General features: G+C 65.9%; 57 protein-coding genes, 2 tRNA genes, 1 rRNA gene and 2 pseudogenes. 14 read left to right on the plus strand and 48 right to left on the minus strand.

What is annotated here, in order from left to right:
• From IU452_RS37520 to argS, 27 genes and pseudogenes are all read right to left on the minus strand, one after another.
• Nucleotides 1-117 (minus strand): 16S ribosomal RNA (locus IU452_RS37520); the annotation flags it as partial.
• Between the two features lie 429 nt (nucleotides 118-546).
• Complete coding sequence (gene murA / locus IU452_RS37525) at nucleotides 547-1800, minus strand: UDP-N-acetylglucosamine 1-carboxyvinyltransferase (RefSeq protein WP_195114035.1); 1254 nt, start codon at nucleotides 1798-1800, stop codon at nucleotides 547-549.
• Nucleotides 1801-1810: 10 nt separating this feature from the next.
• Entirely contained in the window at nucleotides 1811-2404 is a 594-nt protein-coding gene (locus tag IU452_RS37530; RefSeq protein WP_195114036.1) for a cob(I)yrinic acid a,c-diamide adenosyltransferase, read from the minus strand.
• Nucleotides 2405-2426: 22 nt separating this feature from the next.
• Nucleotides 2427-2849 carry a DUF2550 domain-containing protein gene (locus tag IU452_RS37535; RefSeq protein WP_195114037.1) on the minus strand — a complete coding sequence of 141 codons (423 nt, stop codon included), beginning with the start codon at nucleotides 2847-2849 and terminating at the stop codon, nucleotides 2427-2429.
• A gap of 215 nt (nucleotides 2850-3064) precedes the next feature.
• A pseudogene (locus IU452_RS37540) lies at nucleotides 3065-3217 on the minus strand (MspA family porin); the annotation flags it as partial.
• A 182-nt stretch (nucleotides 3218-3399) separates the two neighbouring features.
• Nucleotides 3400-3774 carry a F0F1 ATP synthase subunit epsilon gene (locus tag IU452_RS37545; protein ID WP_195114039.1) on the minus strand — a complete coding sequence of 125 codons (375 nt, stop codon included), beginning with the start codon at nucleotides 3772-3774 and terminating at the stop codon, nucleotides 3400-3402.
• Nucleotides 3775-3780: 6 nt separating this feature from the next.
• On the minus strand, nucleotides 3781-5229 hold the full coding sequence (atpD, locus tag IU452_RS37550) for a F0F1 ATP synthase subunit beta (protein ID WP_195114040.1): 1449 nt from the start codon (nucleotides 5227-5229) through the stop codon (nucleotides 3781-3783).
• A 21-nt stretch (nucleotides 5230-5250) separates the two neighbouring features.
• Nucleotides 5251-6219 carry a F0F1 ATP synthase subunit gamma gene (locus IU452_RS37555; RefSeq protein ID WP_195114041.1) on the minus strand — a complete coding sequence of 323 codons (969 nt, stop codon included), beginning with the start codon at nucleotides 6217-6219 and terminating at the stop codon, nucleotides 5251-5253.
• A 55-nt stretch (nucleotides 6220-6274) separates the two neighbouring features.
• Nucleotides 6275-7912, minus strand: a complete 1638-nt coding sequence (atpA, locus tag IU452_RS37560; protein WP_195114042.1) for a F0F1 ATP synthase subunit alpha — start codon at nucleotides 7910-7912, stop codon at nucleotides 6275-6277.
• 48 nt (nucleotides 7913-7960) lie between these two features.
• Complete coding sequence (locus IU452_RS37565) at nucleotides 7961-8770, minus strand: F0F1 ATP synthase subunit delta (protein ID WP_195114043.1); 810 nt, start codon at nucleotides 8768-8770, stop codon at nucleotides 7961-7963.
• Nucleotides 8771-8789: 19 nt separating this feature from the next.
• The gene (locus IU452_RS37570) at nucleotides 8790-9344 is read right to left on the minus strand and encodes a F0F1 ATP synthase subunit B (RefSeq protein ID WP_195114044.1); all 555 of its coding nucleotides are present in this window, start codon (nucleotides 9342-9344) and stop codon (nucleotides 8790-8792) included.
• Nucleotides 9345-9349: 5 nt separating this feature from the next.
• Nucleotides 9350-9598, minus strand: coding sequence for an ATP synthase F0 subunit C (locus tag IU452_RS37575; protein ID WP_195114045.1), 249 nt, complete (start codon nucleotides 9596-9598; stop codon nucleotides 9350-9352).
• A gap of 71 nt (nucleotides 9599-9669) precedes the next feature.
• Nucleotides 9670-10395: a F0F1 ATP synthase subunit A gene (gene atpB / locus IU452_RS37580; protein WP_324193041.1), complete on the minus strand. Its 726-nt coding sequence runs from the start codon at nucleotides 10393-10395 to the stop codon at nucleotides 9670-9672.
• A 362-nt stretch (nucleotides 10396-10757) separates the two neighbouring features.
• Nucleotides 10758-11210 (minus strand): hypothetical protein, encoded by a 453-nt coding sequence (locus tag IU452_RS37585; protein WP_195114047.1) that lies wholly within the window; start codon nucleotides 11208-11210, stop codon nucleotides 10758-10760.
• Between the two features lie 11 nt (nucleotides 11211-11221).
• Complete coding sequence (locus tag IU452_RS37590) at nucleotides 11222-12415, minus strand: glycosyltransferase family 4 protein (RefSeq protein WP_195114048.1); 1194 nt, start codon at nucleotides 12413-12415, stop codon at nucleotides 11222-11224.
• Between the two features lie 11 nt (nucleotides 12416-12426).
• Nucleotides 12427-13092 carry an L-threonylcarbamoyladenylate synthase gene (locus tag IU452_RS37595; protein ID WP_195114049.1) on the minus strand — a complete coding sequence of 222 codons (666 nt, stop codon included), beginning with the start codon at nucleotides 13090-13092 and terminating at the stop codon, nucleotides 12427-12429.
• A gap of 60 nt (nucleotides 13093-13152) precedes the next feature.
• On the minus strand, nucleotides 13153-13944 hold the full coding sequence (locus IU452_RS37600; protein WP_228819435.1) for an ABC transporter permease: 792 nt from the start codon (nucleotides 13942-13944) through the stop codon (nucleotides 13153-13155).
• 10 nt (nucleotides 13945-13954) lie between these two features.
• Complete coding sequence (locus tag IU452_RS37605) at nucleotides 13955-14776, minus strand: ATP-binding cassette domain-containing protein (RefSeq protein WP_195114051.1); 822 nt, start codon at nucleotides 14774-14776, stop codon at nucleotides 13955-13957.
• 79 nt (nucleotides 14777-14855) lie between these two features.
• The gene (prmC, locus tag IU452_RS37610; RefSeq protein ID WP_195114052.1) at nucleotides 14856-15728 is read right to left on the minus strand and encodes a peptide chain release factor N(5)-glutamine methyltransferase; all 873 of its coding nucleotides are present in this window, start codon (nucleotides 15726-15728) and stop codon (nucleotides 14856-14858) included.
• A gap of 3 nt (nucleotides 15729-15731) precedes the next feature.
• Complete coding sequence (prfA, locus tag IU452_RS37615; protein WP_195114053.1) at nucleotides 15732-16811, minus strand: peptide chain release factor 1; 1080 nt, start codon at nucleotides 16809-16811, stop codon at nucleotides 15732-15734.
• A 228-nt stretch (nucleotides 16812-17039) separates the two neighbouring features.
• A complete protein-coding gene (gene rpmE / locus IU452_RS37620; protein WP_195114054.1) occupies nucleotides 17040-17267 on the minus strand; it encodes a 50S ribosomal protein L31 in 228 nt (75 codons plus the stop codon).
• Between the two features lie 878 nt (nucleotides 17268-18145).
• Nucleotides 18146-20056: a transcription termination factor Rho gene (gene rho / locus IU452_RS37625; RefSeq protein WP_228819428.1), complete on the minus strand. Its 1911-nt coding sequence runs from the start codon at nucleotides 20054-20056 to the stop codon at nucleotides 18146-18148.
• A gap of 415 nt (nucleotides 20057-20471) precedes the next feature.
• On the minus strand, nucleotides 20472-21431 hold the full coding sequence (gene thrB / locus IU452_RS37630) for a homoserine kinase (RefSeq protein WP_195114056.1): 960 nt from the start codon (nucleotides 21429-21431) through the stop codon (nucleotides 20472-20474).
• Nucleotides 21432-21474: 43 nt separating this feature from the next.
• On the minus strand, nucleotides 21475-22557 hold the full coding sequence (gene thrC / locus IU452_RS37635) for a threonine synthase (protein ID WP_195114057.1): 1083 nt from the start codon (nucleotides 22555-22557) through the stop codon (nucleotides 21475-21477).
• Nucleotides 22554-23909, minus strand: a complete 1356-nt coding sequence (locus IU452_RS37640) for a homoserine dehydrogenase (protein WP_195114058.1) — start codon at nucleotides 23907-23909, stop codon at nucleotides 22554-22556. The genes thrC and IU452_RS37640 overlap by 4 nt, the downstream gene beginning before the upstream one ends.
• A complete protein-coding gene (lysA, locus tag IU452_RS37645; RefSeq protein WP_195114059.1) occupies nucleotides 23906-25327 on the minus strand; it encodes a diaminopimelate decarboxylase in 1422 nt (473 codons plus the stop codon). Before lysA ends, IU452_RS37640 begins: the two co-directional genes overlap by 4 nt.
• Before the next feature lie 62 nt (nucleotides 25328-25389).
• Entirely contained in the window at nucleotides 25390-27048 is a 1659-nt protein-coding gene (gene argS, locus IU452_RS37650; RefSeq protein WP_195114060.1) for an arginine--tRNA ligase, read from the minus strand.
• 136 nt (nucleotides 27049-27184) lie between these two features.
• Here argS and IU452_RS37655 point away from each other — a divergent pair, with 136 nt between their 5' ends.
• From IU452_RS37655 to IU452_RS37665, 3 genes are all read left to right on the plus strand, one after another.
• Nucleotides 27185-28078 carry a DUF3105 domain-containing protein gene (locus tag IU452_RS37655; RefSeq protein WP_195114061.1) on the plus strand — a complete coding sequence of 298 codons (894 nt, stop codon included), beginning with the start codon at nucleotides 27185-27187 and terminating at the stop codon, nucleotides 28076-28078.
• 11 nt (nucleotides 28079-28089) lie between these two features.
• Nucleotides 28090-28755 carry a DUF305 domain-containing protein gene (locus IU452_RS37660; RefSeq protein ID WP_195114062.1) on the plus strand — a complete coding sequence of 222 codons (666 nt, stop codon included), beginning with the start codon at nucleotides 28090-28092 and terminating at the stop codon, nucleotides 28753-28755.
• Between the two features lie 101 nt (nucleotides 28756-28856).
• Nucleotides 28857-28929: transfer RNA gene (locus tag IU452_RS37665), tRNA-Arg, on the plus strand.
• A gap of 58 nt (nucleotides 28930-28987) precedes the next feature.
• On the opposite strand, the gene IU452_RS37670 is transcribed toward IU452_RS37665, so the two are convergent.
• Genes IU452_RS37670 through IU452_RS37720 form a run of 11 tightly spaced genes read right to left on the minus strand, consistent with a single transcriptional unit; the run spans nucleotide 28988 to nucleotide 36336 of the window.
• Complete coding sequence (locus IU452_RS37670; RefSeq protein ID WP_195114063.1) at nucleotides 28988-30187, minus strand: tyrosine-type recombinase/integrase; 1200 nt, start codon at nucleotides 30185-30187, stop codon at nucleotides 28988-28990.
• Nucleotides 30184-30360, minus strand: a complete 177-nt coding sequence (locus IU452_RS37675; protein WP_195114064.1) for a helix-turn-helix transcriptional regulator — start codon at nucleotides 30358-30360, stop codon at nucleotides 30184-30186. Before IU452_RS37675 ends, IU452_RS37670 begins: the two co-directional genes overlap by 4 nt.
• Nucleotides 30361-30374: 14 nt before the next feature.
• Nucleotides 30375-32063 (minus strand): helitron helicase-like domain-containing protein, encoded by a 1689-nt coding sequence (locus IU452_RS37680; protein ID WP_228819429.1) that lies wholly within the window; start codon nucleotides 32061-32063, stop codon nucleotides 30375-30377.
• Nucleotides 32063-32692 carry a hypothetical protein gene (locus tag IU452_RS37685; protein ID WP_195114065.1) on the minus strand — a complete coding sequence of 210 codons (630 nt, stop codon included), beginning with the start codon at nucleotides 32690-32692 and terminating at the stop codon, nucleotides 32063-32065. Before IU452_RS37685 ends, IU452_RS37680 begins: the two co-directional genes overlap by 1 nt.
• A gap of 16 nt (nucleotides 32693-32708) precedes the next feature.
• Nucleotides 32709-33149: a hypothetical protein gene (locus tag IU452_RS37690; protein WP_195114066.1), complete on the minus strand. Its 441-nt coding sequence runs from the start codon at nucleotides 33147-33149 to the stop codon at nucleotides 32709-32711.
• Nucleotides 33139-33396: a hypothetical protein gene (locus IU452_RS37695; RefSeq protein WP_195114067.1), complete on the minus strand. Its 258-nt coding sequence runs from the start codon at nucleotides 33394-33396 to the stop codon at nucleotides 33139-33141. The genes IU452_RS37690 and IU452_RS37695 overlap by 11 nt, the downstream gene beginning before the upstream one ends.
• Nucleotides 33393-33608, minus strand: coding sequence for a hypothetical protein (locus IU452_RS37700; RefSeq protein ID WP_195114068.1), 216 nt, complete (start codon nucleotides 33606-33608; stop codon nucleotides 33393-33395). Before IU452_RS37700 ends, IU452_RS37695 begins: the two co-directional genes overlap by 4 nt.
• Nucleotides 33605-33931, minus strand: coding sequence for a hypothetical protein (locus tag IU452_RS37705; protein WP_195114069.1), 327 nt, complete (start codon nucleotides 33929-33931; stop codon nucleotides 33605-33607). Before IU452_RS37705 ends, IU452_RS37700 begins: the two co-directional genes overlap by 4 nt.
• Nucleotides 33928-35241: an FtsK/SpoIIIE domain-containing protein gene (locus tag IU452_RS37710; RefSeq protein WP_195114070.1), complete on the minus strand. Its 1314-nt coding sequence runs from the start codon at nucleotides 35239-35241 to the stop codon at nucleotides 33928-33930. Before IU452_RS37710 ends, IU452_RS37705 begins: the two co-directional genes overlap by 4 nt.
• Nucleotides 35242-35257: 16 nt before the next feature.
• Nucleotides 35258-35824: a DUF2637 domain-containing protein gene (locus tag IU452_RS37715; RefSeq protein WP_324193042.1), complete on the minus strand. Its 567-nt coding sequence runs from the start codon at nucleotides 35822-35824 to the stop codon at nucleotides 35258-35260.
• 56 nt (nucleotides 35825-35880) lie between these two features.
• Nucleotides 35881-36336 carry a hypothetical protein gene (locus IU452_RS37720; RefSeq protein ID WP_195114071.1) on the minus strand — a complete coding sequence of 152 codons (456 nt, stop codon included), beginning with the start codon at nucleotides 36334-36336 and terminating at the stop codon, nucleotides 35881-35883.
• A gap of 227 nt (nucleotides 36337-36563) precedes the next feature.
• Between IU452_RS37720 and IU452_RS37725 the strand changes: the two genes are divergently transcribed.
• On the plus strand, nucleotides 36564-37259 hold the full coding sequence (locus IU452_RS37725) for a GntR family transcriptional regulator (RefSeq protein ID WP_195114072.1): 696 nt from the start codon (nucleotides 36564-36566) through the stop codon (nucleotides 37257-37259).
• Nucleotides 37260-37331: 72 nt separating this feature from the next.
• Here the strand turns inward: IU452_RS37725 and IU452_RS37730 are convergent, their stop codons facing one another.
• Nucleotides 37332-38162, minus strand: a complete 831-nt coding sequence (locus tag IU452_RS37730) for a hypothetical protein (RefSeq protein WP_195114073.1) — start codon at nucleotides 38160-38162, stop codon at nucleotides 37332-37334.
• Between the two features lie 309 nt (nucleotides 38163-38471).
• On the minus strand, nucleotides 38472-39026 hold the full coding sequence (locus IU452_RS37735; protein ID WP_195114074.1) for a hypothetical protein: 555 nt from the start codon (nucleotides 39024-39026) through the stop codon (nucleotides 38472-38474).
• Between the two features lie 367 nt (nucleotides 39027-39393).
• Between IU452_RS37735 and IU452_RS37740 the strand changes: the two genes are divergently transcribed.
• The 4 genes from IU452_RS37740 to IU452_RS37755 all read left to right on the plus strand — a co-directional run bounded on the left by IU452_RS37740 (nucleotide 39394) and on the right by IU452_RS37755 (nucleotide 44158).
• Nucleotides 39394-39454: transfer RNA gene (locus IU452_RS37740), tRNA-OTHER, on the plus strand.
• A 354-nt stretch (nucleotides 39455-39808) separates the two neighbouring features.
• The gene (locus IU452_RS37745; protein WP_195114075.1) at nucleotides 39809-40459 is read left to right on the plus strand and encodes a hypothetical protein; all 651 of its coding nucleotides are present in this window, start codon (nucleotides 39809-39811) and stop codon (nucleotides 40457-40459) included.
• Entirely contained in the window at nucleotides 40456-40926 is a 471-nt protein-coding gene (locus tag IU452_RS37750; protein WP_195114076.1) for a hypothetical protein, read from the plus strand. Before IU452_RS37745 ends, IU452_RS37750 begins: the two co-directional genes overlap by 4 nt.
• Nucleotides 40927-41281: 355 nt before the next feature.
• Nucleotides 41282-44158, plus strand: a complete 2877-nt coding sequence (locus tag IU452_RS37755; RefSeq protein WP_195114077.1) for a tetratricopeptide repeat protein — start codon at nucleotides 41282-41284, stop codon at nucleotides 44156-44158.
• Nucleotides 44159-44318: 160 nt separating this feature from the next.
• On the opposite strand, the pseudogene IU452_RS37760 reads toward IU452_RS37755, so the two are convergent.
• Nucleotides 44319-44603, minus strand: a pseudogene (locus IU452_RS37760) (ATP-binding protein); the annotation flags it as partial.
• A gap of 328 nt (nucleotides 44604-44931) precedes the next feature.
• Between IU452_RS37760 and IU452_RS37765 the strand changes: the two are divergent.
• The gene (locus IU452_RS37765; protein ID WP_195114078.1) at nucleotides 44932-45585 is read left to right on the plus strand and encodes an AAA family ATPase; all 654 of its coding nucleotides are present in this window, start codon (nucleotides 44932-44934) and stop codon (nucleotides 45583-45585) included.
• 178 nt (nucleotides 45586-45763) lie between these two features.
• Nucleotides 45764-46072 carry a DMT family transporter gene (locus IU452_RS37770; protein WP_195114079.1) on the plus strand — a complete coding sequence of 103 codons (309 nt, stop codon included), beginning with the start codon at nucleotides 45764-45766 and terminating at the stop codon, nucleotides 46070-46072.
• 10 nt (nucleotides 46073-46082) lie between these two features.
• Here IU452_RS37770 and IU452_RS37775 read toward each other — a convergent pair whose 3' ends face one another.
• Entirely contained in the window at nucleotides 46083-46214 is a 132-nt protein-coding gene (locus tag IU452_RS37775; RefSeq protein ID WP_195114080.1) for a DMT family transporter, read from the minus strand.
• Nucleotides 46211-47116, minus strand: coding sequence for an oxygenase MpaB family protein (locus IU452_RS37780; protein WP_195114081.1), 906 nt, complete (start codon nucleotides 47114-47116; stop codon nucleotides 46211-46213). The genes IU452_RS37775 and IU452_RS37780 overlap by 4 nt, the downstream gene beginning before the upstream one ends.
• Nucleotides 47117-47209: 93 nt before the next feature.
• On the opposite strand from IU452_RS37780, the gene IU452_RS37785 reads away from it, so the two are divergent.
• Together IU452_RS37785 and IU452_RS37790 are read left to right on the plus strand one after the other, a co-directional pair.
• Entirely contained in the window at nucleotides 47210-47845 is a 636-nt protein-coding gene (locus tag IU452_RS37785) for a TetR/AcrR family transcriptional regulator (protein ID WP_195114082.1), read from the plus strand.
• A 299-nt stretch (nucleotides 47846-48144) separates the two neighbouring features.
• Nucleotides 48145-48828: a GAP family protein gene (locus IU452_RS37790; protein ID WP_195114083.1), complete on the plus strand. Its 684-nt coding sequence runs from the start codon at nucleotides 48145-48147 to the stop codon at nucleotides 48826-48828.
• A 374-nt stretch (nucleotides 48829-49202) separates the two neighbouring features.
• Here IU452_RS37790 and IU452_RS37795 read toward each other — a convergent pair whose 3' ends face one another.
• From IU452_RS37795 to IU452_RS37810, 4 genes are all read right to left on the minus strand, one after another.
• Nucleotides 49203-49574, minus strand: coding sequence for a hypothetical protein (locus tag IU452_RS37795; protein ID WP_195114084.1), 372 nt, complete (start codon nucleotides 49572-49574; stop codon nucleotides 49203-49205).
• Nucleotides 49575-49973: 399 nt separating this feature from the next.
• Complete coding sequence (locus tag IU452_RS37800; protein ID WP_195114085.1) at nucleotides 49974-50582, minus strand: VOC family protein; 609 nt, start codon at nucleotides 50580-50582, stop codon at nucleotides 49974-49976.
• A gap of 430 nt (nucleotides 50583-51012) precedes the next feature.
• Nucleotides 51013-51627 (minus strand): hypothetical protein, encoded by a 615-nt coding sequence (locus IU452_RS37805; RefSeq protein ID WP_195114086.1) that lies wholly within the window; start codon nucleotides 51625-51627, stop codon nucleotides 51013-51015.
• 453 nt (nucleotides 51628-52080) lie between these two features.
• Nucleotides 52081-52821, minus strand: coding sequence for a hypothetical protein (locus tag IU452_RS37810; RefSeq protein ID WP_195114087.1), 741 nt, complete (start codon nucleotides 52819-52821; stop codon nucleotides 52081-52083).
• A gap of 480 nt (nucleotides 52822-53301) precedes the next feature.
• On the opposite strand from IU452_RS37810, the gene IU452_RS39725 reads away from it, so the two are divergent.
• Both IU452_RS39725 and IU452_RS37815 read left to right on the plus strand, forming a co-directional pair.
• On the plus strand, nucleotides 53302-53583 hold the full coding sequence (locus IU452_RS39725) for a DUF6461 domain-containing protein (RefSeq protein WP_416382412.1): 282 nt from the start codon (nucleotides 53302-53304) through the stop codon (nucleotides 53581-53583).
• Nucleotides 53511-54365, plus strand: coding sequence for a DUF6461 domain-containing protein (locus IU452_RS37815; RefSeq protein WP_195114088.1), 855 nt, complete (start codon nucleotides 53511-53513; stop codon nucleotides 54363-54365). The genes IU452_RS39725 and IU452_RS37815 overlap by 73 nt, the downstream gene beginning before the upstream one ends.
• A 378-nt stretch (nucleotides 54366-54743) precedes the next feature.
• On the opposite strand, the gene IU452_RS37820 is transcribed toward IU452_RS37815, so the two are convergent.
• Nucleotides 54744-55502, minus strand: coding sequence for a MerR family transcriptional regulator (locus IU452_RS37820; RefSeq protein WP_195114089.1), 759 nt, complete (start codon nucleotides 55500-55502; stop codon nucleotides 54744-54746).
• Between the last annotated feature and the right edge of the window lie 520 nt (nucleotides 55503-56022).

Here is a 56022-nt window from a genome sequence, read left to right on the forward strand (position 1 = left end):
CCACGTGTTACTCACCCGTTCGCCGCTCGTGTACCCCGAAGGGCCTTACCGCTCGACTTGCATGTGTTAAGCACGCCGCCAGCGTTCGTCCTGAGCCAGGATCAAACTCTCCGTTGAAGACTCTAGAAAGCGAATCACTCGTGACTCGCAATCAAAAGTATCTCGAACCAGAGTCCGAAAACCTAACTAAAACGCCAGCCGGAAATTAGCTGACAAAAAATGTCCATCCCTCACACGGGGGTATGAGAGACAGAAACCAAAAACATTTGGCACTGACATTCATCGACACACTATTGAGTTCTCAAAGAACACACGCACAAACCGTCTACCGGGCGGTGAGCCCGCTATATCGGAGAGGCAACTTTTTACCAGCTTAGCTCAACCGCGAGCGCGGATCCAAATCCGCGATCTTGGTGGAGCCAGTGTGATCGTCAGGCGCTCCTCGTCCAACCTCGTGTCCCGGCCCTTTCGGCTCCGGGTCGGTGTCCGTGTCGCTCTGACCTGGAATAAGTTACGTGGCGGTGGATTCCATGTCAAATCCCCTGGTCAGACCACCCGTTCGATCTCCGCGCCCAGCGATCGCAGGTTCTCCACGAAATGCGGGTAGCCCCGGTCGATGTGGAACACGTCGTGCACCTCGGTCACGCCGTCGGCGACCAGACCCGCCAGCACCAGACCCGCGCCCGCCCGGATATCCGAGGACCAGACCGGCGCACTCGACAGCCGCGGGATTCCCCGCACCACCGCATGATGACCGTCGGTCCGCGCATCGGCGCCGAGCCGGATCATCTCTTCCACGAACCGGAAGCGCGCCTCGAAGATGTTCTCGGTGATCATCGAGGTGCCATCGGCGATGGCGGCCAGCCCGATCGCCATCGGCTGCAGGTCGGTGGGAAATCCGGGGAACGGCAGCGTGGAGAAGTTCACCGCGCGCGGCCGCTCGGCCTGCACGACCCGAAAACCGTCCGGTTCGAAGGAAATTCGCGCGCCCGCGGAGCGGAGCTTGTCCAGCACCAGGGATAGATGCTTGGGATTGACGCCGGTCACCCGCACGTCGCCCTGCGTCATGGCCGCGGCGATTCCCCAGGTGGCGGCCACGATCCGGTCGCCGATCACGCGGTGGGTGGTCGGCGAGAGCTTCTGCACGCCCTCGATGGTGAGCACCGAGGTCCCGGCGCCGCTGATGTGCGCGCCCATCCGGGTCAGCATCGTGCACAGGTCGACGATCTCCGGTTCCCGCGCGGCATTGTCGATGACCGTCTCCCCCTCGGCCAGTACCGCCGCCATCAGGATGTTCTCGGTGGCGCCCACCGACGGGAAGTCCAGCCGGATCCGGGCCCCCTGCAGCTCGTCGGCCCTCGCGACCAGGCAGCCGTGCTCGATCTCGCTGGTCGCGCCGAGCAACCGCAGACCCGCCTGGTGCATATCGAGCGGACGGGAGCCGATCGCGTCACCACCCGGCAGCGCCACGACGGCCCGCTTGCACCGGGCCATGAGCGGTCCGAGCACACACACCGAGGCCCGGAACTGGGTGACCGCCGGAAAGTCCGCGTGATATTTCGGTTCGGCTGGGGTGGTGATGGCCACCACCGAGCCGTCGACGGTGACATCGCAGCCGAGGCCGCGCAGCACCTCGGCCATGAGCGGCACGTCGAGGATGTCGGGGCAGTTCGTGATCGTCGTCGTGCCCTCCGCCAGTAAGGCGGCGGCCATCAGCTTGAGGACGCTGTTCTTGGCGCCACCCACCGCGACCTCGCCGGCAAGCCGACTGCCACCGGTCACCAGAAACCGTTCACTCACGGGGCTCAGCCTAATGGTCGGTGCCGGTGATCGCGCCGTCTCCACCGGGTCGCCACAGCACATCGCCGTCCGGGTTCGCCACCCGCCCGAGGATGAACAGCAGGTCCGACAGCCGATTCAGATACTTTGCCGGAAGCACGCTGGTGTCGTCCGGGTGGGCCGCGACGGCCGCCCACGCCGAGCGTTCGGCGCGGCGCGCCACGGTGCGGGCGGTGTGCAGCAGGGCAGCCAGCGGGGTGCCGCCGGGCAGAATGAACGAATTCAGCGGGGCCAGTTCGGCATTGAACTCGTCGCACCACTTCTCCAGCCGATCGATATAGGGCTGGGTGATGCGCAGCGGCGGGGTCTTGGGTTCGGCCACCACGGGGGTGGACAGGTCGGCACCCGCATCGAACAGGTCGTTCTGCACCTGGCGCAGGACCTGCAGAATCTCCGGCGCCGGCTGCCCCACGGCGATCGCGACACCGATCGCGGCATTCGTCTCGTCGCAGTCGGCATAGGCGACCAACCGCGCATCGGTCTTGGCCACCCGCGAGAAATCGCTCAGCCCGGTGGTGCCGTCGTCGCCGGTCCGCGTGTAGATCCGCGTCAGATGCACACTCATGGGACAAGTATGCGGGCCGACCTCAGAGCGTGGGGCGGCGGCGGATGCGATCGGACGGCCTGGATTCCACCCAGGACAGGAAGGCGGCCAGCGCACCGCGGTCGAGCGCCAGCTCATAGCTGCCGTCGCCGTCGGAGACCGCGATGACGATGATGTCGTCGGTCATGATGTCGTACTCGTCGCCGACCGGGCCGCGCCGATCCACCACCTCGATGCCGCGCCGGTGAATGGTCGAATCCGGTCCCAGCTTCAGGCTGGTGAGCTTGTAGAAGACCAGCCGGTCCTCGTCGTAGCGGATCAACCCGTGCCGCCAGCCCTGACCGCCCTTGGCCGGTAGCACCCGCAGGATCGCCGCCGTCCCACCGCGCCGCAGCATCACGAATCGATAGACCGACGCCAACGCCAAGACGACGAGCAGCAGCACCAGAATGATCAGAAGCACCATCCCGGTCCGCAATCCAGGTCCGTCCCTTCGCCTTTGCCCCTGTGGTAGCGAGTGCCGTGCCATCCCCGAACAAGGTCACCGTGGGGGCGAGTCTACAAACCACCTCCGCACCCGGAAGCGACAGGTACGCCCTGTCACGGTCGAGCCTATCGGTCGCCGAGTGCCCGGGGATCCACTCGCGCAAACAGTCGGTCCCGCAATGCGTTCCGCAGGACTCATCCCATGCTGAACGGTTGCCCCCACACGGTCACCGTGCTCTCGACGCGATCGGTGACCACATCGGCCGTGACGAACGTCCTGGCCTGGGCATATCCGGCACAGCCGTCGATCGCGAAGGTCTCGTCCGTCCAGCTCACGCTCGCATGCGGGCCGGTGACCCGGCGGTACTGCTTGTGCGACTCGCTGCGTCAACTCATCGATGATCAGGTGAAGCTGAGATATTGCCCGTGATCGAAATTACACCATCGACAGCCGGAAACGCCGTGCGGCGGTCCCGGAAAATTTCCGGAACCGCCACACAGCTTGCGAATTCGGTTGCCGCCCTTGGCGATCAGGCGCCCGCGGCCTCCACCGCGCGCACCCGGGCACGGGCCGCGTTCTGCTCGTCCTCGGAGGCGTTCGGATCGGCCAGCACCGACCGCGCGGTGTCGATATCCACGTCGCCGGCAAATTCCGCCGACTCGGCGAGGATTCGCACGGTTTTCGCGGTCACCGAGAAGAAACCACCGTGCACCGCGGCGACGATGCGCTCACCGTCGGTGTCGACGATGGTCACCGCGCTGTCCTCGGCCAGCTGGCCCAGGACCGGCTCGTGACCGGGCAGGATACCGATCTGCCCCTCCGTGGTCTGGGCGCTGACGAAACTCGCCTGGCCCGACCACAGCCTCCGCTCGATGGAGACCAGATCAACTGACATTTCCGCCATGGTGGACTACTTCCCGGCGATCTTCTTCGCGGCCTTCTCGACGTCGTCGAGACCACCGCAGGAGTTGAACGCCTGCTCGGGGTAGTGGTCGAATTCGCCTTTGCAGACCCGGTCGAAGTCGTCGATGGTCTGCTCCAGCGGCACGACCGAACCCACCTGGCCGGTGAACTTCTCGGCCACGATGAAGTTCTGGCCGAGGAACTTCTCCAGGCGACGGGCGCGGCCGACGGTGACCTTGTCCTCCTCGGAGAGCTCGTCCATGCCGAGGATGGCGATGATGTCCTGCAGCTCCTTGTACTTCTGCAGGATTCGCTTCACCTCGTTGGCGACGGCGAAGTGCCGGTCACCGACGATCGAGGCCTCGAGGATGCGCGAGGTCGAGGTCAGCGGGTCGACGGCCGGGTAGATACCCTTCTGCGAAATCGGGCGGGAGAGCTCGGTGGTCGCGTCCAGGTGGGCGAAGGTGGTCGCCGGGGCCGGGTCGGTGTAGTCGTCGGCGGGCACGTAGATCGCCTGCATCGAGGTGATCGAGCGGCCGCGGGTCGAGGTGATCCGCTCCTGCAGCTGCCCCATCTCGTCGGCCAGGGTCGGCTGGTAACCGACGGCCGAGGGCATGCGGCCCAGCAGGGTCGAGACCTCGGAACCGGCCTGGGTGAACCGGAAGATGTTGTCGATGAACAGCAGCACGTCCTGACCCTGCACATCGCGGAAGTACTCCGCCATGGTCAGCGCGGACAGGGCCACGCGCATACGGGTCCCCGGCGGCTCGTCCATCTGGCCGAAGACGAGGGCGGTGTCCTGCAGCACGCCCATCTCTTCCATTTCCAGGTGCAGGTCGGTGCCCTCACGGGTGCGCTCACCGACGCCGGCGAACACCGACGTGCCGGAGAACTCACGCGCGATGCGGGTGATCATCTCCTGGATCAGAACGGTCTTGCCGACACCGGCGCCACCGAACAGACCGATCTTGCCGCCCTTCACGTACGGGGTGAGCAGGTCGATGACCTTGATGCCCGTCTCCAGGATCTCGGTCTTGCCCTCGAGCTGGTCGAAGGACGGCGGCTGGCGGTGGATGCCCCACTGCTCGCCGTCGCGGCCGAGGCCCGGGGTGTCGAGGCAGTCGCCGAGGGCGTTGAAGACGTGGCCCTTGGTGACGTCACCGACCGGCACCGAGATCGGCTTGCCGGTGTCCTCGACGGGTACGCCGCGGACCAGACCGTCGGTCGGCTGCATCGAGATGCAGCGAACGATGTTGTCGCCCAGGTGCTGAGCGACCTCGAGGGTCAGGGTCTTGGCCACCGACGGGAGGGTGATCTCGGCGTGCAGAGCGTTGTACAGCTCCGGGATGGCACCCCGCGGGAACTCGACGTCCACGACGGGACCGATGACCCGAGCGACGCGGCCTGTACCAGCGCCCGCCCGGCTCTTGTTTTCTGCAGTAGTTGCTGCGGTCATGTCTTCTCTTCCTGGGTGGGCTTAGTCGCTCGAACTTGCTGCCAGCGCGTTCGCGCCGCCGACGATTTCACTGATTTCCTGCGTGATGTTCGCCTGCCGAATCGAGTTCGACTCGCGCGTCAGGGTGTTCACCAGGTCGGTGGCGTTGTCGGTGGCCGCCTTCATCGCGGTGCGGCGCGCGGCCGACTCCGAGGCCGCGGCCTCGAGCAACGACGAGTAGATGCGGGTGTTGATGTACTTCGGCAGCAGCCGGCCCAGCAACGTGTCCGCGTCGGGCTCGAATTCGTACAGCGGGTGCAGCTCCGCGGTCGGGGAATCCGTCACGAAGTCCTCGCCGAGGTCGTAGTTCTCCTCGACATAGCTCACCTGGATCGGTGCCAACCGGCGCACCTCCGGGACCTGCGACAGCATCGAGACGAACCGGGTGTAGACGATGTGGATCTCGTCGACGCCCTCGATCGTGCCTTCCCCGTTCCACGCGGGAACCTCGCCGTCGGCCCCGGCCATGAACGCCTCCACCAGGTGGTTGCAGGCCGCAGACGCATCGGTGTAATGCGGCTGCTGCGAGAACCCGACCCACGAACCGGCCACCTCGCGGTTGCGGAACGTGTAGTAGGTCAGGCCTTTCGCACCCATCACGTACAGCACCGGCTCCTTGCCCTCGGAGCGCAGTGTCGTCATGAGCTCCTCGGCGCGCCTGAGCACGTTCGCGTTGTAGCCGCCGGCCATACCGCGGTCGCTGGTGATGACCAGCACCGCGGCGCGGCGGGCATTCTCGCGCTCGGTCAGCAGCGGATGGTTGAGATTGGAGGAGGCGCTGGCGAGCTCGCTCAGCACCTTCGTGATCTCCTCCGCGTACGGCTTCGCGGCGGCAACGCGGGCTTGCGCCTTGCTGATTCGCGAGGTCGCGATCAGCTCCTGAGCCTTGGTGATCTTCTTGATCGAACTCACACTACGAATGCGGGAGCGCAATTCGCGCAGGCTTGCCATCAGCTACTCACACTCCCTTCACATTCGCTCGAGACAGTCCCATGGGATTACCCGATCACTTCTCGACGTGCTTGCGGGTGACCGACAGCGACTCGACCTCTTCGTGGTCCAGCTCGCCGGCCTCGGGCTCGTTCACCACGCGGCTGCCGTCCGAAGCCAGGAAGCCGTGCTTGAACTTGTCGGTGGCGGCCTTGATCTGCTCGGCGGCCTCGCCCTCGAGCACCTTGCCGCCCTCGATCGCCTTGAACGCGTCGGCGGCGCTGCGGTGCAGATCCTCGAGCAGTTCGGCGTTGAAGCGGCGGATGTCGGCGACCGGCACCGAGTCGTAGTAGCCGCCGTCGACCAGGAACAGCGACACGATCTGGTCCTCGACCGAGACCGGGGAGTACTGATCCTGCTTGAGCAGCTCGACCCAGCGGGCACCGCGCTCGAGCTGCGCCAGCGAGGCGGCGTCCAGATCGGAGGCGAAGGCGGAGAACGCCTCCAGCTCACGGAACTGGGCCAGCTCCAGACGCAGCGAGCCCGACACCTTCTTCATGCCCTTGGTCTGCGCGGCGCCACCGACACGCGAGACGGAGGTACCGACGTTGATCGCCGGGCGCACACCCTTGTTGAACAGGTCGGACTCGAGGAAGACCTGGCCGTCGGTGATGGAGATCACGTTGGTCGGAATGAACGCCGAGATGTCACCGGCCTTGGTCTCGATGATCGGCAGACCGGTCATCGAGCCCGCGCCCATGTCGTCGGACAGCTTCGCGCAGCGCTCCAGCAGACGGGAGTGCAGGTAGAAGACGTCGCCGGGGTACGCCTCGCGGCCCGGCGGGCGGCGCAGCAGCAGCGAGATCGCGCGGTAGGCCTCGGCCTGCTTGGACAGGTCGTCGAACACGATCAGCACGTGCTTGCCCTGGTACATCCAGTGCTGGCCCAGCGCCGAACCGGTGTAGGGGGCCAGCCACTTGAAGCCGGCGGAGTCCGAGGCCGGGGCCGCGACGATGGTGGTGTACTCCATCGCACCGTGCTGCTCCAGCGCGGCCTTCACGCCCGCGATGGTCGAGCCCTTCTGGCCGATGGCGACGTAGATGCAGCGGACCTGCTTCTTCGGGTCACCGGTCTCCCAGTTGGCCTTCTGGTTGATGATGGCGTCGATGCAGACCGCGGTCTTACCGGTCTTGCGGTCGCCGATGATCAGCTGGCGCTGACCCCGGCCGATGGCGGTCAGCGCGTCGATGGCGGTGATACCGGTCGCCATCGGCTCGTGCACCGGCTGACGCTGCAGCACGCTCGCGGCCTGCAGCTCGAGGACGCGACGCTCCTCGGCCTCGATCTCGCCCAGGCCGTCGATCGGCTCGCCCAGCGGGTCGATGACGCGGCCCAGGAACTTGTCGCCGACCGGCACCGAGAGCACGTCACCCGTGCGGCGGACCTCCTGGCCCTCCTCGATGTTCTCGAACTCACCCAGGATGACCGCACCGATCGAGGTGTCCTCGAGGTTCAGCGCGACGCCCAGCACGCCGCCCGGGAACTCCAGCAGCTCGTTGGTCATCGCCGACGGCAGGCCACTGACGTGGGCGATGCCGTCGCCGGTGTCGGTGACGGTACCGACCTCCTCGATGGAGGTCTCGGGGGTGTAGCTCTGGGTGTAGCTCTCGATCGCGCTACGGATCTCATCGGGGGAGATCGTCAGCTCCGCCATGGTTCTTCCTGCTCTCGCTGTGGTCTGAAGGAATGTCGGGGGTGGTGGTCAGCCGAGGGACTGACGCATGCGCTGCAGCCGGCCGATGGCGCTGCCGTCGATCACGTCGTCGCCGACGCGCACGACCACACCGGCCAGCAGGGTCGGATCGACCTGCACGTGCACGGTCACCGGCTTGTCGTAGATGCGCTGCAGCGAGGCCGCCAGGTGTTCCCGCTGCTGCGGCGTCAACTCGGTTGCCGCACGCACGTGCGCGACGATCTGCTTGCGCAGCGCCGCCGCCAGATCGGAGAGCCGGTCGAAGACGGGGCCGACGTCACCGACGGAGCGGCCGACCGCCTGCTGGGCCAGCTGCAGGGTGACGTCCTCCACCTTGCCGCTGAGCAGACGTTCGAGCAGCTCGCGCTTGGCCTGCGCCGATTTGCCACGATCGGCGAGGGCCTGTTCCAGGTCCGGATTGTCCTCGACGATCCGGCCGAGCCGGAACAGCTCATCCTCGACGGCGTCGATGCGGCCGCGATCGGTCGCGGCCCGCAGCAGCGCCTCCTGCCCGAGCAATTCCAGCGTGTCGACCAGGTCCCGGGTCCGGGACCAGTTCTGGGCGACGGCGGTGGTCAGCACGGCCAGGGTGGCCGCGCTGATCTTGCCGCCGAAGACGCGTTCGGCCAGTTCGGCGCGTGCCGAACTCGCAACCGACTTATCCGCGAGCGCTACACGCAGCGAACGCTGGTCGTCGAGTACGGCGACAACGGCGAACAATTCGGAGCCCGTCGTGGCGGCGACGGTGTCGCTCCCGGTGAGAGCGGCCGACAGAGCTTCCCGGGCCCGGGAGCTCGCCTCACGGCTCGCTGCGTACATGCTTCCCACTTTCGTGTCGCTACCTTCCGACCCCGATGCCGGCCTTCTCGTCCAATTCTGCAAGGAATCGGTCGATCGATGCGGCCTGCTTGGCCTGATCCGATACCGACTGTCCGATAATCTTCTCGGCCAGGTCGACCGCGGTCCGGCCCAGCTCGCCGCGCAGCTCGGTCACGATCTGCTGACGCTGCGCCTCCAGCTGGCTGTGACCAGCGGCGACGATGCGATCGGCCTCGGCCTGAGCCTCGGCACGCAGCTGGGCGAGGATCTGCTGGCCCTGGGTACGGGCCTCCTCACGGATGCGCGCGGCCTCGAGCCGGGCCTCGGCCAGCTGCTGCTGGTACTGCTCCAGGGTCGCCTGCGCCTCGGCCTGCGCGGCCTCGGCCTTGGCGATGCCGCCCTCGATCTTGTCCGAACGCTCGTCGAGCACCTTCTGCAGCCGCGGAACGACGTACTTGTAGAAGACGAACGCGATAACCGCGACGCAGACCAACGACCAAACGATGTCGTACGACTCGGGGATGAGCGGATTGCGATCCGACTCCTCCGCGGCGAGCAAATACATCCCGTTCATGGCAATCAGAAGATGAAGCCGGCGACGAGACCGATGAGGGCCAGGGCCTCGGTGAAGGCGATACCCAGGAACATATTGGTCCGGATGGTGCCCTGCAGCTCGGGCTGGCGAGCGATGCCCTCGATCGCCTTACCGACCACGATGCCCACGCCGATGCCGGGGCCGATGGCGGCCAGACCGTAACCGACGGCGCCGTAGCCCTTCACCTTCTCGGAGGTCTGGGCGAGTTCAGCGGCCACGTAGGAGAGGCTCATGAGATTTCTTTTCCCTTTCTGTTGCCCGCACCCCCGGCGGCGTGCGGGTCAGTCCTTGTGCGGTTATGCGGTCAGTGCGAGTCCGCGTGCTGGGCAAGGCCGATATATACGGCGGTCAGCAGCGCGAACACGTATGCCTGCAGGAAGATCACCAGCATCTCGAAGAGGGTGAACGCGAACCCACCCGCCAGCGAGAACGGAGACAGGCCCTTCATCCAGGCGGCGCCGTCGAACAGGAAGAACTGCGTAGCGCTGAAGAACAACACCAGCATGATATGACCGGCGAGCATATTGGCCATGAGTCGCACGGTCAGCGTGAACGGGCGCAGGATGAACGTCGAGATGAACTCGATCGGAATCAGCAGCACGTGCATCGCGGGCGGCACATTCGGCACCACGATCGACGAGCGCATGTACTTCCAGAAGCCGTACTTCTTGATGCCGATGTAGTTGAACGCGAGGTAGGCGATCACGGCCAGCACCAGCGGCATGCCGATTCGCGCGTTCGAGGAGATGTTCAGGAAGGGGATGATGCTGGAGAAGTTGAGGAACAGCACCGTGAAGAAGACCGTCGCGATGAGCGGGAAATACTTCTTACCGGTCTCTTTACCGAGAACCTCGTCACAGATCTGCTCGCGCACGAACACCAATCCGTACTCGGCGACGTTCTGAAGGCCGCGCGGCACGAGCTTCGGGCTGCGGAATGCGAGCAACATGACCGCCAACAGCACGGCCGACATCAGGATGCGAATCAGCATCAAACGGTCGAGCTCGAAAGGCGTCCCCTCGAACAGCACGGCCGGAGGGAAGAAGTCTTGCAGCGAAGGCGCATGAAACTCGCCCGCCAAAGTGGTGACGCTCAGCGTTCTCTCCCGTGTTCGGGCCGCGGGTCATCGCTCCACCCGCGGTTCGATCGGACATTGACGATCTGGTGGTCGACTGAGGTCGGCTCGAAGTTCGTCAGCAGCTGTGCGGTGTCACCCGCTCGTGGCGTCTGTACGTCGGCGACATCGTCGACGGTGCAGGGCCGAACCCCCTCAGGTCCGGCACGGCTGTAAGCATAACCGCTCCTCTGGGGTGATAGTGACCGCCCCTATGGTTCGACTGCCTACGGTAAAGAGTTTACCAAGGTATCTACGACGCCGTGTAGGGGGTCTGATCAAACATTAGAATGATCTTGATCGGTGCGCTCGTCCGGGGTGGCCACAATCGGCACCCGCTGCCGCAGCAGTCCGTAGGTCTCGGCGCCCAGCACGATCAGCAGCGCACCGACCACGGTCAGGAACAGCGTCGGGCCGCTGTAGAAATCGAACTGTTTGAGCACCGCCACCACGACCATCACGACCAGCAGTTTTCCGACCCAGCTCGCGAGCATGACCATGCCCTGAATACCGGATTCCAATTTCGCGCTGAACAGCACCAGCGCCGCGGTGGTGAGGATGAAGAAGCCGCCGATGGCCGATCCGATCAGCGCGCCCCACAGACCGGGCAGTCCCGCGAAGATCGACCCGAGCACCGCCGAAATCACCACCAGCGCAATCAATCCGGCGATGCCGTAGCGCAGCGCCGCCCGCAGCGGGGCGTCTGGATGGTACTCGGGTGCGGTGCTCACGTCCGGCTACTTTACTCGCCGCTTACCTCGCCGCCGCGGGGCCTCCGCCCACGCAGGCCGATGGCCTCGCGCAGCGACGGCACGGCCGTCACCACCAATGCGAAAACCAGCCCGGCCGCGAACAGCAGCACCACCAGGCTGCGGTTCATCAAAGACGTCCCGACCGCACCGAATGCCAGCACGCCGACCCAGAGATAGATGGTCAGCACCACCCGACGCTGCGAATGGCCGATCTGCAGCAGGCGGTGATGCAGGTGCATTTTGTCCGGAGTCGAGAAACTCACACCCGCACGGACCCGGCGCACGATCGCCATCACGAGATCCAGCACCGGGATGAACATCACCGCGCCGACCAACAGCAGCGGCGACAGCAAACCCACGATGTCGCGGGCGCCGTACCCGGTCAGCGGGATTCGGCCGGACGCACCCGTAGAAACCGCCGCCAGCATCAACCCGATCAGCATCGACCCCGAATCACCCATGAAAATGCGGGCCGGTTGGAAATTGTGCGGCAGAAATCCGAGACAGCCGCCCGCGAGCGCTGCGGCGAGCATGGCGGGTGGGAAGGTCTCGGTGGCCCCGCCCTGCTCGTAGAGCAGACCGACGGTGAAGACACACACCGCCAGCGCGGCGATCATGCCCAGACCGGCGGCCAGACCGTCCAGGCCGTCGACGAAGTTCATCGCATTGATCATCGTGACCGTGATGATCACGGTGATCACACCGCCGGTGAGCTGGTCCAGCACCACCGTGGTGTTGGTGAAGGGGTTGTAGATGGCCACCCAGCTCAGCCCCATCACCGCCATCACCCCCGCGGCGGTGATCTGCCCGACCAATTTCGTCAGCCAATCCAGACCCCACCGATCGTCGAGGATGCCGATCAGCACGATCAGCGTGCCCGCGACCACCACCGCCGGAATGTCATGGGGATAGTCGAAACCCCGTCTGAGCGCGGGCAATTGGTGCGCGAACAACACCGCGGCGAGTACGCCGAGATAAATGCCGACACCGCCCATCCGCGGAATCGGTTTGACGTGCACATCCCGTTCCCGCGGTATCGCGACCGCGCCGAACGCGATGGCGAGCACGCGAATGCCGCCGGTGGACAATAGCGCCATCACCGCGGACACGAGCAGTACCAGAATCAGCTCGCGCAGCGGAACGACCGCACCCTGACTGTATGCCGTTCCCTGACTGAGAAGCATCTACCAGGCCGTCACCGCGCGGTCTCGGGCGTCAGCTCGGCCGGCGACATGCCCAGGACCTCGGCCACCTGCGCCGTCGTCACCGCACCCTCCCGCAGAATGCGCGGTGTGTCGGCGGTGAGGTCGACGATCGTGGAGGCGACGCCGTGGTCGGCCGTGCCGCCGTCGAGATACACGCTCACCAGATCGCCGAGTTGGGCGCGCGCCTCCTCGACCGTCGTGGCCGGTGGCTGACCGGAGACATTGGCGCTGGACACCGCCAGCGGGCCCACCTCGCGCAGCAGTTCCAGCGCGACCGGATGCAGCGGCATCCGCAGCATCACCGTGCCGCGCGCATCGCCCAGATCCCAGGCCAGCGACGGCGCCTGCTGCACAACCAGACTCAGTCCACCCGGCCAGAACGCCCTGATCAGGTCGCGGGCCTGCGGCTGCACCGAGAACACGAGTCCGTCGATGGTGTTCCACGATCCGACCAGCACCGGCACCGGCATGTCACGGCCGCGGCGCTTGGCTGCGAGCAGCGCGGCCACCGCCGACGAATCGAACGCGTCGGCGGCCACCCCGTAGAGCGTGTCGGTGGGGATGACGGCCAACCGCCCGGATTTCAGGCCGGCCCGCGCGGCGGTCAGCCCGGCGGCACGAGAGTCGGGATCGGAGCAGTCGTAGACGGTACTCACGGCGGTGAGTCTATTGGTTGGGTCCCATTGACTTGTCTCCGGAGTGTCCGGACGCGCCCCTCAGCGGACCAGGCGGCCCAGAAGTGCCGAGGCGCAGGCTATTCCGAGCACCGCCGCCAGGGTCAGCACGCCCAGGTCCAACCAGAGGCGGTGGGGGCCGCCGACCAGCAGGCCGCGCAGCGCGTCGACCTCATAGCTGAGCGGGTTGACGTGACTGATGACACGCAGCCAGGTGGGCATCAGGTCGATCGGATACAGCGCGTTCGAGGCGAAGAACAGCGGCATGGTGATGGCCTGGCCGATACCCATCAGCCGGTCACGCTTGGCCACCAATCCGGCGATGGTCATCGACAGGCAGGCGAAGAATGCCGACCCGAGGACGACGGCGACGAGCACACCGAGCAGGTTCAGCGGATCGAGCGTCATGTGCACGCCCATGATCAACGCCAGCACCGCGATGATCAGCACCTGGACGATCGAACGCAGGCCCGCGGCAAAGCATTTGCCGGTGATCAGGGCCGCGCGCGGGGTCGGGGTGACCATCAGCTTGGTGAGAATTCCGGCATCGCGGTCCCAGATCAGCACGATGCCGTAGAAGATGGCGACGAACAGTCCCGATTGGGCGATGATGCCGGGTGCCAGGAAATCCAGGTACGGCATAGTGCCGGTGGGGACGGTGTGCAGGCGGGCGAAGGTGGTGCCGAAGACGACCATCCACAGCGTCGGCTGGACGGCCCGGGTGACCAGTTCGGTGCGGTCGTGCCGCAATTTCTGCAGTTCGACCAGGGCGAAGGTGACGATGCGCGAGCCCAGGGCGACCAGCCTGGCCAGACCGTGCGGTGCGGCACGCAGGGGCGGGAACTCAACCGGCGCGCTGTGCGGTTCTGCGTGTGCTTCGGACACCGCGGATCCCTCCCTCCGTGCTCGTGTCCTCCGCCAGGCCCGCACCGGCGTGGTGCCGGAAGACGTCCTCGAGCGTCGCGCCGGGCCCGAGGGCGGTCTTCAGATCGTGTGGAGCACCCTCCGCGCGCAGGACGCCCTTGTGCAGCAGGGCGATTCGGTCGCACAGGGCGTCGGCCTCCTCCATGTAGTGGGTGGTGAGCAGGACCGTGGTGCCGAAGCGGTGGCGCAGCTCGCGCACGCGCTGCCAGACGCCGTCGCGGGCAATGGGATCCAGGCCGACCGTGGGTTCGTCCAGAATCAGCAGGGCAGGCCGGTTGACCAGGGCCTGCGCCAATTCCAGGCGGCGCACCATGCCGCCGGAATAACTCGCCGCGAGACGGTCGGCCACCTCCAGCAGATCCATCGCGGCGAGCACCTCCTCCACCCGACGGGCCCGTTCCTTGCGCGGCACGTCGAACAGTCGCGCGAACCAGGTGACATTCTGGCGTCCGGTCAGCGCCGCCTCGATCGAAAGCTGTTGCGGCACATAGCCGAGGTTGTATCGAATATCGGTATTGCGGCGGCCCACCTCGAAACCGAGCACCCGGACCTCGCCCTGCTGGATCGGCATCAGCGTGGTCAGCAGCCGGATGGTGGTGGTTTTGCCCGCACCGTTCGGGCCCAGTAAACCGAAGGCCTCACCACGCTCGATGCGCAGGTCGAGCCGATCGACGACGGTGTGCTCGCCGTAGCGGTGCGTGAGACCTGTGCATTCGACGGCGGGAATTACTCCCGAATTCATCGCATATCCCTGCCTCTCGCCGGATACCGACCAGTCGCAGGAACCCCAGATTACCCCTGATTCGGAAGTAATTTCTCCGTCAGCCAGGGAGGCGGGCGGCGACGAAGCGGGGTTTTCCCGCGAGATCGGGGTGTTCGACCACCGCGGTGAAACCATGGGCGGCGAACAGGGTCGCTACCTGGGAGCCGTTGGTGTCGTCGTGTTCGACGGCGGCGACGCCGTCGGCGCGCAGCAGGCGGGCGATGGTGGCGATCATGGGGCGGATCACGTCGAGGCCGTCCGGGCCGCCGAACAGGGCGCGGTGCGGATCGTGGTCGAGCACCTCGGGATCCAGGTGCGCGGTGGTGGGTATGTACGGCGGATTCGAGACCAGCACATCCACCCGGCCGTTCAATTCGGACAGAACGGCGGGGTCGGTGACATCACCGGCATGCAGGGCGATCGGCGTATCGCCGTCGGCGGCGCGCGCAGCCGCATTGCGCTCGGCCCAGTTCAACGCAATCGGATCCACCTCGACCGCATGCACCTCCGCGTCGGGCCGGGCATGGGCGATGGCCAGGGCCAGCGCCCCCGACCCGGTGCACAGGTCGACCACGACCGGTCGATGCTCGTGACCGACCGCCTCCAGTTGCGCCAGCGCCCAGGCGAACAGCAGTTCCGTCTCCGGACGCGGCACGAACACGCCCGGTCCGACGGCCAGGTCGATCTCCCCCATGGCCGCCGTGCCGGTCAAATGTTGCAGCGGAATGCGTTCGGCCCGTCGCGCCACCAGATTTCGGAACTGCTCCACCTGCTCGGGCGTCACCATCGGAATCAGCGCCAGCCTGGGCCGTTCCACACCGAGCACATGTGCGGCCAGATGTTCGGCATCGGCGCGCGGACTGTGGACACCGGCGGCGGCCAGCGTTTCGGCGGCTTCCTGAACGACCGGACGCAACTGGACGCGGGTCACCGATCACTCCGCCGACAGGCGTGCCGCGCGGTCTGCTTCGGCCAATGCGTCGAGGAGGGCGTCCAAGTCACCGTCCAGCACCGAATCCAGATTGTGGGCCTTGAAACCGATGCGATGATCGGTGATCCGGTTCTCCGGGAAGTTGTAGGTGCGAATGCGCTCGGACCGATCCACGGTGCGGATCTGGTTGGCCCGTCCGGCCGCCGCCTCGGCCTCGGCCTGCTCCTCGGCCAGCGCCTGCAGCCGTGCCGCCAGCACCTGCATGGCGCGAATCTTGTTCTGCAGCTGGGACCGTTCGTTCTGACAGGTGACCACGATGCCGGTGGGCAGATGGGTGATGCGGACGGCCGAATCGGTGGTGTTAACCCCCTGGCCGCCCTTACCCGACGAGCGGTACACATCGATGCGCAGATCCGATTCGTCGATCTGCACCTGCTCGACCTCGTCGGGCTCGGGATAGATGAGCACACCCGCGGCGGAGGTATGGATACGACCCTGGGATTCCGTCACCGGCACGCGCTGCACGCGATGCACGCCGCCCTCGAACTTCAGCCGCGACCACACCCCGTCCCGGCTGGGCTCGCGGCTCTTGATGGAGATCGTCGCCTCCTTGTAACCGCCCAGATCCGAGACGTTGGCGTCGAGCACCTCGACCTTCCAGCCGCGCCGCTCGGCGTAGCGGATGTACATGCGGGCCAGGTCGGAGGCGAACAGGGCGGACTCCTCGCCGCCTTCGCCGGACTTCACCTCGAGCACGACATCGTCGGCGTCGTGCGGGTCGCGCGGGGCGAGCAGATCGGTGAGGGTCGTCTCCAGCTCCTCCACCTGCTGTTCCAGGTCCGGCACCTCGGCCGCGAAGGCGGCGTCGTCGGCCGCCAGCTCCCGCGCGGCGGCCAGATCGTCGCGCGCGGTCCGCAGCTTGTTGTACGTGGCCATGACCGGAGCGAGTTCCGCGAACCGCTTACCGACGCGCCGGGCCTCGCCCGGGTTGTTGTGCAGCGCCGGATCGGCCAGCTGCGTCTCCAGGCCGGAGTATTCGGCCAGGATGTCGTCGATCGCGGACGGGGCCGTCTTGTCGGCCATCGCGTGTGCTCCTCCTGTAGAGGGTCGTTCACGAATACTTCTGCGAGTTGCCCCACCATCAGCGTTCGCGGCCCGGCTCGATCCTGGACTGACGGAGCGGAGGAGCGAAGCGGAGGAGCGGAGGAGGGAAGGATCGAGCCTTCGAGGGCCGCGAACCGCGACGCCGAAGGCGGCGCAAAAAAGCGCAGACGCCCGACCTGCAGGGCAGGACGGGCGTCGGCGAGACAGCTACTTGGCGTCGGCCTTCTTGCCGCGCTTGCCGTAGCGGGCCTCGAAGCGGGCAACGCGGCCGCCGGTGTCCAGGATCTTCTGCTTGCCCGTGTAGAACGGGTGGCACTGCGAGCAGACCTCGACGGTGATGTGGCCCGACTCCTTGGTGCTGCGGGTCTCGAAGGTGTTTCCGCAGCCGCAGACGACGGTGGTCGGCACGTATGCCGGGTGGATTCCTGCCTTCATGGGTGTCCTTTCGATATGGCCGCCGGGTCGCCGTCGGAGATCGAGGGCGTGAACCGGAGCCGACTAGGCGGGATGCTCTGCGTTCTTCCAGCAGACGCACCAGCGATCCAGTATGCCAGAACGCCTGACACGCTCCCAAAACGCGCCCCTGGTCGGTTTTGTTCCCCATGCGACCGCTATTCGATGCCCCAAGAAACTCCGGGCACGCATATGCACAGTGCTCGAGCGACCCTGAAGTCGAGTAGTCGACTACTCGGGAATGTGAACACGGTTGTTCATAGAGTCTTGCCAGGTGAGAACCGTGCGATCACGTGAAAGGACACCAGTGAAACTCCACGCCTGCCGGGGGGCGACGAGGTCCAGGTCTCCGGCATCGCGAGGTGCCGGGGCGACATTTTCGACAATCCGCACGCTGCCGGGGAGTCGGCGCGCGGCAGAATGGTCGGCCGGTGCCGTTTTCGCCGTGTTGTTCGTCACGGCGGCGGTCGGCTGGTGGTTGGCGCCCGATCGACCGCGGGCCGGGGTGACCGCCCAGCCCTCCACCGACGCACCTCAGATCGAATACACCGCCACGGTCGTCTCGACCGGCGGAATCACCACCGCGGCCGCGCTGATCCTGGGATTTCTGATCATCGGCGCGGCCGTGATCGGGCTCGTGTTCTTCAGCCCGAAAAGAAGAGGCCCCGGCCAAAAACATGCCGGGGCAACCAAGAGCCACATTGTCGGGGCAACCAGAAGCGACGTTGCCGGGGCAACCAGAAGCCACATTGCCGGGGCCACCGGGGATTACGTCGCCGAGGTTTTCGAAGACCTCATTGCCGAGGCCTCCAAAGATCTCGCTGCCGCGGCGGCGACACCGTCGTCGCCGCGGCAGCGGGTCACTCCTCCAGTGCGCCCGGGGCGGTCTTGGAGACCGTCATCAGGAACTCGAGGTTGTTCTTCGTCTTCTTCAACCGGTCGATCAGCAGGTCGATGGCCTGGTGCGAGTCCAGGCCGGACAGCACCCGCCGCAGCTTGTGGATGACCGCGGTCTCGTCGGGCGACATCAGCAGATCGTCGCGGCGAGTGCCGGACGGCACCACGTCGACCGCCGGGAACACGCGGCGCTCGGCGATCTTGCGATCCAGCTTGAGCTCGGCGTTGCCGGTGCCCTTGAACTCCTCGAAGATCACCGTGTCACCGGTCGAACCGGTCTCCACCATGGCGGTGGCGATGATCGTCAGCGAGCCGCCGTTCTCGATGTTGCGGGCGGCGCCGAGGAACCGCTTGGGCGGATACAGCGCGGTCGAGTCGATACCACCGGACAGGATGCGGCCCGACGCGGGCGAGGCGTTGTTGTACGCGCGTCCCAGCCGGGTGATCGAGTCGAGCAGCACGACCACGTCCTGACCCATCTCGACCAGGCGCTTGGCCCGCTCGATGGCCAGCTCCGCGACCGAGGTGTGGTCGCTCGGCGGACGGTCGAAGGTGGAGGCGATCACCTCGCCGCGCACGGTGCGCTGCATATCGGTGACCTCTTCCGGACGCTCGTCGACCAGCACCACCATCAGGTAGCACTCGGGGTTGTTGGTCGCGATCGCGTTCGCGATGTCCTGCAGGATCGTGGTCTTACCCGCCTTCGGCGGGGACACGATCAGCGCGCGCTGACCCTTACCGATCGGCATGATCAGGTCGATGATCCGAGTGGTCAGCTTGTTGGGCGTGGTTTCCAGCCGCAGGCGCTGATTCGGATACAGCGGCGTGAGCTTGCCGAATTCGGGCCGGCGCTTGGCCGATTCGACGTCGGTGCCGTTGACGGTGTCCAGCCGAACCAGCGGATCGAACTTCTGCCGCTGGTTGCCCTGCTCGCCCTCGCGGGGAGCGCGCACCGCACCGGTGATGGCATCACCGCGGCGCAGGCCGTTCTTGCGGACCAGGTTCATCGACACGTACACGTCGTTCGGCCCGGCCAGGTAGCCGGAGGTGCGCACGAACGCGTAGTTGTCGAGCACGTCCAGGATGCCGGCCACCGGCTGTAGGACGTCGTCCTCGCGGATCTCGACCTCGCCGCCCCGGTTATCGCCGCCCTCGCGGTCGCGGCCGCGACGGCGCTCCCGGAACCGGCGACCGCGCCGACCCCGGCCGGACTCCTCGTCGGAGTCGCCCCGGGTGCCGTTCTGGGTGGCCTGGCCGCTCTGGTTCTGGCCGTTCTGCTGGTTGCGATCGCGACGGCGCTCGCCGCCCTCCTGCTCCGGCTTGGCCTCGCCACCGGCGGAATCGCCGGTCTGGGTCTCGGTGCTCGCCTCGGCGGTGGCCGTCGCGGCGGCGGCGCGCTGTTCGCGGCCCCGACGCTGCCGACCACGGCCGCGCTGACCGCCCTCGCGGCCGGTGTCCTCACCCGAATCAGCCGGGCGCGCAGCGGATTCGGCCGGTTCGGCCGAGGCCGCCGGCTTCTCGGCGGGCTTGTCGTCGACGACGCTGTCCAGCGTCGGCTGCTCGGCCCGGCCGCGATCCTTGCCCGACGCGTTCTTCGACGGCGCCTCGGCGGTGTTCACCGCGGACTTGGGCGCATCGGACTTCGACGCATCGGACTTCGGCTCGGCGGTTTTCGCCTCGCTGGCCTTGGACTCGTTTCGACCGCGCGTCGGCTTACCGGCCGCGGCGGCTTGATTTTCCTTGATGGCGGCGATGAGATCGCCCTTACGCATCCCGGATGTGCCTCGGATACCGAGCTCTCCAGCAAGCGCACGCAACTGCGGCAACAACATTCCAGTCAGCCCCGATCGTGCGACGTCGGTGTGTTCGCTCATCTTCGAAATCTGTCCGGAGTCACTTTCGCGGCTGCCCGAGGAACTTGCATTGGTTTCCACCCCGGGTGTCGCGAGCAGGTCCGTATCTGTCACGGAGATCCTTTCCTTCCCTCGATTGCCGTGTGCTTATTCGAGGGTTTCGTCCCGAAGCCCGATCATTGCGCCGAGCTCGGATGCCGTATCGCCTGCCCCGCCGGACCGGCGGCCGTCACCACCTGGGCTTCGGCCACCGGTTTACAAAGGTGGGAGAGATCATTCCAGTTGCTATCCCCGATGTCCGAGGCCCGAGTTCCGAGCCTGAGCAAGGAGCCTGCTGGAGCGATTGCCCTGATGAAGCACCGGCGTCTGACGCGCACGATGTACGGACGTGCTCAGGATAGCTCCCACCGTGCACCTCAGCAAGGCAGCCACGCCGTCAATCCACCCGCACACCGTCGGAGATGGCCGGAGTCACCACGCGAAGCCCGTCGGCAGCGGCAAGCTCGCGCAGCTCAGCGGGGAATTCGCCGACGCTCAGCGCCAGCACCGTCGGCCCGGCGCCCGACACGGTCGCGGCGATACCGGCCGAACGCAGCCGCGTGATCCACGCGGTGGTCAGCGGCAGGGCCGAGGCCCGATACCCCTGATGCAGCCGGTCCGCCGTCGCGGGGAGCAGCAGGTCAGGGCGCTGCGTCAAGGCGACTACCGCCAAAGCCGCGCGGCTGGCGTTGAATGCCGCGTCGCCGTGGGGCACCAACTCCGGCAGCAGGCCGCGGGTGTGCGCGGTCGACGAGCGATCCTCGGGGATCAGCACCGTCGCACACAACGTCGGGTGTGGATCCAAGCGCACCGCCCGGTAGGTTCGTGCGTGGTGATCCCCGACGCCATCGGCGCCGATATCGGCCGGGTGGTCGGTTTCGGTCCACGACACCACGATCCCGCCCAGCACGCTGGCGGCCGCGTTGTCGGGATGACCCTCGAATTCCGAAGCCAGCTGCACCAATTCGGCATTGTCGCAGGCCAGCCCCGGATCGAACTCGGCGGCCAGGCCGCGCCCCGCGGCCAGTCCGCCCACTACCGCCGCCGCGGAGGACCCCAGCCCCCGCGAGTGCGGAATCACGTTGCGGCACACCACATCCAGGCCGTCGGCCCAGACGCCCGCCGCTTCCAGCCCCCGTTCGATGGCTCGCACCACCAGATGCGAAGGGCCCCAAGGTACGTCGTCGGCGCCCTCGCCCTCCACCCGGATGGTCAGGCCCGACTCGGTCGTGCGCACGACGATCTCGTCGTGCAGGCCCAGGGCGATGCCCAGCGAATCGAAACCCGGCCCCAGATTGGCACTGGAGGCGGGCACCCGCGCGGTCACGGTGATACCGGGGGGCAGCGTCCGGGTCACACCGGCGCCTCGCTCTCGCAGCTGCCCTTCGCGCGAGTGCACGTCAGCCCAGCTCGAGTTCGCGCGCCACCGCGACGGGATCCACCGCGATCGCCTGGACTTCGGGCATGCCCGACAGCGCCGTGTCGGGGTCCTTGAGACCGTTGCCGGTCACCGTGCACACCACCGTCAGGCCCGCATCCAGCCAGCCCTCCTTGCGGGCGGCCAGCAGACCGGCCACGCTCGCGGCCGAGGCGGGTTCGACGAAGACGCCCTCGGTGCTCGCGATCAGGCGATATGCCGCGAGGATCTCCTCGTCGGTGGCGGCCCGGAAGGCGCCGCCGGACTCCTCCTTGGCAGCCACCGCACCGTTCCACGACGCGGGTGCGCCGATGCGGATGGCGGTGGCGATGGTCTCCGGATTCTTCACCGGCTCCCCGTTGACCAGGGGCGCGGCACCGGCGGCCTGGACGCCCAGCATGCGCGGGCGGGCCGCGGTGACACCGTCGGCGTAGTACTCGCTGTAACCCTTCCAGTACGCGGTGATATTCCCCGCGTTACCGACCGGCAGCGCGTGCACGTCCGGTGCCCTGCCGAGCACGTCGCAGATCTCGAAGGCGGCGGTCTTCTGGCCCTCGATGCGCGCCGGATTCACCGAGTTGACCAGGCCGACCTCCGGGAACTCGGAGGTCACCTTGCGGGCCAGCTCGAGACAGTCGTCGAAGTTGCCCTGCACCTGAATGATCTTGGCGCCCAGCATGACCGCCTGGGCCAGCTTGCCCATGGCGATCTTGCCCTGCGGGATCAGCACCGCGCAGTGCATGCCCGCGCGGGTGGCGTAGGCGGCGGCCGAGGCCGAGGTGTTGCCGGTGGAGGCGCACAGCACGGCCTTCTGACCGCGGGCCCTGGCATCGGTCATCGCCATGGTCATGCCGCGGTCCTTGAAGGAACCGGTCGGATTGGCGCCCTCGACCTTGAGATACACCTCACAGCCGGTGAGTTCGGACAGGTGGTGCGCGGGCACCAGCGGGGTGCCGCCTTCGAACAGCGTGACCGGCTCCCAGTCGGCGCCCACCGCCAGCCGATCGCGGTAGGCCGCGATCAGACCCGGCCACGCGGTATGAACCGGCGCTCCCGTCGTACTCATTCCTCGGTGCCTTCCAATCTCAAGACGCTGGTCACGGACGTGACCGACTCCAATTCGGCCAGTGCGGCCACGGTATCGGCCAGCGCCGACTCGGCCGCGTGGTGGGTGACCACGACCAGTCGGGCGCCCTCGTCGTGTCCCTCCTGGCGGACCGTCGAGATGCTCACACCGTGCTTGGCGAACTCGCCCGCCACCGCCTGCAGCACGCCCGTGCGGTCGGCGACCTGCAAATTCACGTGGTAACGCGTCGGTGTGTCGCCGATCGGCGCGATCGGCAGCTCAGCATAAACCGATTCACCCGGGGCGCGGCCACCGTAGAACTTGTTGCGCGCCGCCATCACCAGATCACCCATGACGGCCGAGGCGGTCGGCGCGCCACCGGCACCCTGACCGTAGAACATCAGCCGACCGGCGTTCTCGGCCTCCACGACCACGGCGTTGAACGCGCCGTCCACCGCCGACAGCGGATGTTTGCGCGGAATCAGCGCGGGGTAGACCCGCACCGAGATCCGTTCCTTACCGCCCTCGTCCGGTCCGGGCTCGCCGGGACCGGCGGGCACGCGCTCGCAGATGGCCAGCAGCTTGACCGTACAACCCACGGCCGCAGCGGTTTCCAGATCCTCGGAGGTGATCTTCGAGATGCCCTCGCGGTAGACGTCGGCGGCGGTGACGCGGGTGTGGAAGGCCAGCGAGGCCAGGATCGCGGCCTTGGCGGCGGCGTCGTAGCCCTCGACGTCGGCGGTCGGGTCGGCCTCGGCGTACCCGAGCCGGGTCGCCTCCTTCAGGGTCACCTCGTAGTCGGCGCCGGTCTCGTCCATCGCCGAGAGAATGAAATTCGTTGTTCCGTTGACGATTCCGACCACGCGGTTGACCCGGTCGCCGGACAGCGACTGGATCAGCGGGCGCACCACCGGGATCGCACCGGCGACGGCGGCCTCGAAGTACAGGTCGGCGCGGCTGCGTTCGGCGGCCGCGGCGAGCTCGCCGGTGTAGTCGGCCAGCAGCGCCTTGTTCGCCGTGACCACCGACTTACCCGCGTTGAGTGCGGACAGGATGAGTTTGCGGGCCGGATCGATGCCACCCATCACTTCGACCACCAGATCCACGTCGTCGCGCAGGACCAGGCCCTCGGCGTCGGTGGTCAGCAGTTCGGCGGGGATGCCGCGGTCGATGTCGATGCGCCGCACCGCGACTCCGCACAGCACCACCGGCGCGCCCACGCGCGAGCGCAGGTCCTCGGCGTGCTCGCGCAGGATCCGCACCACCTCGGTCCCGACATTGCCCATGCCGAGGACCGCGACCCCGATCGGACGATCGGACCCGAATGCACCTCTGTTACCGGCCTCGGTCATGCTTCCACCTCCAAGTTCAAAAGGTCCCCCACCGTCTCCCGGCGCAGGATCAACCGCGCCTGCCCGTCGCGCACGGCCACCACGGCCGGGCGCGTCAGCATGTTGTAGCGGCTCGACATCGAATAGCAGTAGGCGCCGGTCGCCGCCACCGCGATCAGATCGCCCGGGCCGACGTCCTCGGGCATCCAGACGTCGCGGATGACGATATCGCCGCTCTCACAGTGCTTTCCGACCACGCGTGCGACCACCGCGGCGGAATCGCTGCCGCGCGAGACCAATCGGCAGTCGTAGTCGGCCTGATACAGCGCGGGCCGAATGTTGTCGCTCATCCCGCCGTCGACGCTGACGTAGCGGCGACGTGCGCCGCCGTCGAGGCTGACGTCCTTGATGGTGCCGACCTCGTACAGGGTGACGGTGCCGGGTCCGGCGATGGCGCGGCCGGGCTCGACCGCGATGGTCGGCACGGGCAGCCCGGCCCGGGCCGCCTCTTCCGCGACGATGCGGCGCAGGTTCGCGGCGAAATCGCCCAGCGCGGGCGGGTCGTCGTGGGGCAGGTACGAAATACCAAGGCCGCCACCGAGGTCCAGGATATGGATCTGCTCTGTGCGCTCGACGCCGAACTTGTCGATGGCGTCGCGCAGCAGACCGAGCATGCGGCGGGCGGAGATCTCGAAGCCGTCGCTTTCGAAGATCTGCGAGCCGATGTGGCTGTGCAGGCCGACCAGGCGCAGGTTCTGCGCCTCGAACACCCGTGCCAGCGCCTCCAGCGCATCACCACCGGCGATCGAGAAGCCGAACTTCTGATCCTCGTGTGCCGTCGAAATATATTCGTGCGTGTGGGCTTCCACGCCGACGGTGACGCGCACCAGCACGTCCTGCACGACACCGGCGCGACCGGCCACGGCCTCCAGGCGCTCGATCTCGATCAGGGAGTCGACCACGATGTGACCAACGCCCGCGGTGACCGCCTCCTCCAGCTCGGCGACCGATTTATTGTTGCCGTGCAACGCGATTCGATGCGCGGGGAAGCCTGCGTGCAACGCGACGGCGAGTTCGCCGCCGGAGCAGACATCCAGGGACAGGCCCTCGTCGCGGACCCAGCGTGCGATCTCGCCGCACAGGAAAGCCTTGGAGGCGTAGTGAACCCGGGCATTCCCGCCGAATGCGCGGACCATATCCCGGCAGCGGGACCGGAAGTCGTCCTCGTCGACCACGAACAGCGGTGTACCGTACTGCTCGGCGAGCTCGGTCACGGGCACACCGGCCAGGTGCACCACACCGTCGGCATCGCGAGAAGCGTTGCGCGGCCACACATGTGCGGGCAGATCGATCATCTGCGCCGGATCCGTGGGTCGTTCGGGCAGACTCGGGGCATGCGGGATTTCGGCATGACGAGGCCCGGCCGGGTGCGCGCTCACAGTGGTTCCTTCCTCAGCGTTACCGGCCCCGCCGCGACGGGTCGACGATAGGGCGGGGCTACTCACATCCGCTCCGGCGCGCTCACACCCAACAGCCCGAGGCCGTTGGCCAGCACCTGACGGGTGGCGTTGACCAGCTCCAGCCGCGCGGCGTTGACCGGTGCGACGGGGTCGTCGCCCTGCGGCAGGATTCGCAGCGTCTTGTTGGTCTGGAAGCGGTGATAGGCGCCGGCCAACTCCTCGAGGTAGCGGGCGACGCGGTGCGGTTCGCGCAGGCTCGCCGCGCTGGCGACGACCGCCGGATACTCGCCGAGGGTGCGAATCAGCTCACCCTCCTCGTCGGCGGTCAGCAGCGCCAGATCCGCTGGGACACCGGCGAATCCGAATTCGGTGGCGTTGCGGCCGACGGCGCAGGTGCGCGCGTGCGCGTATTGCACGTAGTAGACCGGGTTCTCGGTGCTCTGCTTGGTCCACAGATCCAGGTCGATGTCCATGCTGGTGTTCACCGAGCTGCGCACCAGCGAGTACCGGGCGGCGTCGACGCCGATCAGCTCGACCAGGTCGTCGAGGGTGACGACGGTGCCCGCGCGCTTGCTCATCCGCACGGCCACGCCGTCGCGGACCAGGTTCACCATCTGGCCGATGAGCACCTCGACGGTGTTCGGATCGTCGCCGAACGCGGCCGCGGCGGCCTTCAACCGGCCGATGTAGCCGTGGTGGTCGGCGCCGAGCATGTAGATGCACAGATCGAAGCCGCGCGAGCGCTTGTTGTGGAAGTAGGCGATGTCACCGGCGATGTAGGCGGCGCTGCCGTCGCTCTTGATCACCACGCGGTCCTGATCGTCGCCGTACTCGGTGCTGGCGATCCACCAGGCCCCGTCCTTCTCGTACAGCTTCCCGGACGCCTTGAGCTGTTCGACGGCGCGGTCCACCTCGCCCGAGGCGAACAGCGAGCTCTCGTTGAAGTAGACGTCGAATTCGGTGCCGAAGTCGTGGAGGGTCTGTTTGATGTGCGCGAACATCAGCTCGACGCCCTCGCGGCGGAACAGCTCGTGCCGCTCGCCGGCGGGCAGAGTCGCCGCGTCCGGATGCGCGGCCACGATCTTGTCGGCGATCTCGCCGATATAGGCTCCGGCATACCCCTTCTCGGGCGTGGGGGCACCGGTGGCCGCGGCGACCAGGGATTCGGCGAAGCGGTCGATCTGCGCGCCGTGGTCGTTGAAGTAGTACTCGCGGGTGACGTCGGCACCCTGGGTGGCCAGAATCCGGCCCAGCGCATCGCCGACCGCCGCCCAGCGGGTGCCGCCCAGATGGATCGGACCGGTCGGGTTGGCCGAGACGAATTCGAGGTTGATCTTGGTGCCGGTCAGCGTGGTCGCACTGCCGTAGGCAGCCCCTACCTCCCGGATCTTCTCGAGGATCGCGCCCTGCGCCGCGGCGGCGAGGCGGATGTTCAGAAAGCCCGGGCCCGCGACCTCGGCGGATTCGATGCCGTCGGTGGCCGACAGCGCCTCGGCGAGCAGTCCGGCCAAATCGCGCGGATTGATTCCGGCCTTCTTGCCCACCTGCATGGCCACATTCGTGGCATAGTCACCGTGTTCGGGATTGCGGGGACGCTCCACCTTGACCTCGTCGGGCAGGATCGCAGGGTCTGATCCACGTTCGACAAGCACCTTCGCCGCGGTGGCACGAAGGAGATCTGCAAGGTCAGCTGGAGTCACGAGTCTCTATCCTATGGTCCGAGCGGGCGCATGCCGCCAGCGGGCACCTACGGGCAGGCACCCAGCAAACCGGGCCGGCAACACCAGCTTGCCGCATTGCGGGACCGTCCGACATATCGAAGAGAGCACATCAGCGATGCCGAACACCAGCGCGAAGTCGGCCAAGGCTATTCGTGCGGCCGCGAAATCCTCGCGGACCCGCAAAGCCGGCGGTGGTAAGCCGAGCGGTAAAAAGCCGGTCGGGAGCCTGATTCCGTGGTCGGTCATCGGTGCCGGGGTGGTGATCGTGGGCCTGATCGCCGCCCTGGCGGTCTACCTGGTGCCGAAGTATCAGGAGAAAGCCGATGCGGAGAAATTCACACCCAGCGCGGAAAAGAAGGACCCGTCCACCGAGATCCCCGGGGTGGTGAAGAAGGACTACCCGGCCGGTCTGCACGTGCAGGCCCCGCAGCGGGTGGCCTACGACATGAGCCCGCCGATGGGCGGCCCGCACGACCAGTCGTGGGCGGCCTGCACCGGTGTGGTGTACACCAAGCCGATCCGGACCGAGAATGCGGTGCATTCGCTCGAGCACGGTGCGGTGTGGATCGCCTACAACCCGGACAAGCTCGACGGCGCGGCCGTGGACCGGCTGAAGCAGCGGGTGCAGAACAAGCCCGCGATGCTGATGTCGCCCTATCCGGGGCTGGATTCGCCGATCGCGCTGCAGTCGTGGGGCCATCAGCTGAAGCTGGACAGCGCCGACGACAAGCGCATCGGCCGGTTCATCAGCGCCCTGCAGCTCAATCAGTACACCTATCCGGAGGTCGGGGCCTCGTGCGACAACCCGACCTTCAGCGCGGACAATCCGCCGCCGTTCGACCCCACTCCCCCGGGCCCCGATGCGACACCGATGGACGGTAAGGGCTTGACGCCGGATGTGACCGAGGGCGGCGGGATACCCGGCGGTATCCCGGGCATCCCCGGGCTGCCCGGTATGCCCGGCGTTCCCGGTGGTGCGCCGGGGCAGTCCGCGCCGCGGCTGCAGTAGTCGGTCGGTCGATGACCCCCGATACCTCCGCCCGCCAGCGGACGGCCCTGCTGGTGCTGGCCGCCGTCGGCCTGCTGCTGGCGGGCGTCGCGATCGGGCTGATGGCCCGAATCCCGTTGCAGGACCGGCCCGATGCGGCGCCCAGCGCGGTCGACACCGGGTTCTGTCAGGACATGTCGGTGCATCACGCCCAGGCCGTGCAGATGGCGGGCCTGGAGCTGGCCGGCGGCAGCGATCCGGATGTGCGGCGGCTGGCCTACGACATCCTCACCACCCAGCAGAACCAGGCCGGGCGCATGCAGGGCTGGCTGCAGCTGTGGGGTGAGCCGATGGTGAATTCCGACGGCTACATGGGCTGGATGACCGCCGCGGGTGGCCACCACGGCAGCGCACACCCGGCGTCCGGCTCGCAGCCGTCCATGCCGGGGATGGCAAACCCACAGGAACTGGAACAACTTCGCACAACCACCGGCCCCGCCCTGGACACCCTGTTCCTGCAACTGATGCTGCGCCACCATCAGGGCGGCGTGCCCATGATCGAATACGCCGCCACCCGCGCCGACACCGACGCCGTCCGCTCGCTGGCCGACAGCATGAACAAAACCCAGCAGGGCGAGATGCACCTCATGACCCGAATGCTCACCACCCGCGGCGCCACCCCCCTCCCCCCACCCTGAACCCCCGGGTCCACCCCGGTTTTTGGCACACGCCACCCAATGCGATACGCTTTCCCAGCCCGATCGGACGACGTGCAAACGGTGACGAACGGGTCCACCCCGCCCTCGTAGCTCAGGGGATAGAGCGTCTGCCTCCGGAGCAGAAGGCCGCAGGTTCGAATCCTGCCGAGGGCACGTACGAGTAAGGCCCTGACCAGCACACCACCGGTCGGGGCCTTTGTCGTGCCAAAGGTCAGCTGGCTTGGATGTCACGAGTTGTCACAACCTGCCCCAAAGTCTTCGCCGCCTCGGCCAGCGCGTCGTCCTGCGAATGGGTGTAGATCCTCGCTGTCACACTGGCATCCGCATGCCCGAGCCACGCCGCGATCACGGCCATCGGCACCTTCCGCAGATGCATCGTGGTACCGCAGGTGTGGCGTGCATCATGCAGGCGGATGTGACGGACACCAGCCTTCTTCACCATCTTCGCCCACCGATGAGTCAGCGTGTCCGGGTGGTAAGGGGTTCCATCCTCGTTACAAGCGACGTAATCACCATCCTGGTAGGCATCCCCGAGCGCCAGCTTCTCGGCCGCCTGGAGCCTGTGCGCCCGTCGTAGGACTTCCACCATCTCGTCGTCCATCGGCAGTGTCCGAATCGCGGCTTCCGTCTTCGGGTCGTCTTCCACGGCCTTGCCTTCAGCCGCCGCCCGACCGAGTTTGACCTTGAGAGTCTTGCGCGTGAAATCCACATCGCTCCAACGCAATCCGCCGATTTCGCTACGACGTAGACCGCTCAATGCCAGGAACCACAGATGGCCGTCACGGTTTCCCTCGAGGCTCTTGAGCACCTTCGAGACTTCCTCGGGTGTGTACGGTTTCGGCTTGGCAGCCTTACCACGCTTGGGCTTGATCGCAACGGCAACGTTGTCCGACACCAGCTTTCGTTCCTTCGCGTAGTCGAGCACCATCACCGTGGTTTCCACGGTCCGCTTCAGCGACCGTGTGGCCCACGGGCGACGGATGTTGCCCTTCTCGGTCTTCGTCCCTCCCTTCTTCAACGCAGTGATCAGGTTATCGAGGTGCTTGCGAGTCAGCTTCTGCACCGGCAGGTTTCCGTACTGCTCGCGCAGCGGTGCCAAGTTGTACTTGTAGCCGCCCAAGGTGGTCCGCCGTGCCCAATGCAGACTTTCCAGCCAGTCGGCGCACACCTCTTCGACCGTGACATCCTTGCGCGGTATGAAGTTGCCGGATGCAGCCTGATCCAAGAATTTCGCCAGCGCGGCCCGAGCCTCCTTCTCGGTCTTGTACCGACGCCGGACCTGGTGCCGCTTGCCGGTTTCAGGATCGCGGCCAGCATCCACCACCACCTCGTACCGGACGACCTCCTTCTTGGTCCGGCGATCCGTCACCATGATCTTGGAGATCTGCGGGGGCAACTGTTGCCGACTCATGCCGCCGCTCCGTCCAACTTGGCGATGTAGTCGACTACGGCTTGCTCGGTCACGAACCGTCTCCGGCCGATCTTCACCGACCGCAGCTCACCCGATGCGATCAGTTCGTAGTACTTACTGTGCCCGATTGGAATCCGCTTCCGAACTTCCTTCTCGTCCAACAGCCGCGACATATCCCGCATCCCTCCTACGCCGCTTCCCGAACTGCCGAAATTTCGTGCCCGTCAGGCGGTTTAGCGGCCAGCTGGGCTCTGAGGTATTCCGCCCGCCATCTGGTCCTGCGGGAGATGGCGCCCATGATCAGGTGCTCCCGAAGCGGGCGATCCTTGTCGCCAGGCTCCACCGGTGTCACCTTCAGATGTGAGGTGTCCGGTTTCTGGATGCCGACCGAGGCGAGCAGTTGCCGAACGAATTCGGCGCGGTCGGCTTTGTGGTCCGGGAGGGTCTTGCCGCTCCAGCGTCGTGACACCAGCACGCGGCGACCGGGCAGGCCGAGGGTGTCGCGGCGGTGGGCTTTGCCCTTGCAGCGGCCGGGGACTGTCTTCTCGGTGGCACCTACGGGGACGATGCCGTATTCGAGCCAGACCGGGCAGCGGGGCGAGCAGGGCACCTTTTGCAGTTCGGCGTGGAGGCGGTCGTAGTGGTCGGCCGCGCGGTCCGAGCGTGGTTCGACGATTTCGCTGATCGATTTGACCAGGTACTTGGTGACGTAGCCGATGGTTCGGCCGGCCTTTTCGGCGATCACGCCTTTGATGTGCTTGCGGTCCATCTGCTCGCCGAACCGCACCACATGCGCCGGATCCAGGTCGTCCACCGAGTCCAGGCGGTCCAGGGCGTCATCCCAATAGGTGAGGGCGTGCCCGGTGTCGGGGTCGACGAAGGTGGTCTTGCGGTAATCCCACACCGGCTGGTGCTGGCCGCCGTAGACGCGGTTCTCGGGGTCGAAGTGCGGCCACCACACTTGGTGGTAGGTCGCGGCGGTCACTTGCCGAAGAATCTCGCGGGAGATCGCACCCCGGATCAGGATGTGCAGATGCGGGGCACCACGGCGTTGAGGCTCCACGGTGGCGAAGTACTGGACATCCCAGCCGACCGCCCGCCGCAGGTTCTGAATCCACCGGTCGACCAGCTTGGAGAAGAACACGATGTCGCGAGCCTGCCGGACGTAGTCATAGGAGCCGGGGTTCACCGGGCAACCATCAGAGCAGGATTGCCCCTTGTCGTCGGTGGCGCCGTCGGAGTTGATCCTCCCGTAGGAGGGCATCGTGAGCGTGACAAACATGCTCGGTTGATGCCCTCCGGCGAACACCTTGCCGATGGTGCGTTTCTCCACCTTGCGGCGAGGCAGGTTAGGCACGTCCTGGCGCCGCCTGGTCGACCGCCGCCGCCGATCCTTCCCGGTTGCATCCAAGGCCGGGAGCCGACCACGTAGACCCGTTTCCCGCAGTTCGCGATCCAGCTCGAGCACGTCGTCGCGGATGTCGGCGGCCTGGTCCTCATCCCCGTCCGCGAGCGCTTCCCGGAACCGGGCGGCCAAATCGGCACGGGCGGTGAGCAATTCGATCTGCCGCTCGGTCGGGTCGGTCTTGTAGTCCACCGACTCTTCGGCCATGTGCCAGCCCTCACGGCATTGGGCAATCCGCAGGGCGCGATGGGCTTTGGCACAGGCCGGGCACACCGATTCGATCGTGGACTTGCACGGCGCACCCTCGTACGTGACCGTCCCAGTTTTCAGGTCTTCCACCCGCATCGGGATCGGCCGCTGGCACACGCCGAACTTCTCCGCGGTGGCCTGGGCGATCTCGAACAGGTTGGGTAGGGAGCGCCGCTGTGCGGCAGTCTCCTTCGCAGTCGAAGCAGTGGCGTTTTCGTTCATCAAGCAGCGTCCTTCATCCGGCCAAGACCGTCGATACGAGGCAGAGCGATCGTTTCAGCGAGCGAATCCCGTTGCCGCATAACCAGTTCCATCACACCCGGACCGATGACGGTGGCCCGGCAGTCATGAGCGCCGAAGGCGTGGGCAATGTGGGCGGTGCGGTTGGCGTAGTCGTCCGGGCACTGGCCTTCAAGCATCCGTACCCGCAGCCGATCCACCGCCTCCCCGATCTCGACACCCACCAGACGCGGCACCAACGTGGACTCACCACGGATCACGGTCAGATGGCAGGCTTGCAGCCGCCTGCTCCAGCGGCTCCGATAGCGCCACCAAGCCAGGAACCGGCGTCGCGCCCGCGAGGTGAGCCACCGCTCGAAGGTCTGCGGGCTCCGTAGCCGCCACAGCACCATCACCGCGATGAACACCCCGACCACCACGACACCCAGCACCCACGACACCCAGACACCCACAGCCACCGCGAACCCGATCGGGACCGAGACCATCGGGAACAACACCACCCACCACACCAGCACCACCGCAGCCTTGAGAGCCAGCCACACCAGCTCCATCACCGCTTCGGCGATCAAATCGAACGGGTCTTTACCCCGCTCGCTAGTTCTCGATGCCATAACAGCTCTTCCTTGTTCAGTCGTTGCGGTACAGGTGGCTCAACCACCCACTTGCCTGCTCGAGGTGATGACCCGCCGACGAATGCGCTCGCGCAGCGCAGCGCAGCAGATCAGCGGCCTGGTGAGCAGTGGCCTGCACCTGGTCGCGGCGACCGTCCGGATTGTCGTGGCCGAACCGATCGGTGTGGGTGGACTCATCCCCCATACGGATGGCCCAATTACCCAGGCGGTCAAGCACATCGGTGGCACGCTGATCGGCCGCGAGCAGCTGCCCGACCAAGGTGTGTGCGTCTGCGGGATCGGACAGCAGCCTGCGAGTACCGGTGCTGGTGGAATGGCCCAGGTAGCGCCACAGCTCTGCAATGGCCGCCGCAGCGGAAATCACCGACTCGGTGGTGTACGGGCCGTCGAGGCGCCAGGTGCGTCGCACCAGATCTATTCCGGCTTCAGCCGACATGACGGCTCTCCTTCCGGCGGGATTCGGGTCGGGGCAGGTCCAGAGTCAACTGGGTCGGCAGCTCGTCCTCACCGTTCCAACTGCGCCACATGCCTTCCTCTGAATTCCGGTACACCACAACCGCTTTGGTGCTCGCATTCCGGAGTGCTGCGGCGTAGATCGCAGCGTCGGCCGCTCCCCGGGCGTAGGGCAGGGGACGGATGGTGCGGCCGATCTTCACGCCCCACTGCACGCGCTTGGTGGTCATGCGGCCCAGTCCTCTCCACCGTCGTCGTCCAGGCCGGTATCCCATCCGGGCACGTCGCCCGTTTCAGCGAGCAGATGCACCGCGATCGAGGCCGGATCCATCCCGGCGCGTTCGAATTGGCAGCGGCGGCGCGACCGGATATGGACCACGGCGTCGATGTCCTCGCGGTCGATGTGGCGAGTCGAGGAGGTGTGGACACGGCGGATGTTCATGGGAGAGCCTCGATTTCGGGGATACCGCACCGGTCACAGGCGCGGGAACGGGATTTCGTACCCAGCGGCCACGCCGTGGTCCGCCAGGTGTCGGGGAAGAGATGACCGTGTTCCCTGCATGTCGCCGTGGCCATACAGCCGTCGCAGAGGACGCGGTCACCGTCGTAGGCCCAGCCGATCCCCGCACCCCGGTGGGTGATGTAGGCGATCGCTTGGGCGACGGAGTCGAAGCAGATCGACTCGTTATTGTTCTCGCAGTAGTGGTCTCCGCAGATGTCGCAGTAGATGACCACGTGTTCCTCAATTACGAATCCGGATTTCATGCCGCCATGCCTCCCCCATTGCCGAGGTCTTCGTCGCCGAGATCGTCGGGATCGAAGCCGCTGTAGTCCTCCGCAGGAGCGGTGTCGGGTTGATCTGGGGCGTAGGCGGCGACGATGGCGTCGGCGTCCTCATCACTGATCCAGAACGCCCGCACCCGCACGAACTCGGCAGTGCCGTCCTCACCCACGTAGCCGACACCGGGTGTGGTGTCCGGGATCTGGTCACACCGGGCACCGCGATCGCGCGAGCCTTGGCCGTGCACCATCGTGGTTTGGGTCGGCTCATCCAGCCGCAACCCGATCCGGACCGGGAACAGCTGCCTGTTGGGCATCGTCTCCTTCGACGGGTCCTGCAACGCGGCGACCACCGACACCCCGACCGCGCGGCCCTTCGACAGCAACAGACCCGTCAGGCGCCGGAACTCCTCCTGCTGCTCACGGGTGGCGTAGGAGGACAGCGCCGCGGCTTCATCAACAATGATCAGGATCAGCGGCTCATCCGCGCTGGGGACGAGCTTGCGGATACCGGCCTCGCGCATCCGGGCCGCGCGTTCCTCCATGATCGTGACCGCTTCGCCCAGCATCGCCAGGATGCCATCGGCGGTCCATTCGAACCGCACCCACAGTTTCGAGCCGCGACCGAATTCCATGCCGCCCTTGGGATCTGCCATCCACACATCCACGAGTCCGGCTTTGATCGCGGGCCCGATCCCGGCGATGATCGACCACAACACCGATCCCTTGCCCGAGCCGGTCGCCCCGGCAAGCAGGATGTGGGCATACAGCACTTTCAGCAGCCAGGGCCAGCCGTCTTCGCGGACGCCGACCGGGACCGCCTCCAGGTCCACCTCGTTGTGAACCACCTCCGGCGCCGTTGCCGGGGCAGCGAGCGTGTCGTGCACGCGCACCTGAAGACGGACCCAGCCCGGATCGGCCGGCTGCGCGGTCACCCGATCCACCCCCATATAGGCGGCCAGCTCGTCCAGGGTCTTCTCGTCGGTCCAGTCCCGCAGCGACTGACCACCCAGCATCCGAATCTCGACCGTCAGACCGTGCAGGTCGTAGTCGTAGAACTCGACATACGGGAAGCCCTTCTCCGGCGCTCCCAGGCCCAGAGTTGCGAACATCAGATCCGTGTAGAACGGGTCGGCGAACACATGCACCGCCGCCCGCAACCGCGCCGGGGCATCCGCGACAATCTCCGCCACCGTGGCCGGTCGGACGACCCTTCGGCTGGGCCAGGGCAGTAGCCAGGCACCGAACCCGATGGCCCCCACTAGGGCGACGGCAAAGGGAATCAACTCAGACATCGGAAGAAGCTCCTCATCAGGAGACCGCGAGCGACGGCGCCTCGTGCTGCACCGGCCGCGGAGGACGAATAGGACGCACTGGCACCACAGCCGGGCGACTCTGCGGAACTGTGACCGGCACAACCGGTTTCGGCTCAATAGTGGAAGTAGTAGCGGCATCCGGTGCTTCGTCAGGGAACTCATCGGTAACCAGGCCCGGGTCTGGCACCAAGGCCGAATGCGGTTGTGCCGCACGCACAAGCACGGCCAAGCCGTGAGTATCGGCTAGAAGGGAGATCGGGGCGATAGCCGCCACCAGCGCCGACGCCCAGGCCGGAAGGTCATGTCCGGCAGCGACCGCGTGCAGGGAGTTCCCGGCGATCGACACCGCAGCCCCCGCTGCGAGCACCCACACGAACCAACGCCGTTCCCGTGAAGCAGCCAGCACCAGCACGCCGAGGGTGGCCTGGATGATGGTTCCGTCGATCACCACCGGCAGACACCATGCCCAGCCAGCAGGAATATGCGCCAGCTTGGCCAGATCCCGGAGGGCGGCGAACGAGAGTACGAACGCCGCCGCTCCCACCCCGACGATGGTGACCACCGCGAACACCCGCGCTAGGCGCATGCTCACGGCAGCCGTTCCACCCGTACTCATGATCAGGCCGCCTTACGGCCCGTGTCGGCCGGAGGCTGCTTGTGGCCGGAGTTGTCACCCTTGATCCCAGTCGCGCGGTACTGGTAGCCCAGGTACTTGAACTCCCCCTGACCCATCACCTTCGGCTCAGCTGTCAGGCCCTCGAGCTCGATCATCCGCATCCCGGTACCCGGAACGATCTCCTCAGTGACCGGGACCGGCTGCACCGGAGCCACAAAGATCAGCTCGAAGCTCTTCCGCTTCGCCTTGTCCTGGTGCGGATCAGTCACTGATGCCGTCCACAACGGCAGCCCTGTCCCCTCCCCTGTCTTGGGATCGAAGTCGAACATCTGCTCCGCAGGAGCATTCGGGTTCGGGTTGTACTTCACCGCCGGGGCAATCTCGCCCTGGAGCACGAGGCCCTGCGGGAATGCCTCTCGGAACTCGACTGGGAACTGGTAGCCCTTCTTGATCGCCATGTTTGAACCCCTTGTGTCAGTCGCTAATTCGGCTGTCGCGAGCACCGAAGGTGGCGCGATGGGATTCAGTGTATACACAGTTGTGTATACGCACAAGCCTTTGCGTATACACAGGTTGCTACCTGGATCGCGTCAGCGCTGTAAATGAGCATTGACCTGTGCGTATACGCAGTTGCGTATACTGAGCTGACACCTACACCGGCACACGATCGAAGGGATTCAGCTCCATGCCAGAACCGGCCTACGTGTCGATCGCAGGGGAGTACGCCCGCCAGATACGCAGCGGGGAACTCCGCCCCGGAACCCAGCTGCGCAGCTACGCCGAACTCGCCGCCCAGCACGGCGTCTCACAAATCGTCATCCGGAAGGCAGTCGAGCTACTGCTCAGCCAGGGATTAGTGCGAACGGTCGAACGCCGGGGAACCTTCGTCGCCGACAGACCCAACCTCGTTCGTGTGTCCCCCGAACGTCAGATGGAGAGCCCGGAAATGACGTACACCCGAGAGACGGACAGCGAGATCACCATCGACCGCGACACCCAGCGCGTCCCCGCCTCCGATGAACTCGCCGAGATCTTCGGCATCTCACCCGGCACCGAGATCACACATGTGATCACCCTCGCTGCCGAGGGCGGCCGACCGATCTCTATCTCGGACACCTACCAGCCCCTCGACGTCCACGGCACCTCGGACGCCACCCTCCTCGAGGAGACCCTCACCGACAAGATCCCCCCGCTGTCGCACGCCGAATGGCTCGGTACTCCGCCGGGCGACCTGGTGAAGGCAGTTCACCAGCGGTTCTTGACCGACGACGACCGCGTCATCATGGTGTCGGATGTCTCCTATCCCCGAGATCGCTACGAAGCTTTCGTATTTCGCATGCGACTGGAGTACGACACCGACAACGGCACTAGCGACAACTAATCGGCGTTGCGAAAGCCCGGCCGATCGCACGCTCATCGGAGCTATGATCGGCCGGGCTATCTTCATGTCTCGCTAGGGTCGCACCCAGGCTTGTGCGATGTCGCCGAGATTCCACCACGAAACATGTTGTGCGTCAGTGGTTTCCACCTTCCACACCTCCTCCAGACGTTCGAAGAAGGCGTCATCACCGGTCTTCCCGCCCTTCGGTTCGCCGATGAATACCAGCCGCCGACCACCGGCTTCTTCGAACGCTCGCAGTGCCTCCGACGCCATCGAGTCTCCCCAGCCGGGAGGCCAGCACAAGAACAACACACTGTCTGCCTTCGGCTCGCGAGCGAACGCCTTGAGGTCGCCGACCCGGTGCCACACGTCCGCCTGCCCGACTCCACCCGGAAACGAGACGTTGTCCCCCTCGTTCGGTGGCTGCGAATCGTACGCCGCGACGTCGACACCGATCCTTGCCAGCTGAGCAGCCCAGTAACCCCGGCCCGCACCCAGCTCCAATACCTTTCGGCTCCCCGCGAATCGCTCAATCCACCGCAACGTCTCCGGCGAGGGAACCGCATACGCATAGGCCGCTTGCAAAATCGTTGCGGCATAACCCAACCGGGCGCTTCCTCGCGGACTGCCACCATCGACCACCCGGCGCCCCGCGAACGTCGACACCGACGGCTCCACGATGTCCCAGTACGGATTCCCGGTCGGCGATTCACCGCCCGTCATATAGTGCACAAACCGCAGATCGAATGCAGCATCTGCACTGTCGTTCCCAGTCCCAGGCAACCTCGCTGCCGTGTCCAGATAGTCCGCCACCTGCGGATACGCCGCCCGCAACCGCTGCTCATCCTCCAGCAGCGCCGCCAGCTCGGTCCGCCGTTCCGTCGTCAGCACGAGGCCAGTCATGTAGCCATTCTCTCGACGCCCGTGCACCTTCGCGATCTATTGCCGAATTCAGCCATACAGGATCAAGAGCGCCTGCGGCGGCGCTGCGCGCCGCCGCCGCGCTGCGACGCGCAGCGCGGGGCTGATGAAGCGTCGCCCCGGCGCGTCGGCACGTCGGCAGCGTGCCCACCGCCGCAGGCGCGTTCGGCTCCCGTATGGGCTCACTTCTCCGTAACCGAACAGTGCTGGGCACGCTGACAGGCGTACCGGCATACCTTCCGCGGTTGATCACGGAATCGGCCGGGCCTCAGCTCAAGCACCCCGCTGTGGTCACGGTGCCCCAATGGTCCGTTCATTCAGCTCGCGAAGCTCGTCGAGTCTCGTAGTCACCACCCACAGTCGGTCAGCTAGGCCGCTCACTTCGGCTACCGCCCATCTCTGTTCCATTGCGTACTTGCGGTAACGGCTTCGGCTGACGTGGTACACATCACCTCGGTGCTCATCAGTGCGTGGGGAATGAGGCTCGCACTGGTCGTCCTCCCAATAGCCCCGGGAGCAGTCCGCCGACCATTGACCGTGCATCACAACATTCCGCTCGTCTTTTAGCCGCGCTGCCTCACTCAGCAGTTCCCGAATCTCACGTCGGTAGCCCCTGGGATGCGGCGACCAGACATCATCAGCGGCAAGTGTCTTCCCGTTAGCAATCAGCCAGTCCATCGACTGCCCTTCGAACAGCAGTCGCGCTGCATCCGTCGCGAGCACGCCAGCCAGATCCGCGGTTGTCGCGCGTAACGCATCCTCTAATTCAGCACTGGCGACAGCAACCGAACCAATAGCCGACACGAGTGCCACGGGAAGTCTCGCGCGGCTCTCATCTGCATTCATGCTCGCTGATTCTCCTGAAGCCCGACCAGATTCGCATGCAATTTCTTGCCACGGCTACGGGTGCACCATGGGTCGAGTCCCCGCCTTCCTCATGGCCCCGATTGTCTCGCTCCAGCCGATCGCGTCAAGGACCACCTTCGGTGTCCGCTACGCGGTGCCTATCGGCATCCTTGACCCGCCCGTCTTCCGCTGAGTGCGGCCAGTATGAGGAAGGTGGGGAGAAGTAGGATGCGAGGCAGACAGACGACCTATCCGCTGGTATGGCGGCCGTTCGATGTCACCACAGTGTCACAAGTACTCCGGATACCATCGGACAGCCGAGTACGGAACCGACAAGAACCGGTACGGTGGCGATCGACAAAACACCTGTTCAGACCGGCCAAATCTGCCTCCGGAGCAGAAGGCCGCAGGTTCGAATCCTGCCGAGGGCACATACCGCAGCAGCGACCATATGGCAAATAGCGCTAGTACCAGCGGATTCCAGGTATCAGCCAACAGACCATATGGTCCGTTGCGGGGAGTTATGGCGGCCACACTGGAGAGTATGTGGAGAGCAGGGCAGCAGGTTCGAGCCTGCCAGGCCCTGGGGACTCGACTACCGACCTCTAACCCGGAAAGCCCCCGTACCAGTTCGAACCGATTCCGGTGCACACAGCTTCGAGTCATCGGTCATGATCGACCCCTCCGGCGTGTCGCGGCCGCGACACGCGGACAACTTTTTTCACTGGCATCCAGTTAGCAATCCAGCCAACTGCCGTCGCTGTCGCTGTCTGTGTCCGCCGGTGACCATCGCCGTATCAGACAGCCGCAGGCTGCGGCTGACCTGGCTCGAAACCCATCAGCGGCCGGTCGCCCACACCGAGCAGACTCTGGCCAACGAGTATCTGGCTCGAAATCGCGGCAACTTGACCGAGTACCAGAAGGTGGTCGCCGACGTGCTCGAACAGCAGGTCACTTGCGCTCGCCGGACCGCACCGGTCCCGGTGCTGTCCGAGCACGACCTCCTGGAAGCACAACGTGACCCCGAGGCCGTCGCGTCGCGGTTCGGGATCAGCAACTCCGCCTTGTCGGACCTGATCACCGGGCGCCTCGACACCGTGGTCGCGGGATGTGTCGACAACCTCCACAGTCCGCACTCGCCAGCCGGAAAGCCTTGCCGTGCTTCGTTTCTGTTGTGTGTGTCATGTCCGTGCGCGCGGGCGACGCCGACGCACCTGCCCGTCCAGGTGCTCGTGCACGACGCTCTGGTCGAGCGGCGCGCGGATATGACGCCGATGCGCTGGGCGCAGCGTTTCGCCGAGCCGGTGACCCGGCTTGCCGATCTCATCGACCAGCATGCGCCCACCGCCGTCGCGGACGCGCGAACCCATGTCGACGCGGACACACGGGCGTTGGTTGAGCGGTTCCTGACCCGAGGGCTGGATCTCGCATGATCACAACCACGACCGTCGCGTGCGCATCAGAGATCGGCCGGCCCGGCCCGGACACGCTGGTGCTGGCCAACCGCAAGCTCCGGCCCGGCACCGACCATTCCCTGCTGTCGCGGTTCGGGCAGGACCGCTGGGTGCTCACCCCAGCGGTGCTGCACAAACACGCGAACGCCACGGCGACCGATTTCGGCGAGGTGCCCGAACAGTTCCGGGGGCCGGTGAAGCACATGGTTTGGCTGCTACTCAATCACGACTTCACCTCCACCGCGTTGGCCTACCAGTTCACCGCGGCTCAACCCGCCGTCAGCACCGTGATAGAGCGCGCCGTGACCACGGCGATGCTCGGGAACCAAGGTCAATTCCGGCACCGATCGCACCGGTCCCGGCGCGCACAACACCGCGTCGCACAGCTCGAACAACTCATCGCTGCGCGTAGTCAGACACGCGAAGAACTCGCCCCGCATGCGTGACAGTTCCGCGAACGCTTCCCCTGCCCCGTCGGCAACCGGCACACTCACCCTCAGGCCTTCGTCGTCTTCATGTGTGTTTCCATGGCCGGAACACATGATCGACGAAGGCCGTCTACCTGTCCGCCGAATCCTCAAGCAGGCCAAACGGTTTCAAAACCGAGGATAAAGAACAAGCTAAGTCTAACAACCGATTCGGGTTCACCGAGGACCGTCCGGCGAAGCGAGTCGCTGACCATGACAGCTGACCAGTAGGCTGGGGTTTGATTATCAGTAATCTGGGGGTTTGATGGCTGATCCTGATCCCTCTGGTGATGACCGGGGCAGTTCGGCACGAGCACTCTTTGCCGCTCAGCTGATGGAGCTGTGGAAAGCTGCGGGCAATCCGACTTTGCAGAAGGTCGCGACAGCCGCCGATGCGCGAATGAGCGCTGCGCGGGCGTCGGGTCGCGGCCGCCGCGTCTCGATGCAGCGCATCAGTGACTGGCGCTCCGGCCGCAATGTGCCGTCGCGGTTCGAAACCTTCGAACCGGTGCTGCTGACGCTGATCACGTGGGCCCGTGCGGCACCCGACCAGCAGTCGCGCGCGCTGCTGGAACGGATGGCGTGGCAGCGTCTGTGGAAGGCCGCCGCTACCGAACCCGATACGGCAGGCGATACCACGGCGCCCCCGACGGTGACGACCGCGCTGCGACGGGATATCGACATCTTCGTCGGCCGGGAAAACGACATACGTCGAATCATCGACGCGGCCGGGCCGAACCGGGTGGTGTCGATCCACACCATCGACGGTATGCCGGGGGTAGGCAAAACCGCGCTGGTTACCCGGGTCGCGCACCTGCTGGCCAACCAGTTCCCCGACGGCCGGTTCTTCGTCGAGCTCAACGCCCACACGCCCGGACAGCACTGCGCCGAACCCTTCGATGTCCTGGCTACGCTGCTCACCGATCTGGGAATCGCGTCCGGCCGTATCCCCGGCACCCTCGCCGCTCGTCGTGATCTGTGGCGAGACCGCGTGTCGGACAAGCGGATTCTGCTGGTACTGGACGACGCCCGCGATCACGCCCAGATCGAGCCGTTGCTCCCGTCCGGGCCCGCCTGCCTGACGTTGATCACCAGCCGCCGAAGGCTCGTCGCCCTCGAAGGCGCCCTGCCGCTGGCGCTGGATACCCTGGAGCCCGCCCACGCCGCCGACCTGTTCTGTCGCCTGGCATACCGCGATCCGAGCGGTGCGGACATCACCGCGGTCGCCGAGATCGTCCGGCACTGCGGATATCTCCCGTTGGCGATCGCTTTGCTGGCCGGGCGTCTGGCCCACCACCCTACCTGGACCATCGCCGATTTGGCCGCCGACTTCGCCGGCACGCGCAATCGGCTTGCCGAACTCGACGTCGGCGCCCGTGCCGTTCGCGCCGCGTTCACTACCTCCTACCAGAACTTGTCGCCTCGGCAGCAGTACCTCTTCCGGCGATTGGGCCTGCATCCCGGCCCGGATCTCGACCCCTACGCCGTTGCGGCCCTGAACGACATCCCAGTTTCCCGGGCACGCCGAGCGTTGGAAGCTCTCTACACCGATCACCTGATCGACGAAACCACTCGGGGCCGCTACCGATTACACGATCTAGTGCGCGAGTACGCCCGCACCCTCGCCGAAGACGATCCCGTCGACGACCGCAACCGAGCCGTCGACAGGCTCTTCCACTACTATTTGAGCACCGCCCGTGCCGCCACTCGGGGGAAGCCGCCCGATGCCCCGCCCGCAGCGGCACCGGATGTTTCCACTCTGACCTCCGCGCTCGCGTGGATGCGCTCGGAGCGTGCCAATCTGCTGGCCTGCTTGAAATTCGCCGCAGCCGACAATCAACTGTCCCGCGTCCTCGGTCTGACCAGGGCGCTCACCAGTGAGTTGGAGCTATACGGCCCCTGGCAGATCGCCATCCCGTATCTCCGGCGCAGAGCCGGTCGCCGGCACACCCGAGAAATCGTCGGCGATGTCAGCGACACCACACTCATGCCGATGGATCTGGGTTCGGCGGACTATCTCACCGACGACTGCTCTCTTGCGGCCGACCTGTTGCAGCAGGTACTGGATACCCACGGCGACATCGACGACGGAACTCGCGCGTTCGCCCTGCGCACCCTGGTGTGGACCCGCTTCCTGGCCGGCGATCACACCCTGGCGGTAGGGGTGTTGGAGCGGGCGCTGGCCACCTTCCGGATGCTCGGGGACCGACAGGGTGAGGCTTTCGCCCGCCACCTCCTGGGTTGGCTCGGATACCTCACCGGCGACGACTCCGTCGCGGTCGAATTCGTGCAGCAGGCGCTGACCATTTATCAGGACATCGGCAACCGTGCCGGGGAAGCCTTCGCCCTCAGTGTTCTCGCAACGGTGTACATCCACAACGGCGACTATTCATCCGCAGCCGATGCACTGCGGCGGGCAGCGTCGATCCACCGGGAAACCGGCCAGCGATCCCACGGAGCCGTTGTCGGCATACTGCTGGCGGCGCTGCACATCGTGACGGACGATCATCCGGCCGCAGTCGATTTGCTCCAGCAGGTGCTGGCGACGTACCAGGATACGGGCAATCGACCCGGTGAAGCCTTCATTCTGAATATGCTGGGTTGGATTCGGCTGGTGACCGGCGACTACCCGGCTGCCGCCGATCTGATGCAGCAGGCATTGGCGATCTTTCGGGAGATCGGCGTCAACCGATTCGGCGAGGCGTCGGCCCTGCAAAATCTGGGCAGAGTGCGGTACCTGGAGGGGGACTACGAGGCCGCGGTCGACCTCATCCAGCAGGCGCAGACGATCTACGACACGATCGGCAACCGTGTCGGTATGGCCGAAGCACTCGGCAATCTTGGCTGGGTGCGGTATCTGACCGGGGACCAACCGGGTGCCGAGGAGCTGCTGCGCCGGGCATTGACGATGTGCCGAGACATCGACCACCGAGCCGGTGAGCTCGAGTCACTCAATCGAATCGGTGCGCTATTGACCGACTCCGGCGATCTCCGGCAAGCCTTGGCCATCTATGACGAGGCTTTGCGGCTGGCGCGTCGCGTGCGGAGTTCGATCGAGCAGGCACGGGCCCTGGAAGGATCCGCGCGATGTCGAGTGCGCCTTGGCGACCGCGTCACGGCCAGGGCCGAGTTGCACGAGGCGGTGCGGCTCTACGAACGCATCGGCGCCGCCGAGACCGAATCTGCCACAGCATTGCTCGCGGAGCTGTAGACATCGGTTCCCCGTGCCGCCGGAGGTTGGAGGCGTGCGGACGGGGCTTGGCCGCGACCCTGGCGAAGGCCCTTGCCACCGCCGATGAATGTCAGCGTTCACTCAATTCCCCACCCAGTCGTTCACGGAATGCCGCAGGTGGTGGGTCCTAGATGATGTTCTACCCGACCTCCTTCCGGGATGCTTTGGATTCGTTCTTGGTGCCGGGGCGTTTGTTGGGCCGGTAGGATGGCCCGTTCATGAATACTTGGTGGCTGGTGTTGATCAGTCTGTCCAGAAGTGATTCTGCAACAACGGGGTTCGGGAACAGTGGATACCAGTCGACCGGGCCGCGGTTCGAGGTGAGGATCATCGAGCCGCCGCTGGCGGCGCGTTCGGAGATCAGTTCGTAGAGGTCGTCGGCCTGGGCTGCGGTGAGTTCGCGCATCCCGAAGTCATCGAGTAATCCCGATCTCGGGATTACTCGATTTATACCGACCCGGTGATTATCCCGATGTCGTGGGTGGTTGACATGAGAGTTGCTGTGCGCTCGCGCCGTGCGCCTTGAGCCACCGACAGTCGCGAACCAGCGAGAGAAACCGCGAGGATCGGCAGGCACCCAGGGCGGGTGGCCTCATCGGTGAATCTCGACGGCGACCTCAAGAGCCATGAGGTGGCATCGGTAAAATCTGACGTCGCGATCTTGCTTGCCACCTGACCAGGGCCGCTTCAGACCGCGCGCCCAGCGGCATTTTCGTGCGTCTGTCGTTGGCGTGGACGGATAACTTGGTCGAATGGGTGCCGACGAACACGACCAGCCCCGCACTGCCGCGCTGCGCGCACGACTGCGATATGTTTATTGGATCGGAGGGGACAGCGGTGCGGGCAAGTCGACAATCGCTCGCAATCTCGCGGCCCGGTACGGCCTGCGTGTGTACTCGACCGATGACGCGATGCGCGACCACGCTGCGCGCAGCACGCCGGACGACTCGCCCTGGCTGAGCAGGTTTGCGGCGATGAGTATGGATGAACGCTGGGTGGACCGGTCGGCGGAGACGATGCTCGAGACCTTCCACTGGTTCCGGGGCGAAGGTTTCCATTTCATCATCGACGACTTGTTGTGCTTGTCCGCCGAAACTGGGGTTATCGCCGAGGGATTCCGCTTGTTGCCGCATCTGGTCGCCCCGCTGCTCGCCGAGCGTCACTGCGGCGTGTGGTTGCTGCCGACACCCGCGTTCCGCCGGGCAGCGTTCGACAGGCGCGGCTGGGAGATCCCCGGCAAGACGAGTAATCCGGAGCGTGCCGCACGAAACCTGCTCGAGCGCGATCGGTTGTTCACCAACGATCTTCGGGAGGAGACCACACGCCTCGGACTTCCCGTTATCGATGTGGACACCGTGTCCGAGGAGGATCTGACCGACAGGGTGGGCCACGTACTCGGACTCTGAGCTGCGGAAGCTCATAGCACATCCGAAATTCGGCATTTCCGTGCGTTGCTGAAGTCGAGATGATCTCTGTGCGTTGATCTTCCAGCGTGCCGCGCGGCCCGTCCCACACCGCGAGCAATGCGGCATTATCGTGCGTTGCTGAGTACCGATATCCGTCGATGCCAGCCCCGATTTCGGGTTGCACCGGCGCGCGTCGAAGCCCACCGCCACTCTAAGCCGCCTGGCCTTCGATCGCTCCCGAAGCTACCTGCCCGCACCTCGAAAATGTCGTTCGGCAACCCATTCAGGGTCCTCACCCTGTCCCGATCCCTCCGCTACGGACTCGACGTCGGCACTGGCCTACGCCATCTGGGCCGGTCTCGGCACCGCCCTTATCGTCGCCATCGGCGCCCTGTTCCTCCACCAGCCCCTCACCCCCGCAAAGATCTTCGCCATCGCCCTTATCGTGGTCGGCGTCGTCGTCCTCAACCTCAGCGGAGCCCACTGAACATTCCCACCTAGGCCAGGCCATAGGCGGCCAGGCAGGCGAGGGTGGGCCATAGGCGGGTGAAGCCGTCGGTGGCTTTCATCAGGCTGGTGCCCAGGACTTCGAAGGCGATCGCGGCGCCGAGGTAGAGGTAGGCGGTCATCGGGGCGGCCTTTCGCCGGTGCCGAGGGTGTGAACGACCGGGCAGTCCCCGGTGGCGGGGAGGGCAGGGCCAAGGTGGTCGATGTCGTATCCGTCGGGATAGCTACGCCGCCAAGGGAAATCGAACAGGCCGACACCCTGCGCCGAGCCCGGCCATCGGCGCAGCGCCGCCGCGCGGGTACGCAGGGCCGCGGTAACGGCCGCGCGGGTGGCGCGGCCGGGTTCGGGCAGGGCCAGTGCCCGGCGGATGTGGTCGGGAGTGAGTGCGTCGACGACGGCGCGGGAGATTCGTAACGGCAGGCGCGGCAGCAGGTCTGCGGCCATGCGGTCGCGGTTGACCAGGGCGACCCGATGACCGCCGTCGCTGTAACCGACGAAGCGTGCCTCGTAGCTGTCGAGGTAGTCGGCGATCTGTTCATACGAGCCGGGAATGTCCTTGATGGCCATGTGCTCGCCGAGTTGCCGGTAGTACAGGTACAGGGCGGTGCGTTCGGTCTGCGACATCGGGCGCCAGCCGTGGGCGTCGACGAATCGGGCCGCGACCACGACGAAGGTGGCCAGCACGTAGCGGAAATCCTCCTGTGAGATCGAGTACGGGGCATGGGCCCGGTTGATCCGCCGCACGGCACGGCGCCCGCGATCGGAGGCGATGCCGTGCGCGAGGACCTCCGTGAGCAGCAGCGCGGTGTCGTCGGCACGTTTGTCCGGGCGCTGCTCGAATTCACCGGTGCGGCCCAGCAGGCCCCCGATGGTGGGGACGGCGAAGGTGTGGATCTGCGCCAGCTCCGACCCGATCGCGATCTCGACCGGGAACTCGAACTGGGCATCGAGCCGGTGGATCAGTTCGAAGTCGCGTTCGGGGGTTAGGCGTTCGATGATGCGCAGTCGGTCGTATCGGCCCATGCCGCTCTCCTTCCGAGAATCTACGACACTTGTTCAACTAGTTCTCCGATATACTACGACAAGTGTTCAAATAGTTGGCAAGAGGAGGGAACAGTGACCTCCGACGCACACACGACCGGCGAGGCCACCGACGGACACGGCATCACCGAGGAGAAGACGGCGTCGAAACAGACACGGCCGGACGGCCGTAAAGCCCGCGGGCAGCACCGCCGCAAGCAGCTGGTGGACGCGGCGTTGCGGGTGGCCGCGCGCGACGGGGTCGCCGCGATCACTCACCGGGCCGTGGCCGCCGAAGCCGGTGTCGCCGCGACCGCCGGGACCTATTACTTCCCGACCGTGGACGATCTGCTGTCGGCAGTGATCACCGCCGGCCTACAGCGATTCACCACCGATCTCACCGCCCGGCTCGGGCAGGCCCCCACGGTGCGGACGTTCGTCGACTACCTCGACGACATCCTGCGCCACGACCGGCAACGGTTGATCACCGAATACGAGCTCTACCTGCTGGCCGCGCGCCGCCCCGAACTGCGCCCGGCCCTGCACCCGTGGACCGAAGCGATGCGGACCATCCTGGCCCGATGGACCACCGACCCCATCGCCCTGACTGCCACCATCGCCGTCCTGGACGGACTGTTCTTGCAATCGGTCACTGCCAAACCCCTGTCCACCGACACCGTCGAAGCCGTCCTGCTGGGCACCCTCGCGATCACCGAACCCGCCACGCAATGAAGGCACGGCCCGTCGTGCCGCACGCCGAGCACGCCCGCGCCTTCGCCCATCAACCCGCGCGATCGCCGACCACAGGCCCGGCGGCGGGTGATACGCGCAATTCAGCATGAGCGTGCAGTCCGCCAGATCGTCTGTCGCCCAACGACTGTGGCCTCTCCGAACGACCGGAACGCGGCATGAGCGCGCGTTCGGGTGACCGTGCACGAGGCCGGGCAGTGCGGTCGGTGGCAGCTGACGATGTGTTCAGGCCTTCAGGAGTGGCGGTACCGGCTGATGCCTACCGTATGGTCGGTGGCGTCATGCTGACCTTCCTACTGGCACTCACGGGATTCGCCTTTCTGGATTCCCTTCACGTCCTGAACATAGGAATCACCGCCGCAGTCGTCGTCGACAGTCGACTGAGCCGCCGCTCGCCTGTCCCGGGAGCGTTGAGCTTCATCGCCGGAATCTTCGCTGTCACCACTGCTTTCGGTATCTGCACCGTGCTCGGACTGAGCTTCCTGACCGATCTCATCCACTTCGACATCACACCGACCGTCCGCTACTGGGGTGAACTCATCGTCGGCGCAGTTCTGTTGATTCTCGGCGGTATTCGCTTGCCGGGGAGCGCGACCGGGGTAATACCGCCCTGGGCGATCGAGGCACGACGGCGGCCGTGGCTGCTCGGGCTGGTCGGAGTCGGTGTCGGCCTCGGCCAGGCACCGACCGCGGTCCCGTACCTGGCGGCGCTGGCGATACTCGCGGTGCGAGAACCGCGGCCGGCACTGTGGCCGTTGATCGTGGTCGCGTACTGCCTGATCGCGTTGTTGCCGCCGATCCTGGTGCTGCTCGCCGCCACACGCCGCTCGAGCCGTGCGCGGCGGTTCTACCGCGCATTTGTCCGGGCGCTCAGCCGTTTCGGTCCGATGTCGGTTCGCGTTCTCTTCCTGGTTTTCGGAGCTGTACTCGTCGTCGACGCGTTGCGGAACTACTCGTCGCTGTAGTGGTCCACTTGCTGACGGCCGTACGCCTGGGCGGGATGACACCAGCGGGATGCACGCACATTGGCAATATCGGATGTCTTGAGCCACAACAGCTCTGGTCGACTGGCGGCCTAAGCGTGGATCTCTTCGCTCACGCGGTATGGGCGGCATGACAGTGCGTTAGCCGTCCTAGGCAGGGTCCCGGGCTGCCTGTCGCAGATACTGAACCGTCATGGCCGGGCGCGCTGACCGGCAAGCCCGGCGCTCGATCTGACGGCGAAGTCGATCTGACGACGAGCGTTGGGCAATGCGGTCGCCACGCATGTCCCCACGGCGCCCGCCGGTCGTAGAGAGTGGCGGCTGTGATCGTGGCGAGAGGTGTGTTCGTAGTCGATTTAGCCGTCGTGTTCGCGGGCGCGCTGATAGTCGGTTTCGGCGTTCGCGTTCCACGAGATCGGGTGTGCGCCGGGGCCGCAGTCCTCGCTCAACTGGATTGTCGATTCGGGGCGAATCCGTACCTCCTTGACCAGCAGGCGGAGGTCGCTGCACGTTACCAGTACTCCGGCGGTTGCCGGGCCGACATCGGTATTCGTGCATTCGATATCGACACGACTGCCGACCGGAACCGATGAGCAGAACGCGTCACCGGGCGGCAGCGCCTGAGCAGATCCCACGCCGACGGTCGTCGATACCGCCACGGCTGCGAGACCGGATACCACCGCGCCCATGATCGATAGCCGCCGGGCGCTTCTCTTGGGGATGGACACCCGAGTTCCTCTCTTTCGTTGCACTGCAAAACAATCCCCAAGATCATATGCGTGCCGGGGTTGAATTCCCAGGTGTAGTATCGGCCGGCCCCTGACCGAACAGCTCCCGGCCCAGGTTGTGCCGGGTGCCGATGGCCGTGATGTTCTGAGCCGCAACAGCTCTGGCCCGCTGGCCGCCTCGGCTTGGTCGCTTCGCTCAGCGCGATAGGCGGCATGACAGGACATCCACGCAGACCTTCTCGCGCTGTCTCGGCAACTTGTCCAACCTATCTCGCGGCTGTCGCACGTCTCGCTGAGTAACGACGCCATTGGAGTCGTTACCACCTACTTCGATGGTCAGCGACGACCGTGCCACGTTCGGATGCATTGCGGCCTGAAAGCATGCGGTGGACTACGTGTTCACGGGCAGGCCGTCGAGTGCTGGTGGGTTCGCAACACGAGGATATCGGTGATGTCGATATCGGGCCCGCCGTCGAGGACCAGGTCCAGACGGGCAGGCCCGACCGTTTGCGTGATGGCAGGGCCGTCGTAGCGCGGGATGACGGCGGCCGCGGCGGCTTGCAGGCAGAACGATCGGATCATTCCGGTCCGGGAAGAGGCAGTGCGAGAAGGGTTTTCGGGTTGCCGCATAGGAGGGTCGATGACGAACACCATCGGGCGTTCGGGGGTGCCTCGTTGGACCCAGATAGGGAATCCGAGGTCGCTGTACAACCAGAACCGGTCGCGCAGATGCTCGGGCAGGTGTCCGCGCAGACCCACTCCGAACGGGCTGGCGCCGGTTCGGGCCCAGTCAGCGCGTCGGTCCAGCCGCAGCGGGTTGCCTGCAGCTTCGGCGGGGTCGCATACCCACAGCAGCTCCAGATACAGCGCCCCCAAGAAAAGCCGGCGGTTTCGGGTTCCCTGCCCGCGATGGCGGATGCCCTGGTCCAGCACCAGCCCTACCTCGGACAAGCGCCGCGCCCAGTCGCCTGCCGGGTCGACCATGCAGAACACGTGATGGAGCTGCATGGGGAAACGGTACCCCGATCCCCTCCGCGGCTCTGCCGTAAAGGCAAGCCACACCATCCACAAGCCCGCACATCGGCTATAGCGGACGTTCGTGAGATCAACTGGCAGGCAACGGCTACGGCTCACCAGAACGCCCTCGCAGCGGCAATATCGGACGTTTGGAGGCGGTTCCCGGGACTGGGGCGGGGAGTTGTTGAACGCCTCAGCTGTGCGGGTAATCCGCTGCTGCGCAGTTCAGTTCCGTGGCGGTGGCTCTACCTTTCCGGTCCCCGATCCGGGCATGCTCGGGACCGGGCAACCGGAATCGATTGGCGGATTGGGAGTCCGACCGCGTCGCCGGATCGTGAGCTAGGCCGAAACCACCCGCATGGCAGCCCGGGATCCAGGGCGCGGACCAGCATCCGGGTGGCCAACTGGGGTTCGGTGTCGACTACTTGACCCACAAGTCCGGTACCGACTTCGCACTGTTGGTACCAGCAGTGGTCGCGGGCGGGGTGGGGGGAGCGGCAGCCACAGTGAACCCCATCGGCCCGTATTTGACGCCGTCGCCATCTTGCACAAGGAAGTCGTAGTAGCCCGGTTTGGTGGGGGTGAACTGGATACTGGCTGAAGTGGTTCCCGGAGGCGTTGTTACGGAGCCGACAATGGTGGCGAGGTCTGGATAAAGAATTGGATCGATGTAATGGTCTGGATCATAGGTAGCGAACAAATTGACAGGCCTGTCGAACCGGTGATGTGGAGGATCGGGGAAGTTGACCGTGAACGTAACCGGCGTGTTCACATAGTAGGCGTCGGGCCCAGTTGTTGGCACCCCGCCGCATACCGTGAGGCTTACGGCACCACTGAACTCACAGGCACCGGCCTGCGGTGCCAGAAACACCGTGGCAACAGCAGCGGCTGCAACGAACCCGGCGACACCGATGCCCGGCCGACCGATTCGTGTGTTCATCGAATACTCCCATTCCTCACCGTAGGACTGGCGGCGAGCACAACCGCCGGCATCGTGGCGAGGTCGATCCCGGATGTCGACGTTCGTGCCGCTCATCAGGACAAGCGCGTCGCCTGAGCCCGAAATCCACCCGGCCCGGGGAGTTGCTTCGGACAGCTGAAATCGTCCCATCATCGAGTGCGGGCCGATAGACCTCATGATTGGGGGGTTGTCCCAAGTGCAGAGGAAACACGAACCGCCGCAGTGGATTCCGTTGTCAGCCCCCAGCGAGGCGACAAAGCGGGGCAGCGACGAGAAGAGTCGACCACGCCGCGATCTCTTGTACGCGCTCCAGCTGGGCGACGCATCCGCCCGGCCGCAAAACGGCTCCCGACACATGTCGTGGGTATCGGCGGAAACGGGCGGATATGACGTAGTGCGGGCTCCACGCACCCCAGCTGTGGAGAATCCATCGTTCGGCGACGACGTCGGGCACCGACATCGAACGCGCGGGTCGCGGCATTTGCGGATGATTCGAAGTGCGGCGCAGCCGTGCGAGAGAGATTCGAGTCAGGCGGGAGGCGCTGTGCCGATCACGGTGATCCAGCGCAGCGCCAGTCGATGGTTTTCCTGGTTGTCAAGAATGTGCGGTGCTCCATATGCCAGAGCAGCGGCGTCAGCGGCAGCGCCAGCTTGTTGCCACGCCATGTCGGTGATGACCTCGGCCTCATCTTCGGGATCCCAACCGAACAGGTGTGGACCGGTCCGTCGTGCGGCCGCGGTCACCGCCCGGTGCACCTCGGACAGGCCCGAGCCGACAGGCGAACCGCAGCCGACCGGCGAGTCGGGGTTCGACAGCCATCGATCCCACAGGGTGCGCGTCAGCCACTTCTCCTCGTCCGGGGCCATGGCTGCGATGGCTCGGGCCTGTTCATCGGTCAGGTCCCGCACCTGGTCGATCACCTGTGCTACCAGGTCGCCGTTCGGGCCCATCACCAACCAGTTGGGCAGCTCCTCGCGCACGGTCAAAGACGTGCACCGTACCCAGCGATTGCCCGGACGAAGCCGGAGTTCGCCCTCGAGGTCGTCGACGCGCCACAGCCGATCGGGCAACGCCGACACCACCATTGGGTCTTCGTGAACGACGAGTCCTTCGTCCCCATCGGCCTGCCGATCGACCGGTGCGCCCGACAATCGTTCACGGGCTGCGAAAAGCTTGTCCCTGTCGAACCCGACTCGAACGCCGACGGCCGGGAAAGGGACGCCGAAGAACTCACGTTCGCCGCCTTTGTGGGCGAGGTAGTAGGTCATGCGCGGACTGTACTGACAGTGCGTCCCGGTGGGCAGTCGTCAGCCGCCGATCAACTGGGGATATCGGATCCCAGCCCGGACTGCGGGCCGCCTGGACGCCCACAATTTCGGCATGAGCGCGCGGTGGGAGGCCCTGTCGGACAACCAATCTGGGCGATTGACCAACGCGCGCCCAGCGGCATTACCGCTCGCTATTGTCAAGTAAGGCCAGCTCTTTCGCCCTCGGATTTGGCCTGCTGCTCGGGCGGCGTCGTACTAAGTCAACGACGCGGCGGCCTTCTGTAAGCACCCGCCGCCCGACAGCTCGAAAACGCTGCGGGGAAGATCGCGGAAGCTCAGCGCATCTATGCCGAGCACCGGCGAAACCAGCTGTAGCCGTATCGGATTGTACAGAAACCCGCGGCACAGACCTGGAAGCGCAGCGGCACAAGAAAATTCGCCGCGCGGCGAGCACGTTAGACTCACGTGCAGCCTTGCTTGATGAAAGGTGATCCAGTGGCTGTTGATGATTTGGCTTGGGCGGACGGTGGGGGACGAGATTCGCTGGGGGAGACCTACTGTCTCACCTTCATCCGTGATGTGGACGCTGCGGAGGCGTTGCGGCGGATGGGCGGTCTGCCCGGCACGTTTGCGACCCGCACGTGGTCGGATGTCGGGGACCTGGACAACTTCGACGATGATATCCCGAGATGGCGTTGGCGCTACCGCTGGGTGGGTGGACCGTCGTATTCGAGTCGGACGGGTTCAACGGCATCAGCCTGACCTCCGCGCTGTCACACGGAACCGAGGCGCTATCCGTGCTGCGGCACGACTACGCGTCTCCTGCGTTCGCCTATGCAGTCGATGGCGTGTTGATCACTGGGTTCGATCCGACGTGCCCTTACCCACACCTACGGTACGGCGCCGATCCCGACCGCCTGCTCTCCCACATGCTCGAAGTCGGATTCGCTATGGGAGACAACGAGGACGACGAGGACGGCGATTTCTACGAGGACGGCGATTTCGACAACAACCACGACCGCCCCTACGGGCGTTGCCTACGGCTGATCGAACAGTTCACCGGCCGTCTGCCTACGTTCGAGGCACTCAACGGCCCCTTGATGAGTGCACAGATCGAGCCCTGGTTCGCCGAAGCACGCAACGATCCGGCTGTTCGACCCGGCTACGACGGCCCTGTCGATGCGGTCACCGAAGTACGACGGCTCACCAGTCTGCACGGCTTGACCGACACTCCCGGCCTCGCTGACGCACTCGCCGCAGCAGAACGCGGAGAGCCGGTCTCGATCGCCCCCGACAGTTCACTCGGTGAGCATGTGCGCAGCTGGCTTACCGAGGACCGGCGCGCCCATAGGGCGTTGAATGGCGGTGAAGGACGGTGGCGGATGACCGAGATCGAACGTGACCGCGCGTTCGATCTCGGGTTGCTCGCCCGCGCTCTCGGCGCCGCCATCCAACCCGGCCCCCACCGCTGCGGGTTGACATCACGCTCGGACCGGCAGAACCCCCGGCTGTCCATGGGGTGTTCGGCTGCCAGAATTGGCTGACATAACCACACACTCGAACGGGCAAAGAACCCGCACGATATTCGGCATTATGGGACGTTGGAAAGCCTTGTCAGCCAACCGATCCGGACGATTGACCAACGCGCGACCAGCGGCATGAGCGCTCACTTTCGCTGACTAGAGCGAGATGTCCGGCCTTGCTGACCAGAGGGCTCGGGAGGGCTGAGGGGTTCTGCCGGGGTTCCGTGGCGGTCCATGAAGATGGGCAGCCGCCGGTTCCCGTGTTCGGGAAACGTTATCGATACACACGCACGTTGGCTACGCGGACTCCGGATCGCCGAGCAAACAAGAGTGTCCCTCCGCACTGACTGCGGAGGGACACCACGGTTCCCAACAGATCCCTACCCTGCGGGGCGAGTTCTACTCGGCGAGCCGCTGGTCCGCGTAGACGATCATCGCGTCCCGTTGATACTCGGCCAGCCCCTCGGCGATCTTCAGGTAGGTCGCCTTGTACCTGTCGTCGTCGACGAACATCTGGCCCATGCCCTTGTACGCCTCCCGGTTCGGAGTCCAGAAGCGACACAAGCCCTCGTAATGAGTGTGGATCTCTGCTTGGACCGCCGGGTCGTCGACCAGCGTGCCCGCCGCCAGGTGCTCGGCCATACGGATCATCCACGCCGTGCCCTCCCGCTGCCATTGCTCGATGTCCTCGGCGGTCATCGTCCCGTAGTGGCGTTGGGACTGCTCGTACTGCTCCGGCCAGCGCTCACGGGCCTCGTCCTCGTACTGCAAGTGGTCGAAGCCCTCGAACAGGTTCTCCGGGCGATTGATCTTCACTGCCATCTCGGTCTTCCCCTCCAATTCGGCGATGGTGCGCGCCACGGTGTCGGCCATCCGCGCCAGGCGGTCGCTCTCGGTGCGCAGTCGGATGTGCTGGCGCTTGAGGGCGGCCAGGGTGTCGGGCTCGGAGTCGACCGACTCGGCGATCTCAGCCAGGCTCAGGCCGAGCTCACGCAGCACGAGGATCTGTTGCAGGCGAAGCAGTTGCTCTTCCTCGTAGTAGCGATAGCCGTTGACACCCACGTGCGCGGGCTCGAGCAGACCGATGTCGTCGTAGTGCCGCAGGGTGCGGGCGGTGATGCCCGACATCCTCGCCACCTCGGCGATCGACCAGCTCATGGCACTTCCCATCACTTCCCGTGCGGCCGGTCCGTCCGGCCTGTCTTCGACGGTAGAAGTTGCCGTTACGGCAAGGTCAAGCGCGGATGCACCGGATCGGCGGATTCGCGCGATCCTTATCGCTGGTGTGTCACCTGATGCCGTGAGTACACCGCCATCCATCGCTGCGAATCACAGCAGAACCCACCATCCGGAACGCCCCCGCATCGGCATGTGCGGACGTCTTGCGGCGCAGTCGATCTTGCTGCGACTAACGACCGACCAGCGGCATTATCGAGTACTTCAGCAAACCGTAGTCAGCCTGTGGGTGGGCCGGGCCGGACCAGGTTGTCCCCGATCCGGTCGCCTTAGTTGTTTCCGTTTGCGGTGGATGTCCGATGAGAACACCGACCACGCCCTACTCCTGGCCGACAGCGCCGCAGACCTGCTCACCATTTTCGCCACGCATATGCGGGATGACCACGCGAACCAGCCATGATCTCGACCCGAGACAGGCGTGTTCGCCTTCACTTTCAGTTGC

This window comes from Nocardia transvalensis (genome assembly GCF_015477765.1).
Taxonomy (GTDB): domain Bacteria; phylum Actinomycetota; class Actinomycetes; order Mycobacteriales; family Mycobacteriaceae; genus Nocardia; species Nocardia transvalensis_A.

What these genes read in the sequence shown, in the direction of transcription:
- IU452_RS37530 (WP_195114036.1), bottom strand. Translation starts at nt 2,404, where the DNA reads ATGAGTGTGCATCTGACGCGGATCTACACGCGGACCGGCGACGACGGC.
- IU452_RS37535 (WP_195114037.1), bottom strand. Translation starts at nt 2,849, where the DNA reads ATGGTGCTTCTGATCATTCTGGTGCTGCTGCTCGTCGTCTTGGCGTTG.
- IU452_RS37545 (WP_195114039.1), bottom strand. Translation starts at nt 3,774, where the DNA reads ATGGCGGAAATGTCAGTTGATCTGGTCTCCATCGAGCGGAGGCTGTGG.
- atpD (WP_195114040.1), bottom strand. Translation starts at nt 5,229, where the DNA reads ATGACCGCAGCAACTACTGCAGAAAACAAGAGCCGGGCGGGCGCTGGT.
- IU452_RS37555 (WP_195114041.1), bottom strand. Translation starts at nt 6,219, where the DNA reads ATGGCAAGCCTGCGCGAATTGCGCTCCCGCATTCGTAGTGTGAGTTCG.
- atpA (WP_195114042.1), bottom strand. Translation starts at nt 7,912, where the DNA reads ATGGCGGAGCTGACGATCTCCCCCGATGAGATCCGTAGCGCGATCGAG.
- IU452_RS37565 (WP_195114043.1), bottom strand. Translation starts at nt 8,770, where the DNA reads ATGTACGCAGCGAGCCGTGAGGCGAGCTCCCGGGCCCGGGAAGCTCTG.
- IU452_RS37570 (WP_195114044.1), bottom strand. Translation starts at nt 9,344, where the DNA reads ATGAACGGGATGTATTTGCTCGCCGCGGAGGAGTCGGATCGCAATCCG.
- IU452_RS37575 (WP_195114045.1), bottom strand. Translation starts at nt 9,598, where the DNA reads ATGAGCCTCTCCTACGTGGCCGCTGAACTCGCCCAGACCTCCGAGAAG.
- IU452_RS37590 (WP_195114048.1), bottom strand. Translation starts at nt 12,415, where the DNA reads ATGCTTCTCAGTCAGGGAACGGCATACAGTCAGGGTGCGGTCGTTCCG.
- IU452_RS37605 (WP_195114051.1), bottom strand. Translation starts at nt 14,776, where the DNA reads ATGAATTCGGGAGTAATTCCCGCCGTCGAATGCACAGGTCTCACGCAC.
- prfA (WP_195114053.1), bottom strand. Translation starts at nt 16,811, where the DNA reads ATGGCCGACAAGACGGCCCCGTCCGCGATCGACGACATCCTGGCCGAA.
- rpmE (WP_195114054.1), bottom strand. Translation starts at nt 17,267, where the DNA reads ATGAAGGCAGGAATCCACCCGGCATACGTGCCGACCACCGTCGTCTGC.
- rho (WP_228819428.1), bottom strand. Translation starts at nt 20,056, where the DNA reads ATGAGCGAACACACCGACGTCGCACGATCGGGGCTGACTGGAATGTTG.
- thrC (WP_195114057.1), bottom strand. Translation starts at nt 22,557, where the DNA reads ATGAGTACGACGGGAGCGCCGGTTCATACCGCGTGGCCGGGTCTGATC.
- IU452_RS37640 (WP_195114058.1), bottom strand. Translation starts at nt 23,909, where the DNA reads ATGACCGAGGCCGGTAACAGAGGTGCATTCGGGTCCGATCGTCCGATC.
- IU452_RS37655 (WP_195114061.1), top strand. Translation starts at nt 27,185, where the DNA reads ATGCCGAACACCAGCGCGAAGTCGGCCAAGGCTATTCGTGCGGCCGCG.
- IU452_RS37660 (WP_195114062.1), top strand. Translation starts at nt 28,090, where the DNA reads ATGACCCCCGATACCTCCGCCCGCCAGCGGACGGCCCTGCTGGTGCTG.
- IU452_RS37670 (WP_195114063.1), bottom strand. Translation starts at nt 30,187, where the DNA reads ATGAGTCGGCAACAGTTGCCCCCGCAGATCTCCAAGATCATGGTGACG.
- IU452_RS37675 (WP_195114064.1), bottom strand. Translation starts at nt 30,360, where the DNA reads ATGTCGCGGCTGTTGGACGAGAAGGAAGTTCGGAAGCGGATTCCAATC.
- IU452_RS37680 (WP_228819429.1), bottom strand. Translation starts at nt 32,063, where the DNA reads ATGAACGAAAACGCCACTGCTTCGACTGCGAAGGAGACTGCCGCACAG.
- IU452_RS37685 (WP_195114065.1), bottom strand. Translation starts at nt 32,692, where the DNA reads ATGGCATCGAGAACTAGCGAGCGGGGTAAAGACCCGTTCGATTTGATC.
- IU452_RS37690 (WP_195114066.1), bottom strand. Translation starts at nt 33,149, where the DNA reads ATGTCGGCTGAAGCCGGAATAGATCTGGTGCGACGCACCTGGCGCCTC.
- IU452_RS37695 (WP_195114067.1), bottom strand. Translation starts at nt 33,396, where the DNA reads ATGACCACCAAGCGCGTGCAGTGGGGCGTGAAGATCGGCCGCACCATC.
- IU452_RS37700 (WP_195114068.1), bottom strand. Translation starts at nt 33,608, where the DNA reads ATGAACATCCGCCGTGTCCACACCTCCTCGACTCGCCACATCGACCGC.
- IU452_RS37705 (WP_195114069.1), bottom strand. Translation starts at nt 33,931, where the DNA reads ATGAAATCCGGATTCGTAATTGAGGAACACGTGGTCATCTACTGCGAC.
- IU452_RS37710 (WP_195114070.1), bottom strand. Translation starts at nt 35,241, where the DNA reads ATGTCTGAGTTGATTCCCTTTGCCGTCGCCCTAGTGGGGGCCATCGGG.
- IU452_RS37720 (WP_195114071.1), bottom strand. Translation starts at nt 36,336, where the DNA reads ATGGCGATCAAGAAGGGCTACCAGTTCCCAGTCGAGTTCCGAGAGGCA.
- IU452_RS37725 (WP_195114072.1), top strand. Translation starts at nt 36,564, where the DNA reads ATGCCAGAACCGGCCTACGTGTCGATCGCAGGGGAGTACGCCCGCCAG.
- IU452_RS37730 (WP_195114073.1), bottom strand. Translation starts at nt 38,162, where the DNA reads ATGACTGGCCTCGTGCTGACGACGGAACGGCGGACCGAGCTGGCGGCG.
- IU452_RS37735 (WP_195114074.1), bottom strand. Translation starts at nt 39,026, where the DNA reads ATGAATGCAGATGAGAGCCGCGCGAGACTTCCCGTGGCACTCGTGTCG.
- IU452_RS37750 (WP_195114076.1), top strand. Translation starts at nt 40,456, where the DNA reads ATGATCACAACCACGACCGTCGCGTGCGCATCAGAGATCGGCCGGCCC.
- IU452_RS37755 (WP_195114077.1), top strand. Translation starts at nt 41,282, where the DNA reads ATGGAGCTGTGGAAAGCTGCGGGCAATCCGACTTTGCAGAAGGTCGCG.
- IU452_RS37765 (WP_195114078.1), top strand. Translation starts at nt 44,932, where the DNA reads ATGGGTGCCGACGAACACGACCAGCCCCGCACTGCCGCGCTGCGCGCA.
- IU452_RS37775 (WP_195114080.1), bottom strand. Translation starts at nt 46,214, where the DNA reads ATGACCGCCTACCTCTACCTCGGCGCCGCGATCGCCTTCGAAGTCCTG.
- IU452_RS37780 (WP_195114081.1), bottom strand. Translation starts at nt 47,116, where the DNA reads ATGGGCCGATACGACCGACTGCGCATCATCGAACGCCTAACCCCCGAA.
- IU452_RS37790 (WP_195114083.1), top strand. Translation starts at nt 48,145, where the DNA reads ATGCTGACCTTCCTACTGGCACTCACGGGATTCGCCTTTCTGGATTCC.
- IU452_RS37800 (WP_195114085.1), bottom strand. Translation starts at nt 50,582, where the DNA reads ATGCAGCTCCATCACGTGTTCTGCATGGTCGACCCGGCAGGCGACTGG.
- IU452_RS37805 (WP_195114086.1), bottom strand. Translation starts at nt 51,627, where the DNA reads ATGAGCGGCACGAACGTCGACATCCGGGATCGACCTCGCCACGATGCC.
- IU452_RS37810 (WP_195114087.1), bottom strand. Translation starts at nt 52,821, where the DNA reads ATGACCTACTACCTCGCCCACAAAGGCGGCGAACGTGAGTTCTTCGGC.
- IU452_RS39725 (WP_416382412.1), top strand. Translation starts at nt 53,302, where the DNA reads ATGAAAGGTGATCCAGTGGCTGTTGATGATTTGGCTTGGGCGGACGGT.
- IU452_RS37815 (WP_195114088.1), top strand. Translation starts at nt 53,511, where the DNA reads ATGGCGTTGGCGCTACCGCTGGGTGGGTGGACCGTCGTATTCGAGTCG.
- IU452_RS37820 (WP_195114089.1), bottom strand. Translation starts at nt 55,502, where the DNA reads ATGAGCTGGTCGATCGCCGAGGTGGCGAGGATGTCGGGCATCACCGCC.